Source organism: Sphingobacterium sp. JUb56, from assembly GCF_014191365.1.
Classification (GTDB): domain Bacteria; phylum Bacteroidota; class Bacteroidia; order Sphingobacteriales; family Sphingobacteriaceae; genus Sphingobacterium; species Sphingobacterium anhuiense.
Map to the genome: position 1 here is coordinate 230687 of NZ_JACHWL010000002.1, position 57671 is coordinate 288357.

Consider the following 57671-nt stretch of genomic DNA (forward strand, 5'->3'; position numbering starts at 1 on the left):
TTGCAAAAAGATTTACATGAAAAAACCTCCTGTACAAATAGATTTACATGCTGAAGCCTTTCTATACGACTGGCAGGATTATACACCAGATGAATTAGCCAATGAGTCTCTCATCTACATGCGCGATATGTTGGATGCTGCAATATATTGGGATATGCCTGAAATAAAATTTGTACATGGAAAAGGTAAAGGAATTCTGAAAAAAATGGTCTATGATGAATTGATGATTTATAAAAATCAAAGAGCAATTTCCCATTTTCATCCTGCTTATCATAATGATGATATTGTCGTAGTTGTTATTGGACTTTAATTCCTAAGTCTTTCCTAATTTCGGAATTAACTTTGTTAGCTAATTAAAAGATATGAAAATATTACTAATCGAAGATGAAGTTGCCTTGAGCCAGGTTATCATGCAATCTTTAGAAGCTGAAAAATACCTTGTTGAACAAGCTTTTGATTACAATAGCGCATTAGAGAAAATATCAATTTATTCATATGATTGTATTTTACTCGATATCATGTTACCCGGAGGTTCTGGATTGCAACTCTTAGAAAAGATTAAAGAAATTGGAAAAGAAGAATCGATCATCATCCTGTCGGCCAAAGATTCTGTAGACGATAAAGTAAAAGGTTTAGAGCTAGGTGCTGATGACTATTTAGCCAAACCTTTTCATTTGGCAGAATTGCATGCACGGATCAAATCGATTATACGCAGAAAGAATCAACATGGTGATGATATCATTACGTATAAAAATATTGCAGTAAACACAACAGACAGAAGCATACAGATTAACAACAAACCGGTGATTCTCAACCGGAAAGAGTTTGATTTACTCTATTATTTTATTATCAGGCCAACTAAGCTTATTCAAAAAAATAGCTTAGCAGAGTCAATTTGGGGTGATCATATTGATCAGGTTGACAGTTTAGACTTTATTTATTCACAAATAAAAAATTTAAGAAAAAAATTAAAAGATAATCATGCTGATATCGATATCCAGGCTGTTTATGGTATAGGTTACAAATTGATTTAATGACCCACAAGGCAATAATGGCCAAGATCTAAAAATATATTCACGATTGTTTGAAGAGCTTCAAAAACTGGTGAAGTGATCTTTAATATTGCCACTAACTACTATTACCATTATTTAAAACCAGATATTTTAATGAAAAAGTCGCTCAAGAATTACACTATAAGATACATTACAATCATGATTTTGATTGTAATTGCGGTGTGGGCAACATTATTTTATGCATACATCACAGAAGAAGTGTATGATAATGTAGACGACGGCTTAAAGAATCAAAAAATTGAAATTATTCGTGCTGCATACCAAGATGAATCTATTCTAAAAACGGATACATTTGGTATTAATCAGTTTAAAATCACCAAATCTGATGTGCAAGTAAACAAGGATGAAAAAAATATTTTCAAAAACGATCTCATATACATGCCATATGATGAAGATATGGAGCCTTATCGAATTTTAAATACTTACTTCTATGGTAAGGACAAACAGCTGTATCAACTGGAAATTCGAACTTCAACCGTAGAAGAAGATGAACTAAAATATGATCTGGCAACTGCTTTGATAATACTATACATCTTGATTATTGTGAGTATATTTTTACTCAACACCCTTGTATTTCACCGTGCTTTTAAGCCTTTTTATCAAATTCTTAACAAGTTAGAGCGCTACCAGTTTGGGAAAATAAAAACAGTTGTACCGATCACCAGTAATGTTAGCGAATTTATTCTATTGGATACCGAAATCGATAAAATGCTTGATCGCAATGAAAAAATATTCCAGCAACAAAAACTGTTTATTGAAAATGCTTCCCATGAGTTACAGACGCCTTTAGCGATCAGTAGTAATAAACTAGAATTACTGCTAGAAGATGAACAACTGGCAGAGCATCATTTAATCACGATCAGTGAAACTAAAGAAGCTTTAGAACGTATGATTAAATTAAATAAGGCATTACTAATGCTATCTCGCATTGAAAACAATCAATTTGATGCTACGCAAACAGTGGATTTTAATAGCGTGATTCACGAAGCGTGTGAAGAGTTAGCAGACTTGATTGAATTTAGGGGAATCACTTTAGAAGTTCTTGAGCATGGAAAGTTCTCCGCTGATTTCAATGTGGATCTGGTAAAGATATTAATTTCCAATTTACTCCGTAATGCTATCAACTATAATAAATCAAAAAATGGATTTATAAAAATCGATATTCATAAGGATTTCTTTACAATTGCAAATTCAGGCAAAAACACTGCACTACAAGCAGAAAATATTTTTGATCGATTTCACAAAGAAAATACTGCAATCAATTCAAATGGATTAGGTCTTTCTATAGTTAAAACAATCATAGAGACAAATAAGACCATCAGCATAAATTACTCATACTTAAATAATTTTCATATTTTTAAGATACAAAAGCTATAATTCCTAATTCTTTACCAAATTGTATGGGAACTTTGTTATATAAATAAATAGGAGGAAATATTATGAACAAAATTAAAACAATGGCGATCGTTGCTTTAGTAGCATTATCGACAGTTAGTTATGCACAAAAAAAGGTGATTAACAGCAATCAATTACCTGCAAATGCACAAACATTTATTAAAAACAATTTTGCCAGCAATCAGATCACAAGTACAATTGAAGAAAAAGAAAATCTACTTTCAAAAGAATACCAAGTGATTTTAAATAATGGTACAAAAATAGAATTTGATAAATCGGGAAATTGGGAAGAAGTAGATGGTCACAATAACGCTATTCCTTTAAAATTTGTACCAAAATCAATTCAAAATTATGTTACAAAAAGTTTTCCTAATACCCACATTGTAAAAATCAAAAAGTCAAGCCGTAAATTTGAAGTTGAAATTTCAAATGGTCTTGAATTGGAGTTTAATAAAAAAGGGCAGTTTACTAAAATAGATGATTAATAGAATTAAAATATGAAAAAACTAATTTTAACATTTACAGCCTTACTTGCTCTTGCATTCATCGTGGTATCATGTGACAAAGATGATGATCATCAAGTCCCAAACACCGAATTACCTGCAGCGGCGGTCAGTTTTCTTGATACTTATTTTAAAGGTATAACAATTCGGAAAACAGAGAAACAAACTCCTACTGCAACAAATAAAACAGCTTACAGTGTGGAGTTAGCCAATGGAATCGAAGTTGATTTTGATCAAGAAGGTAATTGGAAAGAAGTAGAATCTGACAATGATACCGCTATTCCAACGGGTTTTATCTCAACTACTATAGTCAGCTACGTGGATACAAATTATAAAACTGCACAAATCAGCGCCATCGATAAAGTTACTGCTGGATTTGAAGTCGAACTGACAAATGATATCGATTTATTGTTCGATCCAAGTGGTCAATTTGTAAAAATCATCTTATAAAATTAAAAGCCTCCTTCAGTAGAAAGAGGCTTTTTTATTTGTATTGTTATTATTTCTTAGCTGGTGTGATCTTTATTTTTCTAAATTCAACCGGAGCATGATCTCCTTGTAAATATATAGGTCCTGGTTCACCTTCTTTACTATCTAACGCACCACCTGTTATTCCTGGTATTTCTTGATTATTAATAATCGTCTTACCATTTGCGACAATAGTCACCAATCTTCCAACCAATGTAACCTCATACTTCTGCCATTGATCTGGTCCTAATGTAGCCATTTCATTTGGAGCTAGAAAGCCATAGATACCGCCAAAATAGAGACTTCCTGGATGTTGATCCTTTGGACTGTCTTCAATTTGCAATTCGTATCTTCCTCTTAAATAAATACCAGAATTACCACCGGTTGTATATCGAAATTCTGCTTCTAATTTAAAATCTTCAAATTTTTGATCTGTTACCAAATTAGCACCCGCCTTTGCATTCGTCAAGATACCCTCTTTTACCGACCAGTTATTCTCGCCACCAATCGTTTTCCAACCTGTCAAATCTTTACCATTAAAAAGCTCAATAGCCTCTCCCCATTGAACAGTTCCTGTACGATTTAAATAAGGTGCTTTTTCACCTGTAAAGTTATAGCTAACACCTTTATTAGTCGTCACGGTCCCTTTAATACCCGTAGCCGTCAATTCACCTGCAATCACAAAATCACCTTCTCCACCTTCCCATTGTGGCGGAATAGCAAATGAAAATTTTCCATCCTCAAGCTTTACATGAGAAACAGGGCGAGCACTGCCACTGTCACCAACATAACTTCCTACCAATGTGTTAAATCCAGATAGTTTTACTTCAATCCAAGATGGTACTACTTTTCCATCTTTATCCACATTCAAATCCCAACGACCGATCAAATCTTTAGCTCTTTCAGGTACGACTTGTTTTGCAGGATTATGTTCTACTTCTGTTTCTTTTTTTTGATCTGTCGTTTGACATGAACTTACACTTGCTCCCAATAAACAAAAGAGAACACTATATTTTAAATGATTTCTTAACATTTTTTAAAGAATTGTAACAAAGATTTAGATTTTTTATTATAGTTATCAAAACGAATATACTAAAAATATCAATTATTGAATCTAGTAACTCCGAATCAACACAAAAAAATTACGAATACAGGCTTGAATATAATAAGAAATACTCTTCCTAAACTAGAAATCGCGCATCTATCACTAAAACAAAAAAATTACGTTACATATAGTTTTTATCAAATGTTAAAATTAATACCACTTTTAGTAAAGATATTTGTATCAGTAATTTATATACGGAAACAATATGAAAACAATACTGAGTACAAAAACAATAATCCGATTAATCACCATCTGGATTATTGTCATCTGTTTAATGCTATTTGATCAACAGATTTTTAAAACAACATTTTCTCCTGTATCGGCAATCACCATATTTATCATTCTTTTGGCTACAATTTTAACCGCTTCTTTTGGTGTTGTAAAAGAAGCGGACGAGCTTGCACATAAGTTAGGAGAACCTTTTGGTACACTTATTCTTACACTTTCAATCGTTACGATCGAAGTGGTTTTGATTGCTGCTGTTATGCTTGGTCCAGCAGAATCTCCAACAATCGGAAAGGATTCAATCTTTTCTGTCATGATGATTATCATGAATCTTGTGGTAGGACTTTGCATTTTACTTGGCAGTGCCAAATATAAAGAACAAGAATATAATGCTCAGGGAACACTGTCTTATTTTTCAATGATTGTAATACTTGGAGCAACTTCATTATTACTTCCTAATTTTATTCAAGGAGCAGGCAATGGCGCATTTACGACTTTACAAGCGATATTCATTTCAACTTTAATTATACTTGTATACATCGCATTTCTTTACTATCAATTAAAAGGATATAGTCACTTATACATACAACCGGCAAAAGGAAATCTTGAAATCCAATATCCTAGCCAGATACAAAATTCTGTTAATAAAGATGCCCCAAAATCTCAGGATAAAAAGGAAATATGGATTCGTTCAGCCCTTCTTATTTTAATGATTCTACCAATAGTATTGCTATCACATCAAATGGCAGTGGTGGTTGATTATGGTATTGCTACCGCAAAACTTCCAATAGCATTGGGTGGTATTCTTATTGCTATCATTGTATTTACCCCGGAATCTATTACAGCGGTTAAAGCAGCTCGTAATAACGAATTTCAAAGAAGTATCAACTTATGTCATGGTGCTTTTGTTTCGACTGTAGGTTTAACGGTTCCCGCTGTACTGCTAGTAGGATTACTAAAAGGAAAATTAGTTCTATTTGGATTAACTGGTACAGAAACTGTTTTATTTACAATGACACTCTTACTAAGCTTAATCAGCTTTTTAGGGAAAAGAACTACTCCTATTTTAGGTATTATTCATTTGGCTCTATTTGCTGTGTACATGATGCTGGTATTTAACCCATAAGCTGTTTGAATTTCGTCATCTTGTCGCCAGATAAAAAAGCGCACCTATGAAGTGTGCTTTTTTTATGAACCTTAAAAAAACCAACGATCTACATTATATATTGGTCGACCTAAGAATGATTAATTACATCTCCCATTAAGGGATCAGTCTTACTTGGCATCCCATTTTCAATATGCCCAGCAAATACAAAACAAAATTCTGGATCTTCTTTACAAGTTATCTCAAGATCATACCATCCATGGCTTTTGCTGAAGTCAAGTATTTTGGTACCTGAAAAAGATTGATCTAGCGAAAAAGGCTCAAAGCAACCATAATTCCGATCTTTAATCAAATAACTGTGTCCTTTATTAATCTTTTTCAGTTCCAATGCTATCGTGTTTTTTTTGTGATATTGTTTAACAATGATGGCATGTGGCTTTTCTTTATGCAACTTGAACATTCGGAAAAAGCCGTTAGGACCATGTAGCTCCATTTCGATACTATCGCCCTTTAATTGATCCATATGCCAAGCATACCTCAAAGGTTCATTTTCTTTAACCGCAAAATTCCAAACCTGACCTGCACCTACTTTTCCATAAGCCATTTGGGATCTAACCTGAAAAGGAACTCCAATTTTTTTCTTCGATTTAACAGGAACTTTAGTTTCAAAAGTAATTTCAAAACTATTATGTTCCAACTCTGCATTGACTTCCAATGCATATGGCAATGCACATGCTGGTTTGATACCTTTCTCCTGTATAGCTTTTGTTGATGTTGGTAAACCTTTTTTACGAATTTCATCCAATTCTGAAGGTGCGATCTGTACAAATTCTGTTGGTAATTTCTTTGCACGTGCACTATAAATACGCTCCACATACTGATCCCGATTAACAGGAACTAAAGAATCAAGGGAAGTATCTGTTACTTTACGAAATACAGAATTTAAATCTCCACATACCAATCTTCTCCATGAGGAAATATTTGTTTCTTTGATATCTTTTCCTGTTTTCTGAAGTAGAAATTGTTCCAAGAACTGTAAACAAGAGGTATGATCGAAAACTTCCGAATTTACCCATCCGCCTTTAGACCAAGGTGAAGCAATCACTAATGGAACTCGAAACCCTAGTCCTATCGGGCTTTCCAGTTCCGAATCGGTTTTCCCTGTTCTTCTCCGCTCCTGTTCTTTAGTAACATATTCATCTGCCGTATGGATACCTACAGCAGTCTTTCCGGAATCTTTATTACCTTCCAAAGGTGGGACAAATGGAGAAATATGATCGAAATATCCATCATTTTCATCATACGTCAATATAAAGATTGTTTTTTTCCAGACCTCAGGATCCTTTGTCAAAATATCTAATGCTTCCGAAACATACCAAGCTCCATACCAAGGCGACCCAGGATGGTCAGAAAAACGACATGGGGCTACCAACCACGACACTGTAGGTAAGTTCCTCTCTTTAACATCTTTACGAAATTGATAAAACACATCTCCAGCAGGTACATCAACTTCCTGCTTACCCTGGCTATCTTTGTAAACTAATTTTTCTACCCGGTGATAATCAGGATCACCAATATTAGTTACAAAAGCTTTTTTATGAATGGCCTGATGTAGATCGGATAACTTTTCGAAATTCTGTTTTGAAAAGCGCTGTAAATCTTGTTTTAGATCTTCAATTTGCTTTTTTAACTTAGATTCTTCGACTGAGTCTTTTAAACCGATTACATCTTTTTCTAGCTGTTTCAATTTGTATTCCATCCAGGTACGGTGCGCAGGGTGATAGCGGACACCATATTGTTTGTGAAATTCCAGATTATTATCTGTAAAGTTAGCCAACCAGTCTTCTTCCTCACCTTCAAATCCGACAGGGATACTCAGTTCGTTTTGATATACCTTCCAAGATACTCCAGATTCTTCTAACCGTTCTGGATAAGATTTCCAACTTACATCTTTGTAATTGATTTGGCCATTATCCACATGGGCGGTTGATTCAGGGTCACGTGGATTTTCGCGCACTGTTCCTGTCCAAAAATAGGAGCGATTAGCGCTTGTCCCTGTCAGAGAAGAGCAAAAATGTTGATCACAGACAGTAAAAGCATCGGCAAATGCATAATAGAAAGGTAAATCTGCCCGATTATAATAGCCCATCGTAAGCGGCATAGCTTTATAATCTTTAATACCTGAACTTTTTGCTTCCAGCCAATTGTCCATCCGGCCATCATTACGCGCGGCTACCATATCTCGCCAACCATGTGGCAAAGAACCCATCCAAGTGGATTTACTATTAACAATATCTAAATGAAAAGGTGCAAAATATTCTCCTTTTTTATTTCCTTGTATCCAAACAGGAAGACCGTTAGGTAGTTTTAGTGCTCGAGGGTCATTAAAACCGCGCACCCCTTTGAGTGTACCAAAGCAATGATCAAATGAGCGGTTCTCTTGCATTAAAAAGACAATATGCTCTGCGTCCATATAGGTCGATCCCAACGGTGCTTCAATAGCTAATGCGCGTTGAATTGATTCAGGTAACCAATTAACGACTGCTGTAGCGCCAGCTAATGCTGACGCTTTTTTTATAAATTGTCTTCTAGATTCCATTATTTCAACCACCAGGTCTGTAAGTTTATATTATCATTGCCTGCAAATTGACGTTTAATCGCTTCAGAGACTTGTACCGTATTATTATTGTATTCGTCTTGAGGATACATCCAACGGTAAGCAATTTTTACGTTATCGGCTTTAAGCAAACTTGGATAACCCGTTCTTAAATGATCAAAATATGCTGTATAGCCTCCTTGATGAAAAGAGCGTAAATATTTTTGCATAAGGATACGTTCCAGTTTTTCTTCCGAAGTTTTTGCGTTATCCAAATTAACCATTTTTTGTGACAAATAACTTTCTAAACGTGATGCATCAACGTAGGTATTTAAATTTTTAGCATAATTCTCATAAAATTTAAAAGATGCCTTAATACCATTCACATAACAATCTTTCTCATTTCCTGTAATCCATCCTCTTACTATTGCCTCCGCTATTATAAATTGTAGTTCTGAATAGCCTATCAGAACCAATGGTTCGGCAGTTGGATCTTTGTAAAAGCGTTCGTGCACCTTCGATAGTTTCCCTTTTACAGCTTTTTCATTGACTTCTGCATAAGGTACGATAGGATCCCCGCCTTCATATGAACTAAAATCATCAAGTGCCTTACCCGCCTCTTTTCCTAAACGTGTTTGTGTGGCCAAAACAAATAAACGTGGATCTTTATGATCCTGCAATCGTTGAATAAAAGTGGAGTCCATATACATACCCGATCCATAACCACTTGAATTAAATTCGGGATAGCGATTACCTTCTTGATTTAAAAAGATTAATTGTCCGTCCTCTGATCCTGTGGCATCAGCGATCAAAGTCTCTCCTTTATAAATCTTTGCAAACTCTGATTTAATATCTATAGGAAAGTCTGCACTTTTACGGGATAAAGTAAGTAATACTTTTAATCGAAATGAATTGATCAGCTTTCGCCACTTATCAGAATTTCCCCCATAAATAATATCTCCATTAATCGGATTGGTATTTGATTTCAATAAAGTATTTGCTTCTTCTAACTCCTTTAAGATTCCAACAAAAACTTCTTTTTGTGTGTCATACTTCGGCAGAAACATTTCAGAACTTTCTCCTTTTGCAGCTTCAGCGTATGGAATATCGCCAAAAGTCAAGGTTAAGTTATAAAAATAATATGCCCTAAAAAATTTGGCTAAAGCTTGATAATTATTATCACTGATCTTTTCTGCCTCCTCAGTCATTTTAGTGATATTACGCAAAAAACTATACTGCTCAAAACTACCACGTTGCCAGTTATAAATTTGGTTGGCATTTTCACCATCTGTTTGCACAATCATTTTTAATGCATATAAAGGCGAAGTTCCATGCCAAGTCCTAAAGGCATCCCATTCAACTTTTGTCAATAGCGCCTGCGGATGTGTTGTAGATGCTTCATTTGGATTAATATTGACATCTGTCAATTTTTTACATGACTGCAATCCTATTACAGTAAGCAGACCAAACCCTAGTATTATATGTTTGAAAACAAGTTTCATCTTATAGAATTGTTTAAAATTTAAAATCAAGAGATAAACCAATATATCGTGTAGATGGATCTTGCAGATTACCGTCATTCCCCACTCCAAAATCTGGATCTAGGTATGGTACTTTTTTCCACATGGCTAAGTTGTAACCAAATACAGACGCGTCTAATGTTTTCAGATGCTTCAATTTAAATAGTTTATTAACATCATAGCCAATCGATACTCGACGTAGTTTGACAAATGAACGATCAAATACATTGGCAAATAGTTTGTTTTCGGCTTCTGAGACACGAGCTTGATAAGGGTAATTTTGACTCCATGCCTGCCAATCTACTGCTCTGCTGTTTTGAGCATAGGTACGTGTATCAGAGGTAATATTACCATTAACATCTCTAGTCAGCTCACCACCGGTTACAACAACACCTTCAGGTACATAAATAGGTTTTCCAGCATCATATTCTTCTTGTCTGTACAATACTGAAGAAGGGTGTTTTCCTCCCCACCACATCTTTTCAATAGTAGTCGAATTCATAACCCCTCCAATTGATCCGTCGATATCTATATTGACCGTAAAATCTTTAACCTTAAATCTGTTCGCAAAACCAAATTGCCAATCGGGTTGAAAGTATCCTAGATACTGGGGAAACGGATTACGAATTGGCATACCTGTATTGGCATTAAGGACCAATTGTCCATCAGCTGATTTCTCCCAGACTGTTGCATAGTAGCTATCGGCACGATCACCAATTTTTAAGTTACCCATTTTAACCTGGTCTTTATAAATCTCTTCCAGTCTCTTTACTGCTCTCGACCAATTAACTGTTGAGGTCCATGAGAACTCTTGTTGTTTTATAATATTACCGGTTAAAGAGATCTCTAAACCTTTAGTGCGAAACTTGTTTGCATTAACTTTACGGGATGTGAAAGCTGAAGCTGCAGAAATACTTAAATCAATGATTTGGTTTTTATCAATAACCTCATAATATGTTACATCTGCTGATAATCTATTTTTAAATAATGCAAATGCGGCACCTATTTCTAAAGAATTAGATTGCTGTGGTAAGATATTAGGATTCACAATTCCTGCAGGATAAGTCACTGAAGGTGTAGAACCATAAGTTACATCTTTCTTATAAGTCGCTAAAATGCTATACGGATCTAAATCGGATGAAACTGATGCCCAAGAACTATATAGTTTAATAAAATCAATTTGTTCCGGTAGTTTAAAGTAGTCCGACACTACGGAACTTAGTGATACAGAAGGATAGAAAAAGGATTGGTTTTCTTTTGAAAAGGTAGATGACCAGTCATTACGTCCTGATAAATTAAGATATGTTGATTTAAATAAATTAAAATTTACAGTAGCATACGCACTTCTGACTATTTTTTCACTAAATGCACTTTCTGCTTTAACAGGTCCTTGCGTATTCCCTAAGCTGTATATAAAAGGTACTACTAATCCATCGGTCGTTTGATATAACTGACGGTATGTTTTTTTGAAAGTTGAAGCACCCGCATTGACGGTAAGCCCAAATTGATCTGAGAACTCCTTATTGTAAGTTGCCAAAACATCAGCATCAAAATTTAACTGATTACTATCCCAGTTTTTATAATCTCCATTTCTTGAATCACCATAGTTCATATAAGACTTAGGGCTTTGCATATCCTGAAAAACATTTTTTTGTCTGGCAGAAGCACGACCTTTTATTGTAAAATCGGGTGCTACTTTCCAAGTTAATGCTGTCTGACCTTGCAACACGTCCTGGTCATATATTTGATTAAGTTCGTACGCTGCGAAATAAGGATTATTATACCATGCATAATTATAATTTGCTTGACGATATCCTTCTTGACCAGGAATATAATGATGTTCGTTAAGCTCTTTGCCATTGACATCATTACCCATCCACAATAAAATGGTATACATATGATTTTTGGGACCATAGTTATACCGAGGATAATTAGGTGATTTAACTTTATTATAAGAAAGATTCAAATCCAACTGCACTTCCGGTCTAAAACGAAAAGATGTGTTTAAATTCAGACCTCCGGTCGTCAATTTTGTATTCGGCACCTGCCCTTTTTGAAAGGCATATTTTCCAGAACCAAATATGCTTACTTTTTCAGAGCGGTAAGATACCGTAGCATTATTTTCTGTAATCAATCCTGTTCCTAAGAAGTCTTCCAAGTTATCGTGTGACACCCAATCTGTTGGTATTCTTTCATAGCGTGATTTATCGTCGTATTTTGTACCTTTTACGTCGCCCCACCATGGTGTTACTTCACCTGTAACCTTATCTCGGATCGGACTATTCCATTGCGGTACTTTAAGTCCTGCATTTAGCTTTGGACCCCAAGCCATATCACCATCAGAAATACCCCCGTCTGCTCCATCCCAAAATTCGTATTTTCCATTTGATCCACTTCCAAATTCCTTTTGTGATTCAGGAAAAACGGTAAATCCTGCAGAAAACATGTTGGTGGTACCAAAAGAAAACTCTAAGCCTTCATTTTTAGCACTTTTTGTAGTAATTAATATGGCCCCATCCTTACCTCGTAAACCGTAAAGTGATGAAGCAGCTGTACCTTTCAACACATTGATGTTCTCAATATTTTGACTTGGTATATCAAAAAAATCTGTTTCCACAGGAATACCATCAACCACGATCAATGGGGGTTTTCCACGCAATTGAAAAGAGGGTGCTTGGAAGATCCCCGTAGGATTATTTACAATCAAACCTGATACCTGCCCTGTTAGCGCTGTACCGATGTTCATGGTTTTCGACTCTTTTAAGACATCGACCTTCACCTCTTGTGTTGCATATCCAATTTGTTTTTTCTGTTGCTTGATACCAATAGCTGTTACAACTACTTCATCTAATTTTGATGCATCTTTTTCCAAGGTTATCTCTAGAGTAGCGTTTCTGATCTCTACAAATTGAGTCTTATACCCCAACGAAGAAATTCGAAGTCGATCTCCAACTTTTCCCTTAATAGAAAAATTCCCATTAAATTCTGTCCTTGTACTTTGTTTATTGGCTTCGTTTATGATGGTTCCCCCGTCTACAGGATTACCTTGCTGATCACGAATTACTCCTTTAATGAGTTCTTGATCCATTACTATTCCAACAGGTGAAACAGAAGCAATTTTGTTTGCCCAAACCACTTCTGTCTGCACAGCATATAGAAGTGCTACACAGAGTGTCATTTGGGTACTTTTCTTAAATAATTTTAATGAGTATGGTTTCATCATGCTAAGCGATTTGGCGCAAAGTAATGATCTACATATTAAAGAAAAATGAAAGCAGTATTAAGTTTAAAAGGATAAAATTAAAGCAACGATAGGTTAACATACCAACCGATTTTTAACATTTAACAACCGTAAAATAGCACAATCAGAAAAATAGGTGTCTTACATGTTTTTGTTCAAGTCTATTTTCATAAATTTATACTTTATTAAAAAGCATTCCATCATGTTTGAAAAAGAAATATACGTCCACAGAAGAAGAGAACTAAGCTCTAAATTTTCATCAGGTGTTCTCCTTTTTTTAGGAAACATTGAAAATCCTATCAATTTTGAACACAATACCTATCCTTTCCGTCAAGACAGTAGTTTTTTATATTATTTCGGGATCAAGAGTCCGAAATTAGCGGCTGTTGTCGATATCGATGCCGGAGAAACTCTTTTATTTGGTGATGAAATGACCATTGATGATATTGTATGGATGGGTCAACAACAGACTTTAAGAGAAAAAGCGCAATGGGTAGGAATCGCAGCAATTCGACCTTTTCATGAACTCCAGCCGTATTTGGAAAAAGTGCTTAAAAATAGTAATCAGGTACGTTACCTACCACCTTATCAAGCACACAACAAGTTATTACTTCAACATGTATTAGGCTTATCCATTGACCAGATCAAACCATCTGTCGAAATGATCCAAGCCGTCGTAACACAGCGCAATATAAAAGCAACAGAAGAGATCGCAGAATTAGAAAAAGCGGTGGACGTAGCTGTGGATATGCATCGTCTAGCAATCAAAATGACAAGGCCGGGTATGCATGAGTATGAAATCAGTAATGCTATTCAACATCTTGCACAAAATAGACAAATGTCATTTTCATACCCTCCCATTGTGACCAAACATGGAGAGATATTACACAATCATATCCAATATCATAAAATAAAAGCTGGTGATATATTGCTAAATGACTCTGGTGTTGAAACTGCGCTAGGATATGCATCAGATTTAACACGTTCATTTCCTGTAGGAAAAAGATTTAACCCGCTACAAGAAGAATTATATGCTGTTGTTTTAAATGCTTTTAAAACTGCTGAAGCAGCATTAAAGCCAGGAGTTGCTTTTAAAAACATCCATTTAAAAGCCTGCGAAGCACTTGCTGAAGGATTAATCCAAATTGGTTTCATGAAAGGAAATGCGCAAGATGCTGTTGCGGCACATGCACATGCTTTATTCTTCCAATGTGGTTTGGGTCATATGCTAGGACTAGATGTACACGATATGGAAGATCTTGGCGAACAATATGTGGGATACACCGCAGACGAGCCAAAAGACACCAAAACCTTCGGTATAAAATCCTTACGATTAGGAAAAAAATTAGAGGCAGGTAACGTAGTGACAGTAGAACCCGGTATCTATATCATACCTGAACTCACTCAAATGTGGGCACAGCAAAATTTGCATCACGAATTTATTAATTATGATCTGCTCAATAAGCACCTTGACTTTGGTGGTATACGAATCGAAGATGACTATGTTATTAAAGATTCTGGATATCATCGTTTAGGAAAATATCTAGAACGTGAACTCAATGAGATCTATGATCTCAAAGATCAAGGAACAGATTAGAAGCACCTAAGTAAAAATATACATGAAAAATATACGTATTATAATACTATTACTAATAGTATGCTACTTTCCAAATTTGCTATTGGCACAGCGATTTTGGGCAGAAGATGATGGACAATATTATGAATTCTCTGAAAAGGGTATTGAACTCATCAATCCCAAAAGTGCTCAACGCACGCTATTTCTAGCAAATAAATTGCTTGTACCTACAGGTAAAACTAATGCATTAGAGATAAGTCATTTTTCCATTTCGAATAATAAAGAACGTATTTTATTGTACACCAATAGCAAAAGAGTCTGGCGTGAGGAAACGAGAGGCGACTATTGGGTCTTTGACAAGAAAACAAACCAGTTGACTCAACTTGGCGCATCTTTCCCCGTGTCTCAACTGATGTTTGCTAAATTTAATCCACAAGGTACCAAAGTAGCATATGTGGTTAAATCCAATCATAATATTTATGTTGAAGATCTTGCAACAGGGGCAATAAAACAAATTACGACAGATGGTACTGATCGTATTATAAATGGAACATTTGATTGGGTCTATGAAGAAGAATTTGGATGCAAAGATGGTTTTAGGTGGTCTCCAGATGGAAATGCTATTGCCTACTGGAAACTCGACGCACGCGCTATTCGTAATTTCTTAATGATCAATAATACCGATAGTATCTATTCTTATACAATACCTATTGAATATCCAAAAGTGGGTCAAGCACCTAGCGCATGCACCATTTGGACTTACCAATTAGCTACAGATGCCACGACACAGATACAAGTTCCTGGAGATGCTATTCAGCACTACATTCCAAGGATGGAGTGGAGTCTAGACAGCAAACAAGTTATCTTACAGCAACTTAATAGAAAGCAAAATGAAAGTAAAATTTATTTAATAGATGTTGCTACTAATAACGCTAAAAATATTCATAGTGAAAAAAATGATTCATGGATAGATATTAAATCACGTTGGAACAATAACGATCCAACCGGATGGGACTGGATTCAAAATGGCAAAGCTTTCATTTGGGTTTCAGAAAAAGAAGGTTGGCGTAAGATCTATCAAATCGATCTTCAAGGCAATGAGAAATTAATCACGCATGCAGACTATGATGTCATCGATATTGAATTGTTCGATGCAAAAAGAGAAATAATTTATTTCAGTGCTTCACCAAATAATGCAACACAAAAATATCTTTATTCGGTATCAACCAAAGGGGGAGCTCCAAAAAGACTTACACCGGAAGAATTTTCAGGAACTTGCGAATATGATATTGCCAAAAATGGGCAAATCGCGATCTTCAATTTTAGTAACAACAAAACAGCCAAGAGCAATGCTTTAATTGAATTACCAACCCACAAAACTTTAATCGATTTTAGAGGTACAATAAGTAAAAAACCTGAAGATGGGGTAACTGAATTTTTCAAAGTAACAACAGCAGATGGTGTTAGTTTAGATGGCTGGATGGTCAAACCTTCGGATTTCAATCCCAACAAGAAGTATCCCGTAGTTTTCATGGTGTACGGCGAACCTGCTTCACAAACTGTATTGGACAATTTTAGAGCTGGTATGAACAGCTTATATAGTGGCAATATGTCTAAAGACGGTTACATCTACATTTCACTGGAAAATAGAGGTGCACCTGCGCCCAAAGGTACTGAATGGCGTAAAAGTATCTACCGCAAAATCGGACAGCTCAATATCAGAGATCAGGCATTGGGAGCAAAAGAAATACTTAAATGGTCTTTTGTAGATAGTTCGCGGATCGCAGTATGGGGCTGGAGCGGTGGAGGTTCCAGTACTTTAAATCTATTGGGACAATATCCCGAAATCTATAAGACAGGTATAGCTATTGCTGCTGTTGCCGATCAATTATTGTATGATAATGTTTATCAAGAAAGATATATGGGTTTACCACAGGAAAATTTAGAAGATTTCCAGAACGGTTCACCACTAAAATATGCCAAAAATATCAAAGGTAATCTTTTGTACATTCATGGCACTGGAGATGATAATGTACATTACCAAAATGCAGAAGTTCTCATCAATGAACTCGTTAAAAACAATGTGCAATTTCAGTTCATGTCTTATCCAAATCGAAGTCATTCCATCAACGAAGGAGAAGGAACTTCTCAACATCTGAAAACTCTGTTTACAAATTATTTAAAACAGCATTGTCCTCCAGGTGCAAGATAAAATAGATAAACTGAGTATAAAAAAACATTTGGAAAAGTCGATATCTTGAGATATCGACTTTTTTTATAAATCATAAATAATGATGAAAAAGATTACATAATTAAATCCAACCAATTTTATCAAAGTAGCATTTAAATGCAACAAGAGCATATTTTAACATTTTTTTAACAAAAAATACAAAAACAAAGACTACTTATCAGGTGGATTTTATATATTTGCATCATTAACAAAAAATAATGAAAAAACACACTACCTGTATGTACATAAAACGAATGCTTCTAGGAGGTACTTTAGCTTAATGATATACAATTATCTCCTATAACAAAAGACTCCCTAACTTCATATATTACATTTTATCAACATGACAAAACATACAACAAATTTTGTCGTCGCAGCAGCGCTTTGCCTTAGCTCAAGCACACTGTACGCACAATCTACCATAAAAGGAAAAGTAGTTGATGAGCACGATACTGCCATTCAAGGTGCTACGATTACTGATATTTCAAGTAAAAAGCAGGTTCAAACAGATGTAAATGGTCTATTTGAATTTCCGTCAAACGAAAATACGGTTACACTACAAATACAATACATTGGATTTGAAACTAAAACGATTCAAGCAAATATTTCAGGCTTAAATACGATACAGTTAACTCCTACTAGTTCACAGCTTAACGAAGTTGTTGTAACTGCATTAGGTATATCAAGAGAGAAAAGATCTCTGGGATATGCTGTACAAGAAGTAAAAGGAACTGAGTTACAAACTCGTCCTACCAATGCGTTAAGTGCATTATCAGGAAAGGTTGCTGGTCTTCAAGTTACAACTTCAGGTGGAAATATGGGCGGCTCATCCTCCGTCTTGCTGCGCGGCATCAATTCAATCTCAAACAATAACCAGCCTCTCTACGTAGTTGATGGTACGCCTATTGACAACACAGACTTTAATTCAAGTTCTACGATCAATGGTAGCGCGGGGAAAGATATAGGTAACATGATTCAGGATCTTAATCCAGATGATATTGAAAATATCTCTGTATTAAAAGGGGCGACAGCAGCGGCACTATATGGATCGAGAGCGGCAAACGGTGTTATTATGATTACTACAAAACGTGCATCAAAGGGTGAAAAGGTTGAAATATCTCTTAATACTGGTATTGACTTTGAGAATATTACCCGATTGCCCAAAAGACAACATCTTTACGGCCAGGGTTATTCGACCAATTTTCAAACTCAGAACATTAATGGAAAAGATTACAAGATTGTCGATTATGCTTCCGATGAAAGCTGGGGGCCAAAACTAGATGGAACACCGGTGTTACAATGGTATAACCTCAACCCTGAAGATGAAGCGAATTATCTGAATCCAACACCTTGGCTTTATCCAAAAAATGATGTTAGCTATTTTTTCAGAACTGGAATAGCTAATACCAACAATTTTGCCATTGCAGGTAACAGTGGGAGCACCAATTACCGTTTTTCATACACCAATAAAAATGTAGAAGGTACCACCCCGAATTCAAGTTTGACAAGAAATGCATTTAATTTTTCTGGTGGCACACAATTGGGGAAAGTCAAAATAACCTCCAACTTCAATTACATCCGCAACTCTTCTATAGGCCGCCCATGGACTGGTGCTTCCAATAGAAATATTATTCTTGAAGCTTTCCAGTGGGGTGCGGTACAAGTCGACTATAAAATACTTGAAAACTACAAACGTGCAGATGGAACACCATTAGCTTGGAACCGTACAGGCTGGCAAAATACACCTGCTGCTGAAGCAACTCGTTTTATCGACAATCCGTACTGGTCAGCATATGAATCTTACATGGAAGACAGTAGAGATCGTTTCTATGGAAATATCGGAGCCGAATACAATGTGAATAGCTGGTTAACCGTGGGTGCAAAAGTACATGGTGATATCTATTCATTGCAAGCACAGGACCGTATTGCCGTATACTCGCGAAGCACATCGCAATATGAAGAAACAAACAATAAACTCAATGAGTATAATTATGAGTTTATAGCGACTGCTAAAAAGAACTGGGATAAATTTTCACTTGTGGCATTTGCTGGTGGAAATATCCGAGACAAAAGCTGGCAAAATAACTATGCTATAACCCAAGGAGGATTAATTCTACCTAATTACTATAATTTAAAAAACGCAAATTCTGTTAAAATAGATAATTTCAAGTATCACAAACGCATCGCTTCAGTTTTCGGAAGTGCTTCTTTTGGATATAATGATTTATTTTATTTAGATGCTACAATTCGTAATGACTGGTCTTCAACGCTTCCTTCTTCAAATTGGTCCTATATTTATCCATCTTTAGCGGGAAGTTTTGTTTTTAGTAATCTAGAACCATTTAAAAATTTGCCATGGTTAAGTTTTGGTAAAGTTCGATTGGGTTGGTCGGATGTAGGTAATGATACTGAACCATATCAACTTGCAAAATTGTATGAGGCAGAACAATCTTTTGAAGGTTCCCCTTCTTATACAGCACCAGCAATAAAACCAAACGATCAACTTGTTCCTGAACGGACAGGATCATGGGAAACAGGTATCAACTTTCAGTTATTCAAAAATCGTCTAGGTTTGGACGTTACGTATTACAACAACACGACAAGAAATCAAATTTTCCCAGTTCCAGTATCTTCGTCTTTTGGATATGAAGCCAAATGGCTTAATGCAGGTAAGATGAATAATAAAGGTATCGAAATTGTTCTTAATGGTACTCCGATCAAAACAGAAAACTTTAGTTGGGATGCAACAATAAACTGGGCAAAAAATAAAAACAAAGTTGTTAAACTAGACGACCAAGTCAATACGCTAAATTTAAGCAATTCCTTAGTCCAATTAGTGGCAAGAGAGGGACAATCTTACGGTCAATTTTTGGGTAATGATTTTGTTTATGCTTCCGATGGACAACGTGTTATTCAAGCAGATGGCACCTATATGAAGACCTCACAATTAGTACCATTAGGATCAATTCTTCCTGACTTTACTTTTGGTTTTCAAAATAGCTTTCATTACAAAAACTTCAATTTAGGATTTCTAGTATCCGGTCGTGTTGGAGGTAAATTCTTCTCACAAACCTATAAGGTAGGTATGTATTCTGGTATTCTGGATAAAACAGCCGCCAATAATATACGTGAAACAGGAATTGTACTTGATGGAGTTAAAGGTGACGTTACATTTAATAGCGATGGGACATACGATGTAACTAATATTCAACAAAACACAACTAATATCACTGCTCAACAATGGGCACGTAATGAATACAATGGTCCGACTACATTTTCAATTTTTGACGCTACATTTGTTAAATTAAGAGAAGTTACCTTAGGTTATAATTTCAAATTGACCAATACCAAAGTCATTAAAAATATTGGTGTAAATGTCTATGGCCGTAATCTTTGGAATATTTATACCAAAAGTAAATACATTGATCCCGAGTTTACTTCCAGTGGCGGTAATGTACAAGGCATTGAAGGAGGAAATATTCCTTTGCCTATCACGTATGGTTTCAATTTGAATCTTAAATTCTAAAAAAATGAAAATAATTAATATATTATATACTTCAGTAATCGGTATTTCACTTGTTGCATCTTCATGCTCGAAGTCTAAATTTGCAGAGATCAATACCGATCCCAATCGTCCCACTTTTGTAACAACACCGACATTACTAGTGACGGCCGAAAAACAATTAGTGAATGCGCTACGCAGCGAAGATATCAGTTTAAGAGGGGCACAATTATTTTCGCAATACTTTGCACAAAATATTTACACCGATCAGTCTCGCTATCAAATACCAACAAATTACTCAGATAATTATTGGACAGCAACTTATAAATCACTAAATAACCTGAATGAAATTATTAACCTCAATTCAGATGAAAAAACGAAAGCAACTGCTTCAGCAGGAACAGCAGGTAGCAATGTCAATCAAATTGCCATTGCGCGCATTTTAAAATCTTATGCTTTCCACTCATTAACTGATGTGTTTGGTAATATTCCGTATCAATCCTTTGGTAACGCTGATCCAGATTTTCAGGCTTTGCAACAGAATCCGGATAACTTGACTCCAAAATATGCTAGTCAAGAAAAGATTTACAAGGATATACTCACTGAATTACAACAGGCTGCAGATACTTTAATCAAATACCAAGGGGATAAAACTTTTGGTACGTCTGATGTTATTTATAAAGGTGATAATGGAAAATGGGCTAAATTTGCGAATTCTCTTCGTTTACGTTTAGCGACACGCATCAAAACAAAAGATGCCAACTTAGCAAACACTCATATTAATGATGCTATAAAAAAAGGCGTATTCACCTCCAATAGTGACAATGCGACATTTAAGTATTCAAAAACTTCACCAAATGAAGCACCATTATACCGTGCCACAGTTACGGCAAATAGAAAAGATTTCGCGCTTTCTAATGTCATCGTAGAAGCTTTACAAGGGAAAAGAGGTCCATTTACAATCGTAGATCCTAGACTAACTAAATATGCAAAACCAACGACTGAAAATGGCAGCTATTTTGGCCAGCCATATGGATTACCATTAGCTGCTGGCAATTTATTTCCCCTAGACAAGATTTCTTTACCTGGAGATATTATCAATGCAGCAGATTATGCTGAGGTATTATTGGAGTATGCAGAAATTGCCTTCTTATTATCCGAGAACAACAATTGGGATCAAACTCAATATATCAATGGTACACGTGCATCCCTAGAGAAATGGGGAGTGGCTGCATCCGACATTACTGCTTACTTAGACAAGCTGCCTGCAGCTAATAAAGAACGCGTACTATCACAAAAATATTTAGCTTTATTCAATCAAAGCATTGAATCATGGTCTGAAGTGAGACGTACCGGTTATCCTTTATTCTTAATTAAAAAGGGAGATGTGGTATGGAGTGGTACTGTAGATGGAAAGCCTGTTACCTATACTTTCAATCCTGAAATCGGAGATGCTATCCCTAGTCGTCTGGTTTACCCGATTAAAGAGCAAAGCACCAATAAAGTCAACTATCAGGCTTCGCTTGCACAACAGGGCGATGATGTGGTTACGAATAAATTATGGTGGAACAAATAAGTGATTCCTAATTTTCTTAAAACAAAGCCAATCTGAAAAGGTATGGCTTTGTTTTATTTAAGCATATTTTCTAAACATCTATCTATCAGATCTATGAATTTTAAAAAATATATTTTTCACTAATTTATATGATCTTTCTCATAAAATCAATAAATGATAACAAAAACAGGTTTATCTTAAATAAACAATGGTTTACTACTATTTTTTATTTAATGACTTTGATATGTCACAAATAAAAAGTAAAAATCAGAATTTTGTCTTAACACTGTTAAATCATTTATGCTTATAAGGCATGGCTAGTAAAGATCGCATACAACGTCTTAAAGACGAAAATAGAAGCAATATTCTTGACGCCTCTCTTCAGATTGTAAAAGAAGAGGGATGGCAAGCATTGAGCATGCGTAAGATCGCCGATATCATCGAATATACGGCACCCATGATTTATGAATATTTTGCAAACAAAGATGCTATCTTAACAGAACTTGCTAACCAAGGTTACAGGCTCCTTGCCCAAAAAGTAAAAGAAGCAAAATCTACAGAAACAAATCTGGAAAAACAATTGGAAACTATGTGGTTTAGCTATTGGGATTTTGCCTTCGAGGAACGTGAACTTTATCAATTAATGTTTGGTGTCGGAACTGCCTGCTGTGGTTTTGAAAAAACATATAAATGTGCTGAATCACACGGGAAGATGATCAGTGACGTTATCCGAGAAATTATGAAAGAAAAAAATCCTTCGGAAGAACTGATCTGTAGAAAGTACTTTACATACTGGTCTATTATACATGGATTAATATCGATCAATCTGGTGAATCAAGGTAATGGAGATATTACCAACCAACAAGTTTTAAAAGACGCGATTTACGGAATCACACGTTCGCTTACTGATTAGTTTTTTTTACCTTAAATAATACAACGTTAAAGGATTTAACAGCGTTAAATATACCATACCTCAATTTTTTAATATAACATGAAAACACATCTATTACTAGATTTTAAGAGAATTTACGTCTTATCACTTAACAGTGTTAAACAACTTAATGTAGTAAAGGCGCTTTATTTTTTATCTGCAATTTTCCTGTACAGCTGTACCACAGGAACAAGCAAACCAGCACCTCCTCCTCCTGCTAACTTACCGGTAATGACCATATCAAACGGTGAGGAAACAGTCTATCAGGAATATCCTGCTAGCATCGAAGCATCGGCCAACATTGAAATCAGACCTCAGGTAGAAGGTATTTTGGACCGTATTTTTGTCGATGAAGGAGCAAAAGTTAAGAAAGGTCAGGCACTCTTCAAAATTAATGATCGTCCTTATCAAGAGCAACTTAATCAAGCGAAAGCTAATTTACTATCTGCCCGTGCAGCATTAGAAAATGCATCTTTAGAAGTAGAGAAAAAGACACGGTTAGTCAATAATAAGGTATTGACAGATTTCCAACTCAAAACAGCAATCAGCGCCCGAAATGCAGCAGAAGCAAATGTTCAACTTGCGATTTCAGCAATTGAATCCGCTAAAATAAATGTTGGATATACGTTGATCCGTGCCACATCTGATGGCTTTATCGGAAGATTGCAAAAAAAGCAAGGAAGTTTGGTTAGCCCATCTGATGCACAACCATTAACGGCTCTGTCTGATGTACAGGATCTACATGTATATTTTTCTCTAGGCGAGAATGATTTCATTGCATTCAAAAACAACACAGCAGGAAGTAATTTACAACAAAAATTAAACAATCTTCCTCCGATTAACTTAGTGCTATCTGATCAAAGTATATATGATCAAACTGGTAAGATCGATATGGTGGACGGTCAATTTGACAAAAACACCGGAGCCATTACTTTACGTGCTACTTTCAAGAATCCCGAAGGTGTTTTAAGAAATGGAAATACGGGGCGTGTACGATTGCAGAAAAAATATGACAATACGCTATTGGTACCACAAATGGCAACCCTCGAGATGCAGGATAAAATTTTCGTTTATACTGTTAACAAAGAAAACAAAGTAGTGCAACAGCCTATCACAGTCATCGGCAAAAGCGGATCCAATTACCTCGTTAGTAACGGCCTTAAAGAAGGAGACCGTATCGTATATAAGGGAATTGATTTGCTTCAAGATGGTCAAGTGATCACCCCACAAGCACTACCTAAAGACAGCATCAACTAAAACATAATACGATAAACAAAATGTTTAAAAAATTTATAGAAAGACCCGTACTTGCTACAGTTATCTCCATTCTGCTCGTCATATTGGGGATCATCGGGATCCTAAAACTTCCTTTGCAACAGTTTCCCGATATTGCTCCACCAGCGGTGCAAGTTACGGCACTTTATCCCGGAGCAAATGCCGAAACGGTACTCCGTGCTGTAGCCCCCTCTCTTGAAGAGTCCATCAATGGAGTGGAAAATATGAGTTACATGAGTTCCACAGCCAGTAATGATGGTTCTCTCATGATTACCGTTTATTTCAAATTAGGAACTGATCCGGACCAAGCTGCAGTCAATGTCCAAAATCGTGTTTCCCAAGCCACCAGCCAACTTCCAAGCGAAGTTGTACAGGCGGGGATCACAACCGCCAAGCAGCAAAACAGTCTGATCATGGTATTAGATCTTTATACGGAAGATGAAAGCAAATATGATCAAACTTTTATTACCAACTATGCGCAGATCAATATTATTCCTGAACTTAAACGTATCCCCGGAGTAGGACAAGCTTTGCCCTTTGGCGGAAGTAAAGATTATTCGATGCGTGTATGGCTCAAGCCTAATCAGATGGCGACTTACAAACTGACACCAGAGGAAGTCATGGCGGCCATTCAGGATAAAAACGTTGAAGCAGCTCCCGGAAAATTCGGAGAAAGCAGTAAAGAGGCTTTCGAATTTGTTATCAAATACAAAGGAAAACTTAATCAGCCAAGCGATTACGAAAACATTATTATTCGCTCTAATACAGATGGTTCGGTTTTAAGACTTAAGGATGTTGCCCGTGTTGAATTGGGTTCTTATACCTATGCCAGCCACACTCGAATCAATGGTAAACCTGGACTTAATATCGGTGTAATGCAATTGGCAGGTTCCAATGCCAATGAAATTCAGATTGCGATCCAGGAGTTTATGGAAAAAGCTTCATTAAGTTTTCCAAAAGGGGTCAAATACTTAGTGCTTTATAATACGAAAGATGCTTTGGATCAATCCATCGACCAAGTTAAACATACTTTAATAGAAGCTTTTATACTGGTATTTTTAGTCGTATTCCTATTTTTACAAGATTTTAGATCAACATTGATTCCTGCCATAGCAGTTCCTGTTGCGATTGTCGGAACCTTCTTCTTCATGCAGTTATTTGGTTTCTCCATCAACTTGCTGACACTATTTGCACTTGTCCTCGCCATCGGTATTGTGGTCGATGATGCTATTGTCGTCGTCGAAGCTGTACATGCTAAGATGGAGAATGAACATCTGTCTCCAAAACTGGCCACAACATCGGCCATGAGTGAAATCACAGGAGCCATTATTTCCATTACATTAGTTATGTCGGCGGTATTCCTTCCAATCGGATTTATGGAGGGATCAACAGGCGTATTTTATCGACAGTTTGCTTTTACATTGGCCATTGCTATTGTTATTTCAGCTATCAATGCGTTGACTTTGAGCCCGGCACTCTGTGCACTTTTTTTAAAACCTACTCATCATAACCAATCTGATAAAAAGCAACTCAACTTTAAAGAACGCTTTTTTGCTGGATTTAATGTCGGTTTTGATCGATTAACTAAAAACTACATAGGTAGTCTGCGTTTCTTAATTCGTTACAAATGGATTGCATTTAGTGCTTTGGGCGTGATATTACTGCTTACTGTTGTCATGATTCGCAAGACTCCAACTGGTTTTATTCCTTCGGAAGACCAGGGTTTTATTGCAATATCTCTTTCAATGCCAGCAGGAGCATCTTTAGACCGTACATCAAGCGCATTAGCCGAAGCAGAACAACAGTTGCAACATGCCGATTTTACAAAAACATTGAATGTTTTAGCCGGCTTCAATATTTTGACACAGTCAACTAGCCCATCTGCTGGTGTGGCTTTTATCTTACTTAAATCACATAAAGAACGGGGAGCTATAAAAGATATCAATGCTATTATGGCTGATGTTAACCAGAAATTATCTAAAATTAAAGGTGCTAATTTTTTCGTCTTTACTTTCCCTACTGTTCCTGGATTTAGTAATGTTGATGGACTTGATATGGTTTTACAAGATCGAACTGGTGGCCAACTGGGTAAATTTAGTACTGTAGGACAACAGTTTATTGGAGAACTGATGCAACGTCCTGAAATTATGATGGCCTTCACAACATTCAAAGCCGACTATCCGCAGTACGAACTGCAGGTTGATGACATCAAGGCTGAACAGCTCGGTGTAAGTACCAAAAGTATTTTGCAGACCATGCAGGCATACTTCGGAAGCTCGCAGGCTTCAGACTTTAACCGATTCGGTAAGTATTACCGCGTCATGGTTCAGGCTGACGTACAAGACCGTACCGAGCCCTCTTCTATGGACGGGATTTTCGTTAAAAATCGTCAGGGAGATATGGTTCCTATCAATACGCTGGTTACCATGACACGTGTATATGGTCCGGAGACAGCATCACGCTATAACCTATTCAATTCTATTGGTATCAATGCGATTCCAAAACCTGGATACAGTTCAGGAGATGCTATTCGTGCGGTAGAAGAGGTAGCAAAACAGCACCTCCCTACAGGATATACTTATGAATTCTCAGGTATGACAAAAGAGGAAATTGTTTCGGGTGGACAGTCTACTCTTATTTTCATCTTGTGTTTGATATTTGTTTACTTCCTGCTTGCTGCACAATATGAAAGTTATATCATTCCATTAGCAGTTATCCTATCTATTCCAACAGGAATCTTCGGCGTATTTGCTGCGATTAGTCTAACAGATATATCCAATAATATTTATGTTCAGGTTGCCTTGGTTATGCTGATCGGCTTATTAGCCAAAAACGCCATTCTTATCGTTGAATTTGCTATTCAGGGACGTAAACGAGGACTTTCGATTGCAAGTGCTGCTCTAAAAGCTGCAAAACTACGTCTGAGGCCTATCATTATGACCTCTCTCGCTTTTATCGTAGGAATGATCCCAATGATGACGGCAGTTGGTCCTTCAGCACAAGGGAATCACTCTATTAGTATTGCCGCTGCAGGCGGTATGCTCAGTGGAGTTGTACTTGGCCTATTCATCATTCCGGTGCTTTTTATTTTCTTCCAATATATACAAGAGAAAGTAAGTCCAAATCCTACGGAAAAACAAGAATTGGACCAATCAGAAGTGGTTAGAGTACCCGCACATACTAATGTTTAGTGAAACAATGACAAAATTGAAATACATGAATATAAAAGTAAACATACTGATGGCTTTCATATTACCCCTTGTTGTATGGTCTTGTAAAACCGATAAACTGATCAGCAACAAGGATCTTGCTCCTGCCCTTCCTACACAGTTTCGTGATCAAGAAGAAGGAGTAAAAGAAACGAGCATCGGTTCCATTCCATGGCGAGACTTCTTTCAAGACCCTATTTTACAAGTTCTGATTGATAGTGCCATCCATCAAAATGTAGACATGCAACTCGCCATCAAAAACATCGAGTCATCGCAGCTGATGTTAAAACAAGCTAAGGCTAACTATTTGCCAAATTTGCAATTGCAGATAAAGGCAAACAGTACTAATCCATCCAATAATAGTATGAATGGGTTGAGTCTAGGACAATTTCTAGGTCAAAATCATGTTGAAGATTATACAGCATCGTTAGGACTATCGTGGGAAGCCGATCTATGGGGAAAGATCAAGAGTCAAAATACCGTAGCATTAGCTTCTTATTTACAGACCGAAGAAGCAAAAAAAGCTGTACAGACACAACTGATTTCTCAAGTAACACAGGGATATTACCAGTTGCTTATGCTTTATCAGCTACATGAGATTGCACAGCAAAATCTACGTCTTAGCGACAGTACCTTACGCATTGTCCAACAACAATACGAAGTTGGTGACATCAGTATGTTGGCTGTAGAGCAAGTGGATGCGCAACGTCTTGCTGCGGCCAGTCTTATTCCAGATTTTGAGCAGCAGATCCATTTACAGGAGAATGCCATTCAAACGTTGAGTGGTCGACTACCGCAGGAGATTAAAATCAAAGAAAAACTGGCAAATATTCAACTTCCTGACAATTGGTCTGCGGGTGTACCTGCCGATTTATTGAGCCGTAGACCTGATGTTAAGCAAGCAGAACTTGCTGTTACCAGTTCCAAAGCCTATCAACAATATGCTAAAGCTAGGATGTATCCTTCCTTAGTTATCAGTGCCGAAGCTGGAATCAATGCTTTCAAAAGCAGCAATTGGTTCAACATACCAGCTTCCCTATTTGGTGCCGTCGCAGGAAGTATTACCCAGCCTATATTTCAACGTCGTGAACTAAAAACACAATACGAAATCGCGCAAATTGATCAAGAAAAAAATGTTATCCGATTTAAACAAACAGTGATCACAGCAGTTGGTGAAGTATCTGATGCTTTAATTTCAATACAGAAATTAAAAGAAAAGCAACGCATCACTTTAGAAAGAACCAATCGATTGAAGAAAGCTATTCAACATGCCGATGTGCTTTTCGAAACCGGAATGGCAACTTACTTGGAAGTCATCACAGCTCAAAGCAATATGCTACAAAGTGAATTGGAACTTGCACAAGTTAAGAAGGCAGAACTTGATGCTATTGTCGATTTATACCGATCACTAGGTGGTGGCTGGAATCAATAATTAACATATACAAGTAGAACAAAGGAGCAAGTTTAATAGACCTGCTTCTTTGTTATTTTTAAAACTTATATAGCCCTTTTTAAAAATTATTAATTCTACAGATTATCTTTTCCCCACCTCTTAACCTTTTCGATCCACTTTTTCCGCAAATTTTCATCAGCTGTTTTTACAATACCGATGTAGCTTACCTTTACTGGAGTAACACCACAAAACTGTAGTGTTGATTTTTTCAATTGATTGATACTTGGTCTTCCATAGATAAGACGGTAATACCAGCCCGGCTGATCCAATGTCGTAATGATATGCCCAGTCTTACCTTTCAGCAGTCGATCCCAAAATATCGAATCAGATCGATACTTAAAAGCCATACCTGGTAAAAACAAACGGTCTATAAATCCCTTCATTAAGGCTGGCAATCCGCCCCACCATACCGGATGTACCCATACAAGATGATCTGCCCACAAAATCATTTCCCAAGCTTTGATTAAATCTGGTTCTAGGTCCATACGTTTGTGATAACCATATTGGAGATTAGGATTAAAATCCATATCTGCTATTGTAATCTCTTTTATTTCGGCTCCTGATTGTTCGGCTCCTTCAATATAGGCTTTTACAAGAGCAAAGTTTAGCGCATCTTTATTAGGATGTCCATTGATAATTACTATATTTTTCATTAGCGTAATTAAATTTGTAAACACTACATTTTAGCCACATCCATTAATATATTTTTACATTAATGGTTTTATATTCCACTAATTGTTGCTGCAAATCCTGTTTTTTATGCAATTCATGCGCAAAATAGACACGATTATTAAAAACATTTTTGCAAAGAGATTCAATATGTATAACTGTTGATAAGGCAGTCAATTCAGCCTGCCCTTTCTCACTGAGCACACTAATTTTCTTAAATTTTCCTTCAGTATTTGCTACCGTAATTTCGAAGACTGCTAAATCTCCATTTCCACTCGATCCGAAAACTTTCTTCCTAGTATTAAGAGACAGCTTATTAAAAATCCCGAATTGTTGCATCGTCCCTAATAACCAGGTTATAAATTTAGAATTATAGGTCATCTTGACAGAGACATCTGAGATTTTTTCAACTTTATTAAGGATATACAAATCCGGTACGTCGAAATTATAAACTTGCCGACGGCCGATTCCGAACCCAAAATTAAAATAATCGGTATCCAAAAAATGTTTAATCTGTACGGGCTCATTGTTCTGGTATCGGACAAAAGGTTTGGCAACATTTTCTGCCATAAAATGAGCTGAACTTTCTCCTGCAAGATCTTTAACAGAATAGTAAACGGCTACATCAACTTTTTCAATATCAGTCATGCTGTTTACATTCGCCTTGATCAAACCAGCAATTATTCCTCCCATCCAACCCGATGCAAATACAATCCGGCTATTGATATCATGACCTACGAGCGAGTGGTAGGCTTTCATCAATGCTGGAGTTGGTTTTGTAATATCAATATAATCCAAATGGTGTTTAACCGCAAAATGTAAAACATTGTCTTCGTTATCATTTACACTCAACACAATAATATCTATTTTTTTATCTAAAATAGACTGAAAAGTATCTGGTTGGTTGACATCAATCGTTAGTTCATTATTTTCCACAGTAGCTTTCCGACTTCCCACGAAGAGGTCAGCATCAGGATTTCTGGATTTAAGTATCCGATAAATAGTCTTTCCTACCAACCCTTTACCTCCAATAATTAAGATATTCTTTTGCATATTTTTTTTATACAAAAATATCGCTGAAAACTTAACCTCTACAGGACATATGTCTAAAAGGTAATTGTGACATAAGAACAGTTCTGACTATAAAGATTAATTTTCTGGTTAGTATTAAATTAATCTCAGAACTCTTCTTTTTCAAAAATTAATAAGGGTAAGGGAGCATCCGGTTGTCAGATATAAAAAGGGATACTTGTTGAAGTACTGAAATAATAGGATTTAGTTTTTCTACAAATTACGGCATAGTATTAAAATTTCTCGGAACATTAAAAACAATCAATATGTTAGGTTATTTCATTGGACAAGTTTGTAAATATCGGCTAAGCGTATGCGTACAAAATCTCGCTCGCGCCTTCCCTCACTTGTCCTATCAGGAAATTAACATACATCGTCATAATTTCTACCAAAATCTTGCCCGTATTATATGGGAAAATTTTCATCCTCGTCAGGTAAAATTACATTTATCAGAATCAGCCCTTGAAACGATCAATAGGCTCCAAAAACAACGAAGTCAAGCTATACTGTTATTAGGTCATTACGGAAATTGGGAGCTGATAACGAAAATACCACAATTTACCAACATACCTACACAAGCTCTATATAAACCTTTAAAAAACAGATTTTTAAATTATTTAAGTTATAAAAAAAGGGCCAAACATGGTATGCGCCTGTTACCTGCTCAACATGCATTAAGGATACTTTTACGGGAAAAACAAACTCCTTCCATTACATTATTTATTGCAGATCAATTTCCTGGAAATGACAATGGAATTGCTGTTGAGTTTTTACAACAAACTACCTTCATGTTTTCTGGTGCCGAAAAGCTAGCAAGGCAACTAAATACATATGTAGGATATGTTTCCTTACACCCCTTAAATAAACAAGTGTGGGAACTTGATATTACACCTATATGTGATCATGCGGCATCAACTTCTGAAGGATTCATAACTAGGCAATTTGCGTCCATGCTGGAAAAAAGCATACAAAAAGACCCTAGTTGGTGGTTGTGGACACATCGCCGTTGGAAATAAAAATAAAGGGTAGAGTGCCTACCAATTGTCTTAATAAAATTTAGATACTTCATATGATCAGAAATTTTGAAATTAAAAAAACAGTGCTTTGCGTATTTATAATGGTTATTTACTGCCAATTTGTGGATGCACAAGTACAAATAGAAATGAAAACCGAATATATTGGAAAATCGGACTACCGAAAATCAGAGAACGAAAAAAGCGAAAAAGTAGGTGATAGTCAAGGTGATGCTATGGTTCACCAGGCTAACATTACGATTCCTCTATCTTTAAAATTGAACGAAAATAAACGTCCCACACTCTGGGCTATAAGTGCGAATGGTGCTTATGCAAAGCTGGACAATAAAAACTTTACAGCGCCCTTAGTGGTAGATGAAATATTAAATATTGGGATGAATCTAACTCATTTAAGACCTTTGAACGACCGGTGGTCAATACTGGCGACTATCGGTGGAGGTATTTTTATGTCAAATACTGATTTTTCAAAAGCAGGATTCAAAAATGTACTTGGCAATGTCGGAACTGTTTTCATTCGTCACTTAAAACCAAATTTGGATTTAGGCGGTGGTATTATGGTCAACAATTCTTTTGGTTTCCCAATGGTCTTTCCTGCCCTTTATCTCAACTGGAAAACTGAGGGGAAATATGCTGTAAAGATAGCTCTTATGCAGGGCTTAGAGCTATCCGTAGGATATGATTTGACGAAAAATTTCCGGTTAAATCTTATCGCAGAAATGAATGGCCAGACAGCTCTTCTACAACAAGAAGGAAAAGATAAAATGTTTTCACATTTATATATGATTGCGGGTTTTCGCCCAGAAATAAAAATAGGAAAAAAGATATCAATACCGCTAACCGTTGGTATGAATCTGTGGCGACCAGCTCAGATCACAGATAGAACATTGAAAAGTATGTTTCAAGATAAAGAGTATTATTTCAGAGCATCTCCCTATGCATCGGCAGGTTTAAAGATGAATTTATAATAAAGCAAAAGGAGTCAGATATTATCACTATAAATCTGACCCTTTAACATATTTTAAGAGGCAATCTATATTCAAAGATACAAGACAAAAAATAGTTATAAAATGCCTCTAAAAATTATTATTATACCCATCTAAACCTTAATGATTACTTTTTATTCATTAAGGTCACATTGATAAATCAATATCACATTAGCGACTAAGAAGTAATCTCTTTTCGTATACGACTCAGATGTCTTTGCGTAATACCAAGGTAGGAAGCGAGATAATGTAATGGGATTTGCAAGATAAATTCTGGTTGATTTTTGAGCAACGATGCATAACGTTGGGCGGCAGTTTCCTTCTGCAATTGAAAAACTCGTTTTTCCAATTCTAGATATTGCTGTTCTGCTATAATCTTAAGAAACATAGTCCATATCGGCTTCTCAAGAACCAATTGATCAAGTTTATTTTTCTGAATCACATATAATTCTGTCGGCACAATAGCTTGTATGGCTTCCACACTAGGACCACCAGTTATAAAAGAAGAATAGGCCGCCATAAGATCATTTGGAAATCGAAAACAATAAGTAATATCGTCACCATTGGGAGTTGTATAAAAGGAGCGAAAGATTCCAGATCGAATAAATGCCACTTCATTACTTTTTTCATGCTCACGAGCAAAATAATCTCCTTTACTCAACTTTCTGATCGTAAAAAGTTGAAGAACTTGTGCAATCTCCTCTTCCGAAAAAATTCCAAAATCACGAAAAAATGCTGCTATCATTTATGCTCTATATCTAATTTCAGTACGTTCTAACAAAATTATTATTACAAAGCTACATTTTATCTTTTGCAGATAGATCTATTCATGCGCTATAGTTATTCGTTTTACATTTAAGCCTATAAAATTTATTTTTTGTAATTTTGAATCAATAATAGAAGACTCATTAAAACAGAATATACATTGGAAGAACTACAGTACAGCAAGATATATGGAGCAGAAAACGCGGGTATTCCGTTAGTAGTTATACACGGCTTATTTGGCATGTCCGATAATTGGGGAACATTTGGCCGCAATTTTGGAGAAAAAAGACAAGTGCATCTTTTGGATCTTCGTAATCATGGGCGCAGTTTTCATAGTGAAGAGATGTCTATCGAAGTTATGGTTGATGATCTATCTGCCTATATCGCATCTATTGGAGCGGATCAAATTGATCTTATTGGACATTCATTAGGTGGTAAAGTTGCCATGCAATTTGCTATAGATCATCCTGAAAAAGTAGCCAAATTGATTATAGCTGATATTGCCCCCAAATCCTATCCTCCGCATCATGAAGATATATTCAATGCACTAAGTGCCGTTAATATTGAAACTGTCGAAAATCGTAAAGACGTACAGATAGCACTTGAGCACTATATTAAAGAACCAGGAGTTGTCCAGTTTTTATTGAAGAACGTGTATATCAAAGAAGAACGAAGTCTAGGGTGGCGTTTCAATCTAGACGTTCTGAAAGGTAAATACACTTCGTTTATCACAGTAGGTGTCAAATCAGGTATATTTAAAGGACCTACTTTATTTTTGGCTGGTGAAAAGTCACGATACATTCTGCCCGAAGACAAAGCAAATATCGAAAAGCAGTTTCCAAAAGCCATAATAAAAACAATCCCTAATGCAGGACATTGGGTACAGGCAGAAAATCCACAAGCATTTGATGCTTGTGTTGCCGAGTTTTTAGATAATTAATAATAAATTAAATCCCGGTATAAATTTCATTGTTATCACTAGTTCTATTTTAATAATGACAGAAAATCTAAAAACACTCCGATACGTTTACCGGAGTGTTTAAAAACTCATTCATTGTGTTCTTGCACAAACGTATATTTGGAGTTTATACATCCTGTTATTTTTAAATCGAGTATTGCATGAACGATGCTCTTCTTGTCACTTAAAAGTTAAGATATAGCAACCTTAATAAAATGTAATATCACATTGATGCGTTAAAATAGATGCCGATGAACACTACCAGCACCCAAATAAGGAAAACCTCCAAAATTACTATTGGCTATACACAAGCTCTTACTTTTACCCTTTCGCAACACCGAAAAGTTGAATCCTTTTGCGATTCCTTTTACATTGGACTATTCTGAGATTTTAGTAATTGTATCTACTCCAAGATCATCATTTGCAGCAGAATTAATCGCGCAATTATCCAATTCTCCATACGAATTAATTCCCCAACTATAAAGGTCAGTGTTACTTTTTGAGGCGAGTACCGTTACATTAAATGCCGATAAATTTTCCCGGTCTTTATCTATCCCTACCTTCGGAACATCTTTATTCCCTTTATACAGATATCAAATCTCCTGGTATCTATGCAACACAATTGCCAAATGGCAGTTACCTGGGGATTACAGCAATTGAAGGTAAGCCGATTACAGCTAATGTCAATTTTAGTGTTTGTGATCTCATTATTATTGATTCTATATTTAACTAAACTGTCTGGAATATCTAAGATTTTAAAAAACTTGCTACACTGAAAAACAAGATGATAACCTGAATCACAATGGAATCTTTTATCATAATTTATTTCATGCTTTTTCAATAAGTGGCTTCGAATAAAAAGGCTTGAATGCATTAATGGATTTCCTAGCAAAAAATTGATTTTAAACTCATTACAACTACAGATTAAACTTACTGTTTCTACTTCTTCTCCACTCTCATCTATCTTAATAAAATTTGCGTCTATGGTACCAACAACCTTATGATTTTCCATAAATAAAAATTGAATCTCTAAGCGATTACTATTTCATCCGCATCCATCATCGCTACGTATTTCCCTCGCACTTTACTTACTCCATAATTTCGTGTGGCATAATTTCCAACATTATCTTTCAGGGAATACAACTTTATCCTACTATCTGGGAAAGTATTAATAATTTCTATTGAACGATCAAAGTATCCATCATCAATAATAACGAGTTTACGAAATTAATAAAATTACCTTAAAAGATGTTTAATTTCTTTAAAAACAGTTTGCAATATTGTAACAAGGTGTTAATACTAACAAACCAAAATGATATTTTATTATTATACATGTGTTAATATTAGCATCTCTGTGTAAATATATTTTTAGAATTTAAATAATAGAATAGCTTTATACCGCTATTGAAAATAACAAATTAAAACTTCAATGATTTAGTAAGATTTAACCATATTCTTTTAAAAATAGACTGATCTTCAGTGATAATATCTGCATCAGCCAAAATACCTGGTTTCAGTTTGATAACAGAATCTTGCTCACTTCTAACCAAAACTACCTTAGAAAAGAAAACACTGTCTTTAATTGGTATATCGGATATGTATTGAATCTTCCCTCTTAAGTATCCGTATTCCTGAAAGGAATAGCTTTGCACTTTGATCAGTACATCCTGTCCCATTTTTACTTTTGACGACAGCCCTTGGGGGATTAGTATTTCGCCATAATAATCATTGTTATTGGCATTGACATAAAATAATTCTTCTCCCACTTTCACCAATTGATTTTCCTGCAAAAAGTCTCCATATTGCAAAGTTCCTCTGGAGGTACTACTGATCACATATTGTTTTTTCCAATTTTCAGCATCGCTAATAAAAGTATTCAGTGATTGGAAGAACTTCTTCTCTTCCTCAAACATCTGATTATTGATCTCGGACAACTCCTTATCTTTAGAGAGAAGATTGCTCTGATTACTGATAATGGTATTTTCTGTTAGGGGAATAGATTGACGTTTAGCTAGTAATAGTGCCTCTTTTTGCTGAAGTTCAAGCTGGCTGATCACTTTTTTATCGGCCAATATCTGATACTTGGCGTATTCCTCTTCCGCAAGGGCCAGTTCCTGTTTTTGAAGGTCAAATCCCTGATGAATACGCTGGCTCTGTTCATTGATATACTTGACTTCATTTATGATGAACCTTTTTCTTTTATGATAAATCCCTTCTTTGTTTGTAGCGACATAGCTCAGATAGGCAAGATAAAAATTCTGATAACTATTCTGAAGCTCTCCTAATTCCAACTCTGTAGGAGCAACAATATCTTTGAGATCGGTTAAGCCAAAGGTTCCGCCTCTGACTTTTTTCATCTTATCGAGTAGGCTCAATACCTGGCTATGGTCCGCTACGCTTTCCAGATAGGCGATGTCGGTATTTTCATCTACTAAAACGCCATCATTCACCAACATTTTGACCAAATTTCCACTGATTTTACTAGTCAATACTTTGGGCGAATTGCTGGTATTAAATTTCATCGATACGGTAACCACTTCGGGATAACGGATAAAAAATGAAAGTCCTAAGATCATAAACACCGTAAGTACAATAAAAGTAATTCCTCTTTTGAGCAACCAAGATGGTGGTTTGGAAATGATCTCCTGTAAGTCTTCAGAATGGACATCTTCTTCCATAAATGTTGTCTTTTCCATAGTCGTTAATTTCCTAGTTCCAATTGATTTTTGACCAGCTCATAGTAGCTTGCTCTTAATGCTGTCAATTCCTGATGTGTTCCCTGTTCTATTACTGCACCTTTTTCAAGTACGATGATATTGTCTGCATTTTTAACCGTACTCAGGCGGTGTGCCACGACAATGACGGTACGATTATTGAAAAATTGATCTAACTTCTCTACAATCTCTTTTTCGTTATTAGCGTCTAAAGAATTGGTAGCTTCATCCAAAAAGATATATGCCGGGTTTTTATAGACTGCTCTTGCGATCATTAAACGTTGCCGCTGCCCCTGGCTAATACCTTTCCCAGCTGTACCAATTTTTGTTGCTAGACCAAAGGGCTCATTGGCAATAAAATCTTCCATATTGGCAACATTGATTGCATCATTGAGTAATGTTTTGTCTGCAAACTCATCATTGATAGCAATATTGCGTTCAATGGTATCAGCATATATATAATTTTCTTGAAGTACGGAACCGCAACTGTCTCGCCAAAGTCCAAAATCAATCTGATCCAGTTTTTTCCCTCCAATCAATATCTCTCCTTCTTCGGCATTGTAATAACGTAAAAGTAGCTTGATAATGGTCGTTTTGCCACTACCGCTCGTGCCAACTATCGCGGTTGTTTTTCCTTCGGGAAACGTCAGATTAAGTTTGGTAAAAATCGGATCATTTCCTGCTCCGAAATAACGAAAAGTCAGGTTTTTGATTTCGATCGTTTTGTTTTCAGGCAACTGTCTGAGATAGTCTTTTTGGATATTTTCCTCTTCCTCTGTTTCATAAATTTCATTTAGTCGTTCCAAGCTAATTTTTGCATCTTGAAAGGACTGCATAAAGCCAAGTAGGGATTCAACGGGACTACTTACCATACCTACTATATACTGAATGGCCATCATACCACCTAGCGTAATATCACCATCGATAACTGATTTGGCGCTAATGTAGGTGATTAGAATACCTTTTGCCTGGTTGATCGCCATAGAGCCAATTGATTGGTATTGTGCTAGTGCCAAACTTTCTACTTTAAATTTAAAAAGTTTAGCCTGTAGGGCCTCCCAGCCCCATCGTTTTTGCTTCTGCGCGTTATTAAGTTTGATGTCTTTAATGCTCTGGATCATTTCGACCATATAGGTCTGATTTTCTGAAGCTATCTTAAATCTTTTCTCGTCGAGTTGTCGGCGATATTTCATAAAGGCTAGAATCCACAGTGTATACAGCACTGTCGCGGCAAAAAACACCAGAAAGATTGTTTTATTATAGATAATGAGCAAAGTGCCAAAAATAACCATATTAACCAATGAAAATAAGGTATTTAATGTACTTCCGGTAAGAAAAGATTCAATCCGCTGCTGGTCTGACATACGCTGCATAATATCTCCATGAGTCTTAAGATCAAAGAAATTCATCGGTAACTTCATAAGCTTGATCAGCAAATCTGTCAATATGGAAATATTGACGCGTGTACTAATATGCAACATAATCCAAGATCTTATAAATGAGACAGCAGTACTGCCCACAAAGAGCATCAGCTGAGCAATCAAAATCAGATTTATAAAGCTGATATTCTTAGTGTTGATGCCGATATCAACAACAGACTGGGTAAGAAAGGGTGCTATTAAAGACAATACTGTACCCAATAACATACCTAGAATAAGCTGCAAAAACAGCTTCTTGTATTTAAAGAAGTAGGTGAAGATTTTGGTCCACTCCAACTTTAATTCAGGCTCTTCTTCGTCAATCTGATAAAAATCAGGTCCCGGGCTTAATATTAATGACAATCCTGCGTGCAGTTCTTTGGTAGAAAACCAATTTTTAGCAAATTCTTTCTCTTCATAGCTAAGCAGTCCTGCTGCAGGATCGGATAGGTAATATTTGCCACTTCGAATTTTATGAAGTACCACAAAGTGGTTCTGGTTCCAATGTAATATACATGGTAACTCAACTTCCTTGAGCTGTTCCAGTGATAGCCGAACACCATAAGTACGAAACCCCAACTTCTCAGCAGCCTCACTGATGCCTAAAAGATTAACACCATTTTTGGTCGTTTGGCATAGCTTGCGGATCTTATGAATGGAAACTAGTTTTCCATAATGTTTAAAAATGATACGAAGACAGGTGGCACCACAGTCCATCTCATCCATCTGTTTATAATGTGGGAATCGTTTTAACAAAATAAATTTATAAATATTAAAAAATAGTATCTGAATTTTATCATTACCAAAACTCAAGTTTTTAAAATTTGAACGCTGAAGCTTCAATTTTATAATAAAAATAAGCCAATGGTCATGGTGGGACACTTTAATCTGAATAAGTTCAGATCCGTATATAATATTTTAGAAAAAGTGTTTAAGATCTTTTATATTATATTGATCAGGAAGTTCTCGCCCATTAATAAACAATGTAGGAGTAGCTCTAATTTTCATCTCATCACACCAATCACGCATAGCAAATACTTTCACCCTTTGTTGCTCTAACTCACCTTTCAAAGGATATTTTGTTGCAAATATGGAGTAATCTTTATTAGGAGACATGTACCAATTATCCAAAGCTTCATGTACTTTTAATTTTCCAAATTTTTCTTGAATAGCTAATAAATGTTGTACAGGTGCGGTTCTAATATCCCGCTCCTCACCACTAGCTGTAAAAATAATACGTACGCTAACATTTTTATTATTTTTAATAATATTTTCTAATTCAGGATGTGCTTTAGCACACGGTCCACAATACGGGTTGCACACTTTTATAATTTCAATTGTGGCATTATCATCTCCTATAAGAACTCCTATATTATTAACAGGAACCGTGATTTGATTACTTTTCTCTAATAAGGAATTAAAGATTGACGGATTATAACGAAATTTCATCCATTTCATCATATATTCTTTACTATCATTTGCTCTTTTTAAAACAGGAATAGCAAAATAAATCAGCAACATAGTCGCTATACCTAAAAATAGATTAATGAATAAATGATGGTAATTTATTTTTCCAACATCAAATGAATAATATTGAAAAAATATAACTGAAATAAACAAGTTTATGGCAATTAACCCTTGAATAAGTAAGCATAAAGGGCACCATTGTTTTACAATGCGCCATTGATAATATATCGAAAATATCAAATAAGGACTTACCAAAATGGATAAAGATGCCCATAATAAGAGATTACTAGCTTGTCCGAGAAAAAAAATATTGCTAATAAAGAGGCTTATGAACAAACTCCCCCCCCATACTGTCCAAGAAACCCCGAGAAATGAAGATTGCTTTGAGGACAAAACAGAGGTACAATTAGATTTTTTACCAAATGAACCACAGACTTCTCTTACAAGAGGGTCATGAGAATTGATATCATGTCTAATTAATAAGCAAGTTACAAGTGCTCCAACCAAACTTGTAAAAAGAAAAATTCCCCCTACAAAAGCTATCAAAGAGTAACCGTGAATAAAAATATTGAAAATCGAACCTGCAAATACACTGATCAACAAAAAGATAGGTAAAAATTGAATAATGTTATCCGTTATTTCTAACCTCCTATTTTCCTTATAGTTGGCTTCATCTTTTGCCATTTCTCCATCAAGCAATAAAATGATAGCCTTATCCATTTTTTCAAAATTCTCTATCGAACTATAAACCGGCTTTTGGGAATTAGGGTCCATGTATGTCAAACCGGTCTCATCAGCATAAGTTACAACAGTGAAGCTAGATGTCGGCCAACCTTCTTTCTGAATGGAACATATAAATGGTGTTTCAAACTCTTCATAAGAGTGACTTCCTTTACGAACTGCCATACCAGAAACATTATATTCTGCCAAAATATCTTTTAAAGAAAGTAAAGATGGATATTCAACATGGGTTTCTAGAAGGTTTTTAAGGTTTGACTTCGTATACTTAATTTTACAGTCATTAAGTACAAACGTACAAGCATAATAAAGGTCGTTATAACTTTTACTTTGTAGCAAAGTGAATTGATTCATAAGTTAAGTATTTGGTTGATTAGAAAACTATTATATAGTCTCCAAAAGCTTTCTAAAATTCAAGTTTATATTCTAAAGTAAATATTAGTTCCTTCATATTAAAATCACAAATTACATCAATCGATTGCGTAATTTTTATTAAATAAACCTTTACTTCTCCTAGCTACGAAGTGCTCTTCAAAATCTAATGAAGAAGAAACTTAAGGTTATTATAAAATACAATATTTTAAAAATAAATGATAAAAAGTAACCTGAAAAGAAATTTCCAAAAGCCATAATAAAAACAATCCCTAATGCAGGACATTGGGTACAGGCAGAAAATCCACAAGCATTTGATGCTTTTGTTGCCGAGTTTTTAAATCAATAAAAAGAAGCTTCTTATAACTTTCTTTTCTAAAAAAGGTTTCCAAAATAGGAAATTCTAGTAAAATATAAAGCCTCTTGAAAAAATCAAGAGGCTTTATAGTATTATTCTTCATCGCTGCATCAAGTATACACCTAAAAATTTAGTCTCTTATCAAAAGTACTCCTTCTTGAATACCAAAATCATTCTTCTGGTCTGATTTTAATATTGTTCGACAGGCATTAAGATATTCTCCTATTTAACTAAGACTAGTGAAGTAGTTATACAGATATTACATCGAGATAAAATAGAGGATATATAGAGCTTTACCTCTACGAACCCTCTAGAAACCCTCTATTATTACTCAATAAAATCTTTATAAGATATAGATCAGCTCATCACATGTGTACAAGAAAGTCTAGCTGAAAAGTGCTTACATTTTTAATTCACCGGGGGAAATACCGTAATACTTTTTAAATGCACTACTGAAATTATTTTGATGTCCATATCCCGTCAACAATGCTACTTCATATACTGTCTTTTTATCCGCTAACAAATAATTTTTTGCTTTTTCCATACGTACACGTGTTAGATAATCGTGAATAGTAACTGAGAAATATTCTTTAAAATCTTTACGCAGTTTACTTTCACTGGTTAACACTTCTGCAGCCAGTTCTTTTTGGGTCGGTGGATTTGCGATACGTTGCTCCAGGATGTGTCGTGCCATTTCAAGCCGTTGAATATCTTCCTCATGAAACAAGGAATCCGTATTTCCTTTTTGTTCGTTGTACTGTTCAAATTGGTACATCAGCAATTCAACAATCCGAGATTCGGTATGTAATCTTCTTATTTCTCCTTTTTTCTTCGATTCAATTAATTCAGAAATGGTATGTTGCATTTCGTAAGTAGCAACAAGATCTTCTTCAGAAAATGAAGCATATTGCCCTTTTTCGATCTCATGCACAAACTGTTGATGGAGCAATGAATCTCTCTTAATTAAATTGAGGTAATATTCTTTAGATATAACTGCTATAAAATAAATATATTCAATACCAGGTTCTACTTGATGGGTCGTTCGCACAGAAGGAATGTAACGAATATTATGTCTGCTCATGCCATAGGGCATTTTTGCATCTTTTGGTTTAAAAAATATAAATTGACTTGTAATCGTTTCACCTTCTATTTCAGTGAGGATCTGTACAGGTCTATCAAAGTTCATTTTAGAATGTAATATAAAAAGACCAGAAGTTGAAAGTTGAAAATTCTCCATATGTACAGGCCCCATTTCAATAATGGTTTTGTTTTCAACCAGTGGTTTCTCTGGCACATAACCGTCCGGGATTTCTTCCTCAAAAAGCCAATCTTCCAACTCTACTATTTTACTTTTCACTAACATGATTACAGTTTAAAATAAGCTTTGCGCAGTTAAAATTAATGAAATAAGCTGGAATATTAAAATTATTTATAATCTTTCTAAATAACTATCAAATTCAACATGCATTTCTTCAAGTTGAACATAAGGTTTCAATGTTCTTGGATTCATCGTCACATTTGATTCGACTGAAAAAATAGTATAGATTTCTTTCTTATTCAAAACCTCCACTGGCGTACCATCAAATAGCTTTCTGCCATTTTTGAGCATCATAATGCGATTGGCATATGTAGCTGCAAAATTAACATCATGTACGATCAAAATAACCATGAGTCCTTTGCGCGCCAATGCTTTGGCAATACCTAAAACTTTCTGCTGATAATGTAAATCCAATGCTGAAATAGGCTCATCTAAGAGCAAGAGTGCATCTGGATTATCCCATATCTGTGCTAAGACCCGAGCTAAATGGACACGTTGCTGTTCACCTCCTGATAAACTTAGAAAATCACGGTCTGCAAATGATGCTACACCACAAAGTTTCATTGTTTCGGCTACAACTTCGAGATCATGCGCTTGAGGTACATTTTTATAATGTGGATAACGACCCATTAATACAATTTCATCGACTTTAAAACTTAAAGTCATTTGCTGTTGCTGACTCAATAAAGCTCTACATTGTGACAAAATATATGGAGTATAATCCGACAGTAGCTTTCCATTTAAGTGAATGCTCCCTGAGCAGGGTTTCTTTTCTCCGCAGAGTAATCCCATCAAAGTAGATTTTCCTGCGCCATTGGCACCTAACACAGCCAATACCTCTCCCTTCCGTACTTGAAAAGTAACATCTTTCAGGAGTTTTCTTCCCTTGATTTCGTAATTAAGTTTCTCTACACGTAACATAACAGACCCTATATTTGAACTAATTATTTTTCCTTTATCAAAATATATAAAAACAAAGGAGTTCCCAATAGGGCGGTGATCACGCCAATTGGAAGCTCTATTGGAGCAACCGAAACCCGAGCTATAACATCTGCTAGCGTCAGCACCAAAGCGCCAAACAGCAACGATCCAGGTAAAACAAATCGATGATCTGCCCCACCTATAAGACGAATAATATGAGGAACAATCAAGCCCACAAAACCGATAATGCCTGAAACTGCTACAGAAGCTCCTACAGCTAAAGTTGAAAGGACTACAACCCATCTTTTGATACGGTCGGTTTGTACACCTAATAAATCGGCCTGCATTTCACCGAGAGCGAATGCATTTAATGATTTTCCAAAAAAAGGTAAACAGATTAAGGGAATAATTATAAACGGAGCAACTGCCAACAAATTGTCCCAAGTAGCTCCACCCAGACTACCAAGCAACCAAAATGTAATGGTCCTTAATTGCTGCTCGGTCGAGACATAGGTCATCAAGCCCGTCAGTGCACCAGCAAAAGCATTGATAGCAATTCCAGCCAATAACATCGTTGTTACGGATGGCTTACCATTTTTACTAGCTATGCGATAAACCAAAAATGCTGTTAAACCTGCACCTGCAAACGCTCCAAAAGCTAACACATAGTAACCGATCCAAGCTGAAATTGAGGTGAAAACCAGTGCTTCAAAAGCAATGATCATGACCGCAAATAACGATGCGCCAGATGATATACCGATGAGTCCGGGTTCTGCTAATGGATTACGAAATATTCCCTGGATAGCTGCACCAGAGATACCTAATGCTGCACCTACAAGTATTCCCAGCAATAAGCGTGGTAATCGAATTTCAAAAATGACATCCTCATGCATACTGTTGATGGGTGTTGCTGATGCTAAATGCGTTTTTTGCATCAACAAGGAAAAAATATCTTTGGGAGGAATAAAATAAGCCCCTAATCCCAAGGAAATTATACACACGACAATTAAAATTGATACAAGTGCCAGTAAAATTAGCTTCTGTCTTTTATACACATCGATTACTTTGAATCCATTATTCTTACAAAACCTCGGTGCAATTCCAAAATTGCATCAGGTAGCCGATTACTAAAATTGACTAATAAAGAAGCATTCATTGTAAGAATACGTTTATTTTTTCCTGCATTGGTAATTCTCATACCCGGTAACTTCAAAATCGCTTCCTCACCACCTAAGCTACTTGCTCCAAAGTCAAACAGCAATATAATATCAGGATTAGCTTGTACCAGAGCTTCCGTCGTATAAGGTTTAAAATCAGAAAACTCTTGAATAGCATTCTTTCCTCCAGCTAAATGGATGATTGCATCTAAACTACTCCCCTTACCGGCGACACTCATAGTGCCCGTACCGCGTGCATAAATAAAAAGAACTTTTGGAGGAACTTTACCCTTATTTTCACTTTTAACCAATTCAGTAATACGGTTCAAACTTAACTTTGTTTGGGATACCACTCCTTTTCCGAGCTCAGGTTGACTAATGGCATCAGCCACTTGTTGGATATAATTTAAAGCGCCTGGAATTGTATAGTTGGGTTTTAAGGCTATATATTTTACACCAGCTGCGCGTACTTGTCGAATGATTGCTGCAGGAACTTCACCTTCATTTGCTAAGATGATATTCGGTTCAAACGAAAGTAATCCTTCTGCTGAAACTGAACGATTTTTACTTACACGTGGCAAAGCTGCGGCAGCCATAGGTGAGACACTGGTCACGTCGGTAGCAACAACACGATTTCCCACACCTAATCCAAATATCGTCTCAGTAATGGAACTGTTCAATGTAATAATCCGTTGCTGTGCATGTACGCTAAAAGGCAAACATGTGAAACAATGGATTATTATAATAAAGCAAAATCTACTCATTCTTTTTTCTTTAATTCAAGTTAAACGCATCATGACAGGAAAACTTATCTAACGCTTTTCAATACAAAACAAATCAATAATCAGTCTAAATACAAATTAATTTAAATTTACCTTTTGCTTGTACTTTAGATAAAAACAAGTCAAACACCACTATAAATCAGTCAAATACATCAATTAAAAAATTATTATAGGATATAATCAAATCGAATTAAATAGAATTAATGCCAGTTTTCATAGAGAAAAGTTCAATTCAATTGCCTTTTTTTGTAATATTATTTAGATTGATTAAAAATAACCTAGTGTTTACAACAAGATCCTTACTACGAACAAGTTCTCTCCTGATATTTTGTGCATGCAACTTAATAGTAGCTCATGCCCAAGATAAATTACAGATTAGTGGCACTGTAAAAAACGAATCTAACAAAGCGATACCAAACGTAACGGTTTATTTATATCCTGATAAAAAGGCTATAAGGACAGACACTTCGGGCCATTTCTATTTTAAGCAGCTTTATGCAGGTAGCTATGATTTAGAAGTTCAAGCTCTTGGCTATAAGAAGTTCCAACGAACCATTGATCTAGAAAATAAAAAACAACATCTGAACATTGTATTGGAGACCGATAACCGCCATATTGATGAGGTACAAGTAAACCGTAAACTGGAAGCGGTAGACAATCTTATTAAAGCGGAAAATGCAGCTATGCCTGTTAAGATTATTACCAAACGTGAAATCGAATTGATGGGTAGTCGCCGACTGGATGAAGTACTGAAAGAACAAACAGGGATAGCCATAGTCAATGACATTGCTGGGGGATCAAGAGCTGTCGGCGTACAGATACAGGGTTTTAGTAGCAACTATGTGATGGTATTGGTCGATGGACAGCCCATGTTAGGGAGAAACAGTGGAAATTTTGATCTATCAAGAATTTCAGTTACAAATATAGAACGAATAGAAATTATTAAAGGGGCTTCATCTTGTCTCTATGGCAGCGATGCTTTAGGCGGTGCTATTAATATCATTACACGACATGGTGCAGTGACGCCACAGCTACACAGTTCATTTCTATATGGCACATTAAATACGGTAGATGCAACTTTAGAAGCTGAAACACCTTTTGACAATCAACGTGGAAGTATTGTTTTATCCGGGAACTACTACCGGACTGATGGATTTAATACCGACAAAAACTATCTGCAGTCAAATAGTACCACTTATCCCCCATATACCAATTACAGTTTTCAAGGACGCACACGTTATCGTATCAGTAAAAATGGAACAATGGGTATTACGGCGAGGTATGCTGGCCGAGTATCAAAGATGATCAATGCCTGGTCTGAACAGACCATATTGAAAGATACCCAGAAAGATCAGGACATCAACATAGCAGCAAGTTATGATCATAACTTTGAATCAGGGATTCGGAGTATGTCTCGCTATTATTATTCTCGTTTTCACTCAGAAATTGCGGCACAGTGGCTACAACAAGGAGTATTGGCCGGCGCTGAAGAATTTGGTCAAGATGTACATCGCATAGAACAACAATTTGCTTATAGTCCAATTACAAAACTAAAATTTACTGCCGGTATCGGTGGAAGTCTAGAGGTAATGGATGATCAAAAACTGGATGCTAAAAGATCGCTAAATACCGGTTTTGTATACCTACAGACCGAATGGAAACCGGTTGACAGGCTACTGACCACATTGGGACTACGCTATGACCAAACGAATGTATATAATGGTCGTCTCAGCCCAAGTCTTGGTTTACAATACCATATTAATTCAACTCTTGTTGCCAAAGCAGGTTTTGGGGCAGGATTTAAAGCTCCTGATTATAAAATGCGGTATCAGGTATTCTACAATCCAGCAGCAAACTATATGGTAGTTGGTACTGAACGCGTGGCAGATGTTATTTCAGCAATGGATGTGGCTGGTGAATTGAGCTATAAAAACAGTTATATGTTGAATTTAGTCGCAGGAAATCTAAAAGCGGAAACTAGCCTGTCTAATAACATTGGTTTAACATGGAATGCTAGTCAAAAAATTCAAGCTGATATTTCCGTATTTTATCATCGCATCAATAATCAGATCAATACTGTTAGTGTCGGGAATGGGACTAATGTGGCTCAAATATACAGTTACCGTAATCTACCAAAAGCCATGAACAAAGGCTTCGAAACTTCAATTACTTATCAGGCAAACAAAGTTTTACAGTTTTCTGTAGGCTATCAATATTTGATCGCAAAAGATTTAAGTGTCTTAGACAGTATAGCAAGCGGAAACTTTCCCTACAATCAAATCAATAATCCGCAAACAGGAGAATATCGCCAAAGTAAAAAATCAGATTATTGGGGTATTGAAGATAGATCAAGACACATGATCAATTTTAAAACACAATATGAATATAAACCCTGGGATATGAATATCAATGCAAGAATTAATTTCAGAGGAGATACGCCATTTCAAGAATATAATGGAAACCAATTCATAGACAAGAATGATATCTTCATTCCATACCACACTCTTTTAAATATGACTGTTGAAAAAAGTCTTATGAAAGGAAAACTTACTTTTCGTCTCATTGGAGATAACCTATTTAATTTTACTAGCCGGTATTTATTGGGACAACCAGGTCGCATAATTATGGGTGGACTAAGTTATCGTTGGATCAAAGAATAAGTTTTCACCGATCACATTCCATGTAGGCATAGAATAACAGAACCTAATTTTTTAATAGTAGATAATCCTCATTTCAAGATGAATTATAATTAAAATTGCTACAAAATGAATACAATAAAACTAATAATAGCTGAATGCAGCATATTGATTTCTTTTAGTAAAATAGGTCGCTGTATTTTCTATACAGTTATCGTACTCCTTATTGCTTCTTGTGGCAAGGATAAGGAGTATAATATTGTACTTGAAGATGGCAAGAGTATCGTCATTAAAGATCTTCCAGGTGATACCGATGCTTCTATGGGAGATGGAACAGAAGGTAAAGAAAAACGCAACTTTTATACTTTCTTATTTCGTTTCAAGGATCAGAAACAAATTTGGATTAAGACAAAAGCAGATTCGGCGCAATGGTTAAAAACCAAAGATTGGGACTTAGCTTTTACTGGCCCTTATAATTCCGAAGTTTTTGTCAACAATTCGCAATATCAATATAACCCAGGATATCAAGGAGAGGCTAACAATACCGCAGTCATTTTACTCAAACAACCCTATCAAAGTATCGCCCTCGCTCCTTCGGATGACGAGTTTAATAAAAGTGAAGTTAACAAAATCGGATGGGCATCATCAGAAGGTTCAGATGGGTGGTTTCGTTATAGCCTGAACAATCACATTATGCAAGCGCTACCTAACAGAACATATGTCATTCGACTTCCTGATGGAAAATATGCTAAGTTACAACTTATCAATGCCTACAAAGGCAATCCATCTGCCGTTACAAATATGAACTGGCCAGCTCCCTATTATACATTCAAATACTATGTACAAGAGGATGGTAGTAAGGCGTTAAACACAAACACGCTCTAAAAAATGAAAATTAATTATCCGTTAATAGTATATTCTGCCATAAATTTTATCAAATAATATTTATGGTAAAGTAATTTTCATAGATGCTGATCATATCATAAAAATAAAAACGCAAATATACCATAGTGTATTAATGAGTAAATGATTCCAAATCTCTTAATAATCCACAGGCTAGTGATTATCCTTAAAAAAATATTAAACTTCTAATTAACAGCTATTTAACAAGAAATATTTGTTGATTATTACAACTAACAAATAAGCTTAAAAGCTAAACTCTAAAAAGCAAAAAGCATAGATTAAATATCATTTTTAATATACAATGGATAAGCTAAACTCATTACCTTTACTATTATTTAGAATTAATATAAATAAAGATAGCAATCAAATAACCTGATCATATAACCACGGGAATAATTGAAATTATAGTATTACAATATATAGCACTAAAAATGAAAATAACAAAAACTAATACCCTTTTAAAATTCGTTGCAATCTTTGTTTTTTTAACATTGCTAGGCGCCTGCAGTAAAAGCGATCCTAAAATAGAACCAGAACCTAATCCAGAAATTTCAGAAGGAATGTTCAATCGCTTAATTTCAGTAAAGAACTTTGGAGAGGACTTACCAACGGGAACTTTACCCACAACGAAGCAATCGCCTATATATTATAGTTTAGAACAGAATAAGGCTATTACGCCAGATTATAGGCTGACAACACGTTGGGATATTTCTTTCGCAGAGATATACAGGAGTTTTGTCAATTGCAATAATAGTTCAAATGGATACGGAGTAGGTGGACCTGGTAAAGGTGGAATTTATCTAGTCAAGAAAAAATTTGAAGATGTTATAGATATTCCCTCCGATGCTGAATTCCGTAGAGGAGAAAAGGCCTATGGAACAGATGACTCTGGAACTTTTGGAGAAGGTCTGGGATGGTATCTATATGATTTTGGTGGCGACATCAAAGGTGGTGGAGCCGAAAACAAAAAGCATGTTTGTTATCCAATTGAAGGGCATACCTTGGTAGTACGCACAGCTAATGGCAATTATGCAAAAATCAAAATTCAGAGCATCTACAAAGACTTATTAGATCCAAAAGATTGGTATAAAACTTCACCCACACCATTCTTTACTTTCCAATATGTATTAGCGAAATCCGGGAGTACCAAATTTGAAATCAAGAATTAAATAATAATATCCATAAAATACGATAGTTCAATATTTAGATAAAATGAAAAGAATATACACTTTTATAAGCATACTATTCCTAGGGTTACTGTTTAGTAACTGTACTAAAACGGAGGATCTGCCTTTACTTCCCAGCGACAAAATACTGGAATATAAGGTGACCAACCTCCCGAATGACGATGTTATCTATGGTGCTATAGATAATGGGGAAAATACCATAACGGTTTACTTACCCTATTATTATGGATTATTAGTAATTGATCCTACAATCCAGGTATCATCTGGAGCCAAAATCGTGGAAGAGATTCTGCCCGTTAAAACGGATGAAAAGGATAAAACATATACTGTAAAATCCGCAACAGGAACAGCACGTACTTACAAATTAAAGATTGAATTACAAAGTACACCTTCTTTTGAAGCGGCTTTTGCATCAACATCTTCCATTGCGCTGATACAAGGACCAGGAACCGCTTTCCCTGCAATAAACGGAACTTTCATGCATACAAACTCTACTCTAGTCAGTATAGTACTCATCAACCAAGAGACGAAGCAACGTGTTCAGATGCCAACGCCGAATAGTTTAAAAGTTTCTCCTTTAGGATATCAACTATCTTATTCTGGCACAGAACGGGAAAATCGTATTCCTTCGGATATCCTAGCGGGCATATACGATGTCGAAGTGACCAATCTTAATCATACCATTAAATTAGCCAATCCGCTCAAGATTACTTATCGACAACCAGATGTGGCTTTAACATTATCAGGTTTAAAACTAGCTAAAAACACGGATTGGACAATCAAAGCCTATTTAAGCAAAGTAATACTTGATCCTACAGCAGTTATTATGACACTTAATGGCAAAGATTATCCGCTTACAATCAAATCCCATACCCGTAGCGAAATGCAGGTTTCGTTACCGGCAAACCTTCCAACAGGGAATTTCGAAAATGTTCAGATCAAATTCCAGTTCAAAGACTGGGCTGATATCGTGAAAACACAACAAAATTCAAGTACGATAACAGAATCATAAATATGCATTCACAGTATGCCAAGGTGGCATCAACATTAAAAAAATAAAAAACAGGAGGTCAACGTGAAATTAAACATTAAAACAATCTTACAATCAGCAATGGCTGTAACAGTGCTTTCGGCAACAGTGTGGGCAACAACTCCAAAAACAGAACAGGCTACAGCTGCTTTGCCTCTTACTCAAACAAAAGCAAATACCAACTTCACCGTAATAGGTCAATGGTGGACTCCTTCAGATGTTGCAAACTGGCCTGTTATTTATTTAGATCTTACTACAGGTAACCAAAGCTTAAGTAATGGTGGACAAATCATATTATCCCGTTTTGTCAATGCAACTATTCGTGCCAATGCAGGTTTCGAAATTAGAACAGTAATGGCAGACATGTCGGCTGTTTCGGCATCTGATTGGTCTGCTGCTAATGTAGTAACATCACTAGAAAAAAACGAGTGGTATGAATTTGATTTATCAACAATTAGCATCCTACCAATTCAACCAATTACTGTAATGGTTGGCAACAGTTCTGGAGCGTTGTATGCATTAACTCTAAATAGCTTCAATGATATACAACAAAAAATAGTTAATGGCCAAATTCAAATGAAAACTGATCTAAACATTGAATATAAAGTTTTATAAAAAACTTTATATTATTAAAATGTATTTTTCAAACATATGGTTTAAATAGTAATAACATGCATTCACAGTATGCCAAGGTGGCATCAATATTAAATAAATAAAAAACAGGAGGTCAACATGAAATTAAACATTAAAACAATCTTACAATCGGCAATGGCCGTAACAGTGCTATCGGCAGCGGTATGGGCAGCAGCGCCAACAACAGAACAAGTAACAGCGCCTTTGGCACTTACTCAGACAAAAGCGAATACGAGCTTGACGATCAATGGTCAATGGTGGAGTCCAAGAAATGCAGCAAACTGGCCTGCTGTTTATGTAGATTTTACAACAGGTTCTCAAAGTCTAGGTAACAGTGGACAGGTTGCATTCTTTAGCCATGTCAACGGATCGATCAAAGCCAATGCTGGTTATGAAATCAGAACAGTAGCTGCGGACATCTCGGCTGTTTCTGCATCCAATTGGAGTACCGCTACACCAGTAACATCACTAGGAAGTGGTACTTGGTATGATTACGATTTATCAACCAATGCAAATGAGGCAATTCAACCATTAACTGTTTTGGTAGGTAATTCTTCAGGTGCCTTATATGCCGTAAAACTCAATAACTTCAGCAATGTAGGTCAACAAACAGTTGCTGGTCAATTGCAGGTAAAGGCCGATGCTAATATCGAATATAAAGCGCTTTAAACAACAATAATTTCTTAAAAGATGTCGCAACCGGTGAATGGGTTGCGATATCTTTTTATAAAAAAAAATCATGCTACTTTCAATATCTAAAAAACAAATACGTACATTCCAATTGTTGGCTATTTTCATGCTGACTATGGTATCTTGGTCTTGCAAAAAAGAAACCCCCAATCTACCATATAACGAAATCGAATCGTTTAGCATCAAAGATGCCTCGGGCAAGACCTTGTCGGCAAGTATTGTGGAAGACCGTATTATCCTATACTGGCCACCGCTGGTGGACCAACCAGAAAGCATCACACCGACCGTAAAGATTTCTGACCTAGCCACTGTGACTCCTGCTTCGGGTACGCCAATACAATTAAAGTCTGACAAACCCATTATCTATACCGTAAGAGCACAGGATGGTTCCAGCAAAAACTATACATTATCTTTTCAAGTCAACCAACCCTTATTACAGGTGAAAATTAACTTCCTTTCGCCTTATCGTCTCTATTTACCAGGAACAAACCCATTTGTTTTAGTTGGAGAAAACATTATACCAAACGAAGCTCAAACTAAAGGGTATATCGTAGATAATGATGGTAAAGAAACCTTACTTTCTTTTAACCAGCCCCCAAGCACTTTCGCAGTTAATTTTACTCGTCCAGATGATCTTAAGCCTGGCACATATCGCCTGAAATTGGTATCGGGTCGTTATACTGTATTAACTGATCCCTTCGATGTATTGTTACCCGAGTTCTACAACTTAATCAAATTGGGCAACTACACCGTAAAAAAAGGAGAAAATCTGGTGATGCCGATTGCAAATAAATCAATTTATGAATTATTCTTCAAAGCAGATTTTGATCATTTTATTGCTATTGATAACCTCAACAACACCTACAAATTAAACAATGCAATATTTGACGTAGCAAAAATGACTGTTACAATACCGATACCAACAACTATACAAGGTAACCAGTTAACAAGATTGAAAATAATAGATAAATCTGACAAAGTAATGACTGAATACGAACAGTCCATTACATTAAATTAACATCTTATAATAAAGCTTTTTTGATGTTGTTAATGAACTTATACTTGCCAAAACAGGTAATCCTTTCAACTTTACTAACCACTTTTTTATACAGCTGTAGTAAGGGTAAGTCATCGCCGGAGGAGCCGACAATTACACCTACCCCAGAAGAAACGCTACGAGAAAAATACAGTAAAAGTAGCGCACAGTGGCCAGTCGCAGAATGGTATAAAAATATTGAGATACGAGAACTAGCAGCATTGCCCAAAAATCCTTCAAATGATAAGGTTGAGCTTATTGCTTTGGGAAAAGCGCTTTTTTTTGATCCCCGTACAGGTAATGGCTTGAAGACCTGTGCTTCGTGCCATAATCCGGACACCTACTGGATCGATCAGAAAACAACAGCTGATGGTATAGCTTTACATCACCGTAACACACCATCCATGGAAAATGTCTGGTACTTGGAAGGGAATCTCTTTCACGATGGGCGTGCGAAAACCTATCGTGAACAAATCGCAGAAGCTATCAATTCTCCAATTGAAATGGGTGGAAATACGAGTTCTTTATCTTCCAAACTAATGTCCATACCTGGTTATGTAGATCTATATGAATCGGCTTATAATAATAAGAATATGACAATAGAGGGGTTACTTGATGCAATTGCTGCTTATTCTAGATCCATTAATAGTGGACAAACCGCATTTGATCGGTTTGTCCAAGGTGAATATAAAGCTTTAAATGACCAACAATTGGAAGGGTTGCATCTATTTCGTACGAAAGGAAAGTGTATTAATTGTCACAACGGCCCGTATTTTACAGACTTAGATTTTCACAATCTCGGATATGCCGTAACGAACAAAGGTGCATTGGACAACGGACGTTTTGAGTCTTCTAAATTAGAAATTGACAAAGGTAAGTTTCGTACACCCGGATTACGGAACATTTCAAATACTGCACCATATATGCACAATGGTAGTATTGCTACTTTGAGTGAATTAGTCAACTTACTAAGCCAAGGAATGCCTCAAAAGACTGATCAGCAGATTAATGGCATATTATCACCACATATACAGAATTTAAGACTCAGCAGTAAAGAGCAGGAAAATATCATTATCTTTCTATCAAGCTTATCAAGTGAACCGATAAAAACTGAAAGACCAATATTGCCGTAACAAAAAAATCCCAAAGGAGGTCGCCTTTGGGATCTTTGAGCATCCAAAGATGTGGAAGCATCAATATTAAATAAATTGGTACAAAAATAGAAATTTAAAAGGAAAAATAAAGTTAAAAAAAACTAAAGATTGATTAACTTCTCATTTATAGCCAGTGGGACAGCAAAATTAAATCAATTGATTCTCAAGCGGATTCAACATCAGTAGTATAAAGTCTATTTGGCGTAAAAGAATCATTTAAGTAAATATATGGGCAAATCAACTAAATTTATTAGGAAACAAATGAAACTATTGGGTCATGCCGCTCCTATTGGTATTTGTTTATTATTACTCTTAAGTGCCTGTAGAGACCATGGAAATAAAACTATAACACAAGATGAGAGGCTAAGTCCTGACATTGGAACAAAAAAAGAACTGATTCTCGATTCAATTTTTTTGTATGCTCAACAATTATACCGATGGCAGGAATCACTTCCCTCCTATACAGATTTTACTCCTCGTAAGAAGTTTGGAAGCATTAGTCCCGAACAGACTGCTTATGAACGTGAGCTTTTCGCAATAAGTCAATACTCATTGGCCCATAATGGCAAACCATATGAATGGTCTCCAATTGAAGGAAAACCCAAATATTCGTATCTTGAGCGCAGTAGAAACACAAAAAAAAGTAACGGACATGTGGCAAATACAAAGCACCAATACAAATACGCGACACACCTGTCCTATTGGACTTCAGGCAATAAACAAATAGCCTATCTTTATATCGCTTCCTTTCCCGAACTCGCTATTGTTCGAACAGAACTGAACAGACTTTTTACAGAACTCTCCAACAAACAAGTGACTCATCTGATTTTAGATCTTCGTCACAATGGCGGCGGATATGTAGAGACAGCGGAATATTTGGCCAACTTGATTGTACCTACAAAACTGGATGGGAAAATCATGTTCAGTGAACAATTTCATCCGAATGTCCAAAATGGCAAGGCTACTCTTTTAAGTAAACAACCCTATTTAGATGCAAATGGAAATCCTGTACAATATAAAGGTCGTTCCGCAACTATGGCCGATGTAGACTATAGTGAAAAAGCTAATACACATTATTTCGCCAAGAAAGGAGTATTCAACACATTACAACACTTATCATTTATTGTATCCGGACGGACCGCATCAGCTAGTGAACTTCTTATTAGTAGTTTTAAACCTTACTTTCCTGTGAGACTTATTGGCCAGAAAACTTTTGGAAAGCCAGTAGGATTTTTCTCTCTTAAAATTGATGCTTTCGACATTTATCTTGCATCATTCCTAATTCGTAATGCTAATGGTTGGTCGGACTATTTTGATGGAATGTCTGTCGATATTTCCCTAGCCACCCCAAAAACAGACCTACATATAGGTAATCCGAAAGAGCCTTGGCTAGCATCTACACTGCAAGACATTGTTTCTATTACAGACTCTAAGCTGGAAAAAGGTGTTGATAATATTAAAGATAATCCTCCCTTCGTCTTTTGGCCAGAAACAATAGGTGAGAATCTGCTGTTTAAAACAAATTTTCAATTAAAGAACTAAAAAAATTATGTACAATTTAATTCAGATCGTTTTTCATAGATGATAAATCATTATACAGCATAAAGGTTTTAAAATAAATACGAATATTTGTATAGAATAATTATAACTAAATACTAGAAAAATGCTTAGTCAACATATTAAAGAGCAAACACATGCTGCTCACCAAAACGTAGAAGGTACAATCGTACGTCAATTAAAAAGTATTCGTTCAGATGCAGATTACACAAAGGTTCTAAAAGGTTTTTATGCCTATTTCCGTGCCGTTGAAGATCGTATTGCACCTTTTGTAACTTCGGATATTTTGCCCGATCTAGCAGATCGTCGTAATTCTTCTTATATAAAAAAGGATATCGAAGCATTGGGCGGAAGTGTAGAAAATCTTCCAGAAGCTAATGCTCCTCTAGTTAACAATGTGTTAGAAGCCCTAAGCTCACTTTATGTTCTTGAGGGATCAATTATGGGTGGGCCATACATTGTGCAGATGCTGAATAAATATGGAATCACTAAAGGCACTTCGTTTTTTGAAGGGTATGGTGAAAACAGTCGTGAAATGTGGGCAGGATTCACTACTGTCTTAAATAAACATGCTGAAGATCCTGAGAGCTATACACTTGCGACAGAGAAGGCAAATCAAACTTTCTACAATTTTGGAAACGTATTTTCCCCTATTGTAAATGTAAACTAAACCACAACATTATTGTTTATATTTACGAATGGAGCAAAAAAATGATAAAACAAAATGGGTAAAACGCTTAGGAGTAGGCGCTTTTCTCTTTTTTCTTTTTAAAGGTTTAGTTTGGTTAGCAGTATTTTTCTTTGCAGCAAAATCCTGCAATTGGTCGTTCTAAACAAAACCTGCTCATATCATTTAATGATACATGTTAGTCTCGATTTTCTATTGAGGCTAACAAATTATAAATTCCCGCGAATAATGAGCTTGGCTAATAATTATCCGATTAAATATACTTGCCTATTAATGGTATGTCTTTTAATTCCTTCCGCTCCATTTTTACAATAAAAAAAACATAAAGTATCATCAAAATAATAGCAACAGGAATACGTAATAAAAGTTGCATACCTTGAGTCCACGAATCGGAATACGCATCAATACTCATTTTCATAAAGAAACATAGTAACATTGCCAATAGATATGTGCCTATTTTTTTCACGGGG

The 57671-nt window shown here is 35.9% G+C and carries 44 protein-coding genes (1 of these 44 cut by a window edge); 28 read left to right on the plus strand and 16 right to left on the minus strand.

The features are described from left to right. Positions 1-16 precede the first annotated feature (16 nt). The 5 genes from FHR29_RS20515 (at position 17) to FHR29_RS20535 (ending at position 3421) form a co-directional block, all read left to right on the plus strand. A complete protein-coding gene (locus tag FHR29_RS20515; RefSeq protein ID WP_132770842.1) occupies positions 17-310 on the plus strand; it encodes a Smr/MutS family protein in 294 nt (97 codons plus the stop codon). A 52-nt stretch (positions 311-362) separates the two neighbouring features. Continuing rightward, complete coding sequence (locus tag FHR29_RS20520; protein ID WP_021188493.1) at positions 363-1034, plus strand: response regulator transcription factor; 672 nt, start codon at positions 363-365, stop codon at positions 1032-1034. Between the two features lie 132 nt (positions 1035-1166). Continuing rightward, on the plus strand, positions 1167-2450 hold the full coding sequence (locus FHR29_RS20525; RefSeq protein ID WP_183916965.1) for a HAMP domain-containing sensor histidine kinase: 1284 nt from the start codon (positions 1167-1169) through the stop codon (positions 2448-2450). A 62-nt stretch (positions 2451-2512) separates the two neighbouring features. Continuing rightward, a complete protein-coding gene (locus FHR29_RS20530) occupies positions 2513-2953 on the plus strand; it encodes a PepSY-like domain-containing protein (protein ID WP_021188494.1) in 441 nt (146 codons plus the stop codon). 12 nt (positions 2954-2965) lie between these two features. After that, entirely contained in the window at positions 2966-3421 is a 456-nt protein-coding gene (locus FHR29_RS20535; protein ID WP_021188495.1) for a PepSY-like domain-containing protein, read from the plus strand. 49 nt (positions 3422-3470) lie between these two features. Here the strand turns inward: FHR29_RS20535 and FHR29_RS20540 are convergent, their stop codons facing one another. Continuing rightward, positions 3471-4472, minus strand: a complete 1002-nt coding sequence (locus FHR29_RS20540; protein ID WP_132842795.1) for a DUF1080 domain-containing protein — start codon at positions 4470-4472, stop codon at positions 3471-3473. A gap of 277 nt (positions 4473-4749) precedes the next feature. Here FHR29_RS20540 and FHR29_RS20545 point away from each other — a divergent pair, with 277 nt between their 5' ends. Next, the gene (locus FHR29_RS20545) at positions 4750-5895 is read left to right on the plus strand and encodes a calcium:proton antiporter (protein ID WP_183916967.1); all 1146 of its coding nucleotides are present in this window, start codon (positions 4750-4752) and stop codon (positions 5893-5895) included. Between the two features lie 109 nt (positions 5896-6004). Here FHR29_RS20545 and FHR29_RS20550 read toward each other — a convergent pair whose 3' ends face one another. The 3 genes from FHR29_RS20550 to FHR29_RS20560 are packed head-to-tail and all read right to left on the minus strand — an operon-like array spanning position 6005 to position 13213. Next, positions 6005-8473 carry a phosphocholine-specific phospholipase C gene (locus tag FHR29_RS20550; protein ID WP_183916970.1) on the minus strand — a complete coding sequence of 823 codons (2469 nt, stop codon included), beginning with the start codon at positions 8471-8473 and terminating at the stop codon, positions 6005-6007. Continuing rightward, on the minus strand, positions 8473-9972 hold the full coding sequence (locus FHR29_RS20555; protein ID WP_183916972.1) for a SusD/RagB family nutrient-binding outer membrane lipoprotein: 1500 nt from the start codon (positions 9970-9972) through the stop codon (positions 8473-8475). The genes FHR29_RS20550 and FHR29_RS20555 overlap by 1 nt, the downstream gene beginning before the upstream one ends. A 13-nt stretch (positions 9973-9985) precedes the next feature. Then, a complete protein-coding gene (locus FHR29_RS20560) occupies positions 9986-13213 on the minus strand; it encodes a SusC/RagA family TonB-linked outer membrane protein (RefSeq protein WP_221197904.1) in 3228 nt (1075 codons plus the stop codon). A 220-nt stretch (positions 13214-13433) separates the two neighbouring features. Between FHR29_RS20560 and FHR29_RS20565 the strand changes: the two genes are divergently transcribed. From FHR29_RS20565 to FHR29_RS20600, 8 genes are all read left to right on the plus strand, one after another. Next, complete coding sequence (locus FHR29_RS20565; protein ID WP_183916974.1) at positions 13434-14828, plus strand: aminopeptidase P family protein; 1395 nt, start codon at positions 13434-13436, stop codon at positions 14826-14828. 22 nt (positions 14829-14850) lie between these two features. Then, on the plus strand, positions 14851-17019 hold the full coding sequence (locus tag FHR29_RS20570) for a S9 family peptidase (RefSeq protein WP_183916976.1): 2169 nt from the start codon (positions 14851-14853) through the stop codon (positions 17017-17019). Between the two features lie 361 nt (positions 17020-17380). Next, positions 17381-20563 (plus strand): SusC/RagA family TonB-linked outer membrane protein, encoded by a 3183-nt coding sequence (locus FHR29_RS20575; RefSeq protein ID WP_183916978.1) that lies wholly within the window; start codon positions 17381-17383, stop codon positions 20561-20563. Between the two features lie 4 nt (positions 20564-20567). Further along, positions 20568-22115 (plus strand): SusD/RagB family nutrient-binding outer membrane lipoprotein, encoded by a 1548-nt coding sequence (locus FHR29_RS20580; RefSeq protein ID WP_183916980.1) that lies wholly within the window; start codon positions 20568-20570, stop codon positions 22113-22115. Between the two features lie 292 nt (positions 22116-22407). After that, the gene (locus FHR29_RS20585) at positions 22408-23007 is read left to right on the plus strand and encodes a TetR/AcrR family transcriptional regulator (protein ID WP_132771065.1); all 600 of its coding nucleotides are present in this window, start codon (positions 22408-22410) and stop codon (positions 23005-23007) included. A gap of 78 nt (positions 23008-23085) precedes the next feature. Continuing rightward, positions 23086-24282: an efflux RND transporter periplasmic adaptor subunit gene (locus FHR29_RS20590; protein ID WP_183916982.1), complete on the plus strand. Its 1197-nt coding sequence runs from the start codon at positions 23086-23088 to the stop codon at positions 24280-24282. A 20-nt stretch (positions 24283-24302) separates the two neighbouring features. Further along, positions 24303-27491: an efflux RND transporter permease subunit gene (locus tag FHR29_RS20595; RefSeq protein WP_183916984.1), complete on the plus strand. Its 3189-nt coding sequence runs from the start codon at positions 24303-24305 to the stop codon at positions 27489-27491. 25 nt (positions 27492-27516) lie between these two features. After that, positions 27517-28941, plus strand: a complete 1425-nt coding sequence (locus FHR29_RS20600) for an efflux transporter outer membrane subunit (protein WP_183916986.1) — start codon at positions 27517-27519, stop codon at positions 28939-28941. Positions 28942-29036: 95 nt separating this feature from the next. Here the strand turns inward: FHR29_RS20600 and FHR29_RS20605 are convergent, their stop codons facing one another. Together FHR29_RS20605 and FHR29_RS20610 are read right to left on the minus strand one after the other, a co-directional pair. After that, entirely contained in the window at positions 29037-29615 is a 579-nt protein-coding gene (locus tag FHR29_RS20605) for an NAD(P)H-dependent oxidoreductase (RefSeq protein ID WP_183916988.1), read from the minus strand. Between the two features lie 43 nt (positions 29616-29658). Continuing rightward, on the minus strand, positions 29659-30684 hold the full coding sequence (locus FHR29_RS20610) for a saccharopine dehydrogenase (protein ID WP_183916990.1): 1026 nt from the start codon (positions 30682-30684) through the stop codon (positions 29659-29661). A gap of 284 nt (positions 30685-30968) precedes the next feature. Between FHR29_RS20610 and FHR29_RS20615 the strand changes: the two genes are divergently transcribed. Further along, positions 30969-31718, plus strand: coding sequence for a lysophospholipid acyltransferase family protein (locus FHR29_RS20615; RefSeq protein WP_183916992.1), 750 nt, complete (start codon positions 30969-30971; stop codon positions 31716-31718). Between the two features lie 101 nt (positions 31719-31819). Continuing rightward, positions 31820-32701 carry a DUF6268 family outer membrane beta-barrel protein gene (locus FHR29_RS20620; protein WP_221197931.1) on the plus strand — a complete coding sequence of 294 codons (882 nt, stop codon included), beginning with the start codon at positions 31820-31822 and terminating at the stop codon, positions 32699-32701. A 196-nt stretch (positions 32702-32897) separates the two neighbouring features. Here the strand turns inward: FHR29_RS20620 and FHR29_RS20625 are convergent, their stop codons facing one another. Continuing rightward, positions 32898-33464: a Crp/Fnr family transcriptional regulator gene (locus tag FHR29_RS20625; RefSeq protein WP_132770859.1), complete on the minus strand. Its 567-nt coding sequence runs from the start codon at positions 33462-33464 to the stop codon at positions 32898-32900. A 180-nt stretch (positions 33465-33644) separates the two neighbouring features. On the opposite strand from FHR29_RS20625, the gene FHR29_RS20630 reads away from it, so the two are divergent. Both FHR29_RS20630 and FHR29_RS20635 read left to right on the plus strand, forming a co-directional pair. Continuing rightward, positions 33645-34424 carry an alpha/beta fold hydrolase gene (locus tag FHR29_RS20630; protein ID WP_183916996.1) on the plus strand — a complete coding sequence of 260 codons (780 nt, stop codon included), beginning with the start codon at positions 33645-33647 and terminating at the stop codon, positions 34422-34424. Between the two features lie 541 nt (positions 34425-34965). After that, entirely contained in the window at positions 34966-35175 is a 210-nt protein-coding gene (locus tag FHR29_RS20635; protein ID WP_183916998.1) for a hypothetical protein, read from the plus strand. Positions 35176-35471: 296 nt separating this feature from the next. On the opposite strand, the gene FHR29_RS26890 is transcribed toward FHR29_RS20635, so the two are convergent. The 8 genes from FHR29_RS26890 to FHR29_RS20675 all read right to left on the minus strand — a co-directional run bounded on the left by FHR29_RS26890 (position 35472) and on the right by FHR29_RS20675 (position 45669). Next, entirely contained in the window at positions 35472-35654 is a 183-nt protein-coding gene (locus FHR29_RS26890) for a glycosyltransferase (RefSeq protein WP_183917808.1), read from the minus strand. Between the two features lie 206 nt (positions 35655-35860). After that, the gene (locus tag FHR29_RS20645; RefSeq protein WP_183917000.1) at positions 35861-37138 is read right to left on the minus strand and encodes an HlyD family secretion protein; all 1278 of its coding nucleotides are present in this window, start codon (positions 37136-37138) and stop codon (positions 35861-35863) included. A gap of 5 nt (positions 37139-37143) precedes the next feature. Next, complete coding sequence (locus tag FHR29_RS20650) at positions 37144-39330, minus strand: peptidase domain-containing ABC transporter (RefSeq protein ID WP_183917002.1); 2187 nt, start codon at positions 39328-39330, stop codon at positions 37144-37146. A gap of 162 nt (positions 39331-39492) precedes the next feature. Next, positions 39493-41133, minus strand: a complete 1641-nt coding sequence (locus FHR29_RS20655) for a vitamin K epoxide reductase family protein (RefSeq protein WP_183917004.1) — start codon at positions 41131-41133, stop codon at positions 39493-39495. A gap of 776 nt (positions 41134-41909) precedes the next feature. Then, complete coding sequence (locus FHR29_RS20660; RefSeq protein ID WP_132842825.1) at positions 41910-42872, minus strand: AraC family transcriptional regulator; 963 nt, start codon at positions 42870-42872, stop codon at positions 41910-41912. 66 nt (positions 42873-42938) lie between these two features. Further along, on the minus strand, positions 42939-43748 hold the full coding sequence (locus FHR29_RS20665; RefSeq protein WP_021187834.1) for a heme ABC transporter ATP-binding protein: 810 nt from the start codon (positions 43746-43748) through the stop codon (positions 42939-42941). Positions 43749-43771: 23 nt separating this feature from the next. Further along, on the minus strand, positions 43772-44803 hold the full coding sequence (locus FHR29_RS20670) for an iron ABC transporter permease (RefSeq protein WP_183917006.1): 1032 nt from the start codon (positions 44801-44803) through the stop codon (positions 43772-43774). Positions 44804-44808: 5 nt separating this feature from the next. Then, positions 44809-45669, minus strand: a complete 861-nt coding sequence (locus tag FHR29_RS20675) for a hemin ABC transporter substrate-binding protein (RefSeq protein WP_183917008.1) — start codon at positions 45667-45669, stop codon at positions 44809-44811. A gap of 299 nt (positions 45670-45968) precedes the next feature. Between FHR29_RS20675 and FHR29_RS20680 the strand changes: the two genes are divergently transcribed. From FHR29_RS20680 to FHR29_RS20725, 10 genes are all read left to right on the plus strand, one after another. Next, positions 45969-48347 carry a TonB-dependent receptor gene (locus FHR29_RS20680; protein ID WP_311732311.1) on the plus strand — a complete coding sequence of 793 codons (2379 nt, stop codon included), beginning with the start codon at positions 45969-45971 and terminating at the stop codon, positions 48345-48347. Between the two features lie 105 nt (positions 48348-48452). Then, entirely contained in the window at positions 48453-49208 is a 756-nt protein-coding gene (locus FHR29_RS20685; protein ID WP_132770865.1) for an HmuY family protein, read from the plus strand. Positions 49209-49657: 449 nt separating this feature from the next. Next, positions 49658-50395, plus strand: coding sequence for an HmuY family protein (locus FHR29_RS20690; RefSeq protein WP_132770866.1), 738 nt, complete (start codon positions 49658-49660; stop codon positions 50393-50395). 43 nt (positions 50396-50438) lie between these two features. Beyond that, positions 50439-51425: a hypothetical protein gene (locus FHR29_RS20695; protein ID WP_221197905.1), complete on the plus strand. Its 987-nt coding sequence runs from the start codon at positions 50439-50441 to the stop codon at positions 51423-51425. 99 nt (positions 51426-51524) lie between these two features. Beyond that, positions 51525-52058, plus strand: a complete 534-nt coding sequence (locus FHR29_RS20700) for a hypothetical protein (RefSeq protein WP_221197906.1) — start codon at positions 51525-51527, stop codon at positions 52056-52058. A gap of 117 nt (positions 52059-52175) precedes the next feature. Next, on the plus strand, positions 52176-52745 hold the full coding sequence (locus tag FHR29_RS20705; protein WP_132770869.1) for a hypothetical protein: 570 nt from the start codon (positions 52176-52178) through the stop codon (positions 52743-52745). 70 nt (positions 52746-52815) lie between these two features. Continuing rightward, a complete protein-coding gene (locus FHR29_RS20710) occupies positions 52816-53784 on the plus strand; it encodes a hypothetical protein (protein WP_132770870.1) in 969 nt (322 codons plus the stop codon). Positions 53785-53816: 32 nt separating this feature from the next. After that, positions 53817-54935, plus strand: a complete 1119-nt coding sequence (locus FHR29_RS20715) for a cytochrome-c peroxidase (protein WP_183917012.1) — start codon at positions 53817-53819, stop codon at positions 54933-54935. 282 nt (positions 54936-55217) lie between these two features. Further along, positions 55218-56498, plus strand: a complete 1281-nt coding sequence (locus tag FHR29_RS20720) for a S41 family peptidase (protein ID WP_183917014.1) — start codon at positions 55218-55220, stop codon at positions 56496-56498. A 121-nt stretch (positions 56499-56619) separates the two neighbouring features. After that, on the plus strand, positions 56620-57183 hold the full coding sequence (locus tag FHR29_RS20725; protein ID WP_183917016.1) for a biliverdin-producing heme oxygenase: 564 nt from the start codon (positions 56620-56622) through the stop codon (positions 57181-57183). Between the two features lie 271 nt (positions 57184-57454). Here FHR29_RS20725 and FHR29_RS26480 read toward each other — a convergent pair whose 3' ends face one another. Next, positions 57455-57671, minus strand: the 3' portion of a protein-coding gene (locus tag FHR29_RS26480) for a polysaccharide biosynthesis C-terminal domain-containing protein (RefSeq protein ID WP_221197907.1). The gene runs 173 nt beyond the window's last position; the window shows 217 of its 390 coding nt (coding positions 174-390); the start codon falls outside the window, past its right edge — the gene reads right to left on this strand; its stop codon occupies positions 57455-57457.

Bases quoted from the DNA above. Each gene is read 5' to 3' on its own strand.
- FHR29_RS20515 (WP_132770842.1), top strand. From the start codon at position 17: ATGAAAAAACCTCCTGTACAAATAGATTTACATGCTGAAGCCTTTCTA.
- FHR29_RS20520 (WP_021188493.1), top strand. From the start codon at position 363: ATGAAAATATTACTAATCGAAGATGAAGTTGCCTTGAGCCAGGTTATC.
- FHR29_RS20525 (WP_183916965.1), top strand. From the start codon at position 1,167: ATGAAAAAGTCGCTCAAGAATTACACTATAAGATACATTACAATCATG.
- FHR29_RS20530 (WP_021188494.1), top strand. From the start codon at position 2,513: ATGAACAAAATTAAAACAATGGCGATCGTTGCTTTAGTAGCATTATCG.
- FHR29_RS20535 (WP_021188495.1), top strand. From the start codon at position 2,966: ATGAAAAAACTAATTTTAACATTTACAGCCTTACTTGCTCTTGCATTC.
- FHR29_RS20540 (WP_132842795.1), bottom strand. From the start codon at position 4,472: ATGTTAAGAAATCATTTAAAATATAGTGTTCTCTTTTGTTTATTGGGA.
- FHR29_RS20545 (WP_183916967.1), top strand. From the start codon at position 4,750: ATGAAAACAATACTGAGTACAAAAACAATAATCCGATTAATCACCATC.
- FHR29_RS20550 (WP_183916970.1), bottom strand. From the start codon at position 8,473: ATGGAATCTAGAAGACAATTTATAAAAAAAGCGTCAGCATTAGCTGGC.
- FHR29_RS20555 (WP_183916972.1), bottom strand. From the start codon at position 9,972: ATGAAACTTGTTTTCAAACATATAATACTAGGGTTTGGTCTGCTTACT.
- FHR29_RS20560 (WP_221197904.1), bottom strand. From the start codon at position 13,213: ATGATGAAACCATACTCATTAAAATTATTTAAGAAAAGTACCCAAATG.
- FHR29_RS20565 (WP_183916974.1), top strand. From the start codon at position 13,434: ATGTTTGAAAAAGAAATATACGTCCACAGAAGAAGAGAACTAAGCTCT.
- FHR29_RS20570 (WP_183916976.1), top strand. From the start codon at position 14,851: ATGAAAAATATACGTATTATAATACTATTACTAATAGTATGCTACTTT.
- FHR29_RS20575 (WP_183916978.1), top strand. From the start codon at position 17,381: ATGACAAAACATACAACAAATTTTGTCGTCGCAGCAGCGCTTTGCCTT.
- FHR29_RS20580 (WP_183916980.1), top strand. From the start codon at position 20,568: ATGAAAATAATTAATATATTATATACTTCAGTAATCGGTATTTCACTT.
- FHR29_RS20585 (WP_132771065.1), top strand. From the start codon at position 22,408: ATGGCTAGTAAAGATCGCATACAACGTCTTAAAGACGAAAATAGAAGC.
- FHR29_RS20590 (WP_183916982.1), top strand. From the start codon at position 23,086: ATGAAAACACATCTATTACTAGATTTTAAGAGAATTTACGTCTTATCA.
- FHR29_RS20595 (WP_183916984.1), top strand. From the start codon at position 24,303: ATGTTTAAAAAATTTATAGAAAGACCCGTACTTGCTACAGTTATCTCC.
- FHR29_RS20600 (WP_183916986.1), top strand. From the start codon at position 27,517: ATGAATATAAAAGTAAACATACTGATGGCTTTCATATTACCCCTTGTT.
- FHR29_RS20605 (WP_183916988.1), bottom strand. From the start codon at position 29,615: ATGAAAAATATAGTAATTATCAATGGACATCCTAATAAAGATGCGCTA.
- FHR29_RS20610 (WP_183916990.1), bottom strand. From the start codon at position 30,684: ATGCAAAAGAATATCTTAATTATTGGAGGTAAAGGGTTGGTAGGAAAG.
- FHR29_RS20615 (WP_183916992.1), top strand. From the start codon at position 30,969: ATGTTAGGTTATTTCATTGGACAAGTTTGTAAATATCGGCTAAGCGTA.
- FHR29_RS20620 (WP_221197931.1), top strand. From the start codon at position 31,820: ATGGTTATTTACTGCCAATTTGTGGATGCACAAGTACAAATAGAAATG.
- FHR29_RS20625 (WP_132770859.1), bottom strand. From the start codon at position 33,464: ATGATAGCAGCATTTTTTCGTGATTTTGGAATTTTTTCGGAAGAGGAG.
- FHR29_RS20635 (WP_183916998.1), top strand. From the start codon at position 34,966: ATGCCGATAAATTTTCCCGGTCTTTATCTATCCCTACCTTCGGAACAT.
- FHR29_RS20645 (WP_183917000.1), bottom strand. From the start codon at position 37,138: ATGGAAAAGACAACATTTATGGAAGAAGATGTCCATTCTGAAGACTTA.
- FHR29_RS20655 (WP_183917004.1), bottom strand. From the start codon at position 41,133: ATGAATCAATTCACTTTGCTACAAAGTAAAAGTTATAACGACCTTTAT.
- FHR29_RS20660 (WP_132842825.1), bottom strand. From the start codon at position 42,872: ATGTTAGTGAAAAGTAAAATAGTAGAGTTGGAAGATTGGCTTTTTGAG.
- FHR29_RS20665 (WP_021187834.1), bottom strand. From the start codon at position 43,748: ATGTTACGTGTAGAGAAACTTAATTACGAAATCAAGGGAAGAAAACTC.
- FHR29_RS20675 (WP_183917008.1), bottom strand. From the start codon at position 45,669: ATGAGTAGATTTTGCTTTATTATAATAATCCATTGTTTCACATGTTTG.
- FHR29_RS20685 (WP_132770865.1), top strand. From the start codon at position 48,453: ATGAATACAATAAAACTAATAATAGCTGAATGCAGCATATTGATTTCT.
- FHR29_RS20690 (WP_132770866.1), top strand. From the start codon at position 49,658: ATGAAAATAACAAAAACTAATACCCTTTTAAAATTCGTTGCAATCTTT.
- FHR29_RS20695 (WP_221197905.1), top strand. From the start codon at position 50,439: ATGAAAAGAATATACACTTTTATAAGCATACTATTCCTAGGGTTACTG.
- FHR29_RS20700 (WP_221197906.1), top strand. From the start codon at position 51,525: ATGGCTGTAACAGTGCTTTCGGCAACAGTGTGGGCAACAACTCCAAAA.
- FHR29_RS20705 (WP_132770869.1), top strand. From the start codon at position 52,176: ATGAAATTAAACATTAAAACAATCTTACAATCGGCAATGGCCGTAACA.
- FHR29_RS20710 (WP_132770870.1), top strand. From the start codon at position 52,816: ATGCTACTTTCAATATCTAAAAAACAAATACGTACATTCCAATTGTTG.
- FHR29_RS20715 (WP_183917012.1), top strand. From the start codon at position 53,817: ATGAACTTATACTTGCCAAAACAGGTAATCCTTTCAACTTTACTAACC.
- FHR29_RS20720 (WP_183917014.1), top strand. From the start codon at position 55,218: ATGAAACTATTGGGTCATGCCGCTCCTATTGGTATTTGTTTATTATTA.
- FHR29_RS20725 (WP_183917016.1), top strand. From the start codon at position 56,620: ATGCTTAGTCAACATATTAAAGAGCAAACACATGCTGCTCACCAAAAC.